A 57,671-nucleotide genomic window follows, 5' to 3' on the forward strand; every position below is an offset into this window, starting at 1 on the left:
AGAAAACTTTACCAACGCCGAGCAGAAACCGTAGAGCGCAGCTTTGCGGATGCCAAACAACATCACGGACATCGCTATGCTCGTTATAGAGGATTATCCAAAGTGCAAATGCAATGCTTCCTNGCGGCAATGGCACAAAATATCAAGAAAATTGCCCTNGTGGTATGGGCTATTTTGTCTTATTTATGGCGTCAATTTTACTTGTTTGAGGCATGGGTAAAACAATCAGCGAAAATGACCGCTTGCCCAGTTATCTGAAAGGAAAAGCAAGAGAAAAGCGACAAAGTAAAAAAACAAACCCACTTTTATCAAATGATTTTGGAAAGATGGGTTTGTCAGCAGTCTGAGTCGATAGCAATATCGACTTTTTTATTGCATATCTATTGCATAGAATAACCATTCTATTTACAACGGATTGAAAGATGAATCTATGGCAGTTATACTTAAAAAATCAAATAATTTTAGTTATTTAACATAAAGCACGTTATTTTAAACCGTATAACTAACTATATATAATGTATATTATGTTAAATAACAGATATTGTTTGTCACGGTCTATTTTGTTACAACGTTTCTTATTTTTTTATCTTTATTCTCTCTTCTTATTTTCTATTTGTGTTTTTCTAAATTTCTAAAACAACATTCCTTCATTCCTCAAAAATTCAAAACATACAATCGTTTTTGACTTGCTGGTAAAAATCACATAATAAAAGTTCGGATTTCTGCAATAACGATTCGGAACATTATTTATCCATTTGGATACGTTATCTGTTCTCTTCTGTTTATCGGCGTATTACCATATGAATAAATAAAGAGCGAATACCTAAGATATTCTGAATTTTCTTAAAAGGCGCTTGCAAATCAATTTTTGTAGTTGTACTATTTTGCTAGTACAAAATAATATCAAAGAGGATGCTATCGTGGCTTTTTTAGACGTTATCCAACAAACTATTCCCTATCAAGCGGACACAACTTCTCTTTTTGCCCGTCTTTGTGAGAACAAACCAAACACCCTTTTATTAGATTCCGCTGAAATTGGTAGTAAAAACAGCCTAAAAAGCTTGTTAATCGCTCAAACTGCGGTAAAAGTGGTATGCAGAAAACAAGCTGTCGAATTTATTGCTTTAACTGAGAACGGAACGGCTGTTTTAACCCAACTTCAGCAACATTTTTCTATTAATGCAGCATTACAAACCCAACGTTCAACACATCAATTAAGTGTTATTTTTCCTTTATTAAATAATGAGTTGGATGAAGACAGTAAATTAAAAACCATTACCATATTTGATGGATTGCGAACTTTATTACAGCAGTATCAAACATACTCACAACCAATTTTCTTAGGTGGTCTTTTTGCTTATGACTTGGTCGCCAATTTTATTCCAATGCAAGGTATTCACTTGGAAGATGATGGTTTGACTTCTCCGGATTATAGCTTTTACTTAGCTGAACAATTAATTGTGATCGATCATCAAAGTGAACAGGCAACGCTTTATACTTACGCTTTTGCGGAACAACATAAAACAACATTACAGCAACAAGCAGAACAGATAATTTCAACTTTATCTAATAATAATATTGTATTATCGCGCCAAAACGCCTCTACTGAAGTCAAAGTCAATATTGAGGATGAGGCTTTTAAAACGATTATTGAACGCCTAAAACATCACATTAATATCGGTGATGTTTTCCAAATTGTACCTTCTCGTCGCTTTTCGCTTGACTGCCCTAGCCCATTGGCAACCTATCATCAATTAAAACATAATAATCCAAGCCCTTATATGTTTTTTATGCAAGATGAAGAATTTACCCTATTCGGGGCCTCACCTGAAAGCGCATTAAAATATACCGAAGCTACCCGTCAATTGGAAATTTATCCGATTGCTGGTTCTCGTCCGAGAGGCTTTGACGCACAAGGCAATATCGATCCTGAATTGGATGCTCGTTTGGAACTGGAAATGCGGTTGGATCATAAAGAACAATCTGAACATCTTATGTTGGTCGATTTGGCGAGAAATGATATTGCTCGCGTATGTGAAAGCGGAACGCGCCGCGTTGCAGAACTTATGCAAGTTGATCGTTATTCTCACATTATGCATTTAGTGTCGAGAGTTGTCGGTAAACTTAAACCTGAATTGGATGCGCTGCACGCTTATCAAGCCTGTATGAATATGGGAACATTAACTGGAGCACCTAAAATCAAAGCAATGCAACTGATTTATCAAGTGGAAAAACAACGCCGCCACAGTTATGGTGGTGCGGTTGGTTACCTCTCTTCGAAAGGTGATTTGGACACTTGCATTGTGATTCGCTCTGCCTTTGTGCAAAACGGAACAGCTTATATTCAAGCCGGTTGCGGTGAAGTATTGGATTCCAACCCACAAATGGAAGCCGATGAAACCAGACATAAAGCGGCTGCCGTGATTAAGGCAATTAAACAGACAAATTGCCAATAGTAAGGATTTTGTTATGGCTAATATTCTTTTTTTAGATAATTTTGACTCTTTTACCTACAATCTTGTCGATCAATTTCGTGTGCTTGGACATAACGTGACAGTGTATCGTAACGATTGTGAATTGGATACGTTAATTAAAGCAGCAACAGCGCAATCTGATACTATTTTGGCACTTTCTCCCGGTCCCGGAAATCCTCAGCAGGCGGGTAATATGTTGCCGTTAATCAATGCATTGAAACATCAGTGCCCAATTATTGGCATTTGTTTAGGGCATCAAGCCATTATTGAAGCATTCGGTGGGGAAATTGTCCACGCCGGTGAAGTAATGCACGGAAAAGTATCGAAAATTACGCACGACAATCAAGCAATGTTTGCCGGATTGCCTAATCCACTCTCTGTTGCTCGTTACCACTCTTTAATGGGGAGCAACTTGCCATCCGAATTGATTGTAAACGCAGAATATAATCATATTGTGATGGCGGTTCGTCATCAATCCTTGCCGATTTGCGGCTTCCAATTTCACCCAGAATCTATTTTAACCGTACAAGGTGGACAACTTTTAAAACAGACCATTGATTGGTTATTAGCTCATTAAGCCAACTATAGAAACAACAAAAATTAAATAAACTTGAGGACAAGAATAATGGAAACACAACAAATATTAGAACAATTATTTAGTGGCACTTCCCTTTCTCGTGAACAAAGCAAACAGCTTTTTACTGCTGTCGTACAAGGTGAATTATCTAATGAACAATTAGCCGGTGCATTGATAGCTCTGAAATTCAAGGGAGAAACAGTAGATGAAATCAGTGGTGCGGTAACCGCATTACAAACAGCTGCTGAACCTTTCCCTACACCAAATTATGTCTTTGCCGATATTGTCGGTACCGGCGGTGATGGTGCAAATACCATCAACCTCTCTACTGCCAGCGCCATTATTGCCGCCAGTATGGGGGCAAAAGTCGCCAAACACGGCAATAGAAGCGTTTCCAGTAAAACCGGATCAAGCGATGTATTGGCAGCATTAGGTGTTCGTTTAGATTTGGATGCAGCTATTGCACATAAAGCACTGGATGAAATTGGCATCTGTTTTTTATTTGCCCCTCAATACCATCGTGGTTTTAAACACGCAGTGCCGGTACGTCAGGCGTTAAAAACCAGAACCATTTTCAACATTCTTGGACCATTGATTAACCCGGCAAAACCAAAACATCAATTATTAGGCGTTTATGATGAAAAATTACTACAACCTTATGCTGAAACCGCATTAACGTTGGGGCATCAACATAGTATTGTCGTTCACGGCGCCGGCTTGGATGAAGTAGCATTACACGCAGAAACACAAGTAGCTGAAATTTATCAAGGTAAAATCGAACGCTATACATTAACCGCAGAAGATTTCGGATTAAAACCGCAACCACTTGATGCAATTCGCGGTGGTGAACCGGAACAAAATGCACAATATATTCGCGCATTATTACAAGGAAAAGGCGAACCGGCCCACGTTAATGCAGTCGCTGCGAATACTGCTCTGCTTTTAAGACTTTTCGGTTATCAAGATCTAAAACAAACGACACAGCAAGTATTGGAACAGATTGCCAGTGGCAACGCCTATAAAACATTAGAAAAACTTTCACAATATTAATGAGATAACAATGATTACACAAAATTTTTCACAAACATTGCAACATAAAGCAACCGTATTGCAAAAAATTGTGGCGGATAAATTAATTTGGGTACAACAAAAGCAGCAGCAATTGCCTTTGGCAGAGTTTCAGGCAAAAGTGACAAAAAGTGATCGTGATTTTTATCAAGCATTAGCCAAAGGGACTCAGCAACAACCGGCATTTATTTTAGAATGTAAAAAAGCTTCTCCTTCAAAAGGACTAATTCGAAAAGAGTTTGATTTAGAAGGTATTGCTGATGTTTATCGTCATTATGCTACAGCTGTTTCAGTTCTAACCGATGAGAAATACTTCCAAGGAGATTTTGCCTATTTACCACGTGTTCGCCAGCGTATTTCACAACCTGTTCTTTGCAAAGATTTTATGATAAGTGAATATCAAGTTTATTTAGCACGTTATCATCAAGCGGATGCCATTTTATTGATGTTGTCTGTAGTAAATGATGATACTTATCGCATATTGGCGGATCTTGCGCATTCGCTAGGAATGGGAGTATTGACAGAAACGTCTAATCCGGAAGAGCTGAAACGTGCGATCAATCTAGGAGCAAAGGTGATTGGAATTAATAACCGTAATCTGCACGATCTCTCCGTTGATTTGCAACGTACGTTAGATCTTGCTTCACAAATTCCGCAAGACCGTATTGTTATCAGCGAATCGGGTATCTATACTCATCAACAAGTGCAACAATTAAAGCCGGTCGCTAATGCCTTTTTAATCGGCAGCAGTTTAATGGGCAGTGATGATCTTAACGCTACCGTTAGAGCCATTATTTATGGCGAAAATAAGGTTTGTGGTTTAACTCGTCCGCAAGATGCTAAACAGGCATATCAAGAAGGAGCATTATATGGTGGTTTAATTTTTGCTCAACATTCTCCTCGTTGTGTTAGTTTAAGGCTGGCTCAAGAGATCAGTACTATAGCACCGTTACGTTATGTTGGTGTTTTTCAGGATCAAGAAGTAGATATGATTGTGAAATTAAGTCAGCAATTATCTTTATTTGCTGTTCAGTTACACGGTCACGAAGATAGCAATTTTATTCAGCGATTACGCCAACAATTACCGCCGAAATGTCAAATTTGGAAGGCAATCAGCGTTGACGTAGAAAATTCGCATTTTCAATTTAATCCTGACGAAAATATTGACCGTTATGTCTTTGATGCACAAGTGAAATTACAAAAAGGAGGCACCGGTAAAATTTTTGATTGGACGCTGTTACCATCGCAATGGAAACAGAAAATTATGCTTGCCGGCGGTCTCAATAGCGATAATGTGGAAGCAGCAATGTCTCAATCTTGCTTAGGTTTAGATATCAATTCCGGCGCGGAGAGCAAGCCCGGTATAAAAGATGCGGATAAATTACATACCATTTTCCAACAAATTATCAATTATTAGGATGAAACTATGAGTGATACATTATTAAACCCTTATTTCGGCGAGTTCGGCGGAATGTATGTGCCGGAGATTCTTGTTCCGGTGTTGCAACAGCTGGAGAAAGCCTTTGTTGAGGCGCGTCAAGATCCGGAATTTCAAAAACAATTTAACGATTTATTGCAGAATTATGCCGGTCGTCCGACTGCATTAACTTTATGCCGTAACTTAACAAAAGGAACTAAAACCAAACTTTATTTAAAACGTGAAGATCTTTTGCACGGCGGTGCGCACAAAACCAATCAGGTGCTAGGTCAGGCACTTTTGGCAATGCGAATGGGTAAAAGCGAGATTATTGCTGAAACCGGTGCCGGTCAGCACGGTGTCGCCACTGCTCTAGCCTGTGCGATGCTCGGATTAAAATGTCGTATCTATATGGGCGCAAAAGATGTTGAACGTCAATCACCAAATGTTTTCAGAATGCGCCTTATGGGAGCAGAAGTGATTTCTGTTAATAAAGGTTCCTGTTCATTAAAAGATGCTTGCTGCGAAGCAATGCGCAATTGGTCAGCCAATTATGATAAAGCACACTATTTATTAGGTACCGCAGCTGGTCCACACCCATTCCCGACCATTGTACGTGAATTCCAAAAAATGATCGGGGAAGAAACTAAACGTCAAGTTTTTGAGCGTGAAGGACGCTTACCGGATGCAGTGATTGCGTGTGTCGGTGGTGGTTCAAACTCAATCGGAATGTTTGCTGATTTTATTAAAGAAGAATCCGTAAAACTCATCGGTGTTGAGCCGGCAGGTAAAGGCATTGAGACCGGACAACACGGTGCGCCGCTTGGACACGGTTCTGTCGGTATTTATTTCGGGATGAAATCACCATTAATGCAAACCAAAGATGGGCAGATCGAAGAATCTTACTCCATTTCCGCCGGATTGGACTTCCCTTCTGTTGGGCCGCAACACGCTTATTTGAACAGTATCGGTCGTGCGCAATATGTTTCCATCACTGATGATGAAGCTCTCGATGCATTCCAACAATTGGCACAACACGAAGGTATTATTCCGGCATTGGAATCCTCTCACGCCTTAGCTTATGCTTTAAAATTGATAAAACAGCATCCGGAACAAGAACAGCTTTTGGTGGTGAATCTGTCCGGACGTGGTGATAAAGATATTTTCACAGTGGATAAAATCCTCAAAGCAAAAGGAGCAAAATAATGAGCCGTTTTGATCAACTTTTTGAAAAATTAAATCAACAGAAACGAGGTGCATTCGTTCCTTTCGTGACACTTTGCGATCCAACATTAGATCGCTCTCTTGAGATTATTTGTACTTTAGTGGATAACGGTGCCGATGCTTTAGAATTAGGCTTTCCTTTCTCTGACCCTTTATTAGACGGGCCGGTCATTCAAGCGGCAAATAACAGAGCTTTATCTGCCGGTTTCAGCACCGATGCCTGTTTTGAATTGTTAGAAAAAGTGCGCCAAAAATATCCGCAAATTCCAGTTAGCCTATTACTTTGTGCCAATTTAATTTATGCCAAAACATTGGATGGATTTTATCAACGTTGCCAACAAGTTGGCGTTGATGCGGTACTGGTTGCCGATGTGCCTTTGCTTGCTGCTGAACCTTATGTTACCACAGCGAAAAAATATGGTATCCAACCGGTCTTTATCTGCCCACCGAATGCCAGCGAAAAAACGATTGAGGGGGTAGCGAAAAACAGTGAAGGATATACTTATCTTGTATCTCGTGCCGGCGTGACCAGTGCTGAAAATCAAGCGCACGCAAGCAATTTGGACGATCTGATTTCTCGCTTAAAATCACATAATGCACCGCCTATTTTGCAAGGTTTTGGTATTGCTAAGCCGGAACAGGTTCGTGAAGCCATTTCATCCGGTACAGATGGTGCAATTTCTGGTTCGGCAGTGGTTAAAATTATTGAGCGTAACCTTGATAATCAAACACAATGCCTTGCTGAATTAGCTGAATTTGTGCGCAATATGAAAACTGCAACTGCGTTTGCATAAAAAGCAAATATAAACAGCAAATCTACGGGGCAATTACACATTATTTGCCCCGTTTTTCGTAATACCACTCCCAAATTTGTTAAACACACAATGTATTTTTTATCAAATTTAGAAAATATATTGATGATTTAATTCCGCTCCTTATCCTGTTTTGCTCTACAAAAACGCAATATTTTCTGTGATCTGCCGCACAAAATGGATAAAAAAAGTCACAAAGCGTGATTTTATCTTTATAATAGCGCAAATTTTTTTGGAGGTAAGAATGGCTACAATTAAGGATGTCGCTAAATTAGCAGGTGTATCAACGACAACAGTATCTCACGTCATTAACAAAACCAGATTTGTGTCTGAAGATACATCAAAATTGGTTCAAGATGCGATTCAACAGCTAAATTACTCGCCAAGTGCGGTGGCACGCAGTTTAAAGGTGAATACAACTAAATCAATCGGTATGATTATTACCACCAGTGAAACGCCCTATTTCGCAGAAATCGTACATGCGGTGGAAGAATATTGTTATCAACAGGGCTATTCTCTGTTCTTATGCAATACACAGAATAATTTCCAAAAAATCAGCAATCATTTAGATATGTTGGTTAAAAAACGGGTTGATGGGATTTTGGTTATGTGTTCTGAATATACGCAAGATTCAATGAATCTGTTTGAAAGTTTCTCTACGCTGCCGTTAGTGGTAATGGATTGGGGCCCGAACAGTTCTAAAATGGATGTTATTCAAGATAATAGCTTTGAAGGCGGTTATTTAGCGACCAAATATCTGATTGATTGTGGGCATAAAGAAATTGGTATTATTGCCGGTGATCTCAATAAAACAACGGCAAAAACTCGCTATGACGGCTATGTAAAAGCAATGAATGAAGCCGGCTTAAACATTAATCCGGACTGGGTGCTGGAGGGACATTTTGAGCCGGAAGATGGGTTTGAGTGTATGAATAAAATTTTGGCGCAAAATAAGCTGCCAACTGCTGTTTTTTGTTGCAACGATGTAATGGCATTAGGCGCAATTTCCGCCATTGGTGAAAAAGGGCTGTCCGTACCGCAAGATATTTCCATCATCGGTTATGACGATATTCACGCATCACGTTTTTATGCGCCACCATTGACAACAATTCATCAATCCAAAATGCGTTTGGGCATTATGGCAATGGATCTGTTAATTGCACGAATGACAGATAAAAATAAAGAGCCGGCAAAAATTGAAATGCATCCTGAATTGGTCATTCGTAAATCAGTGAAAAAATTAAATTAATCATAAAAAAGTGCAGAATTTTCTGCACTTTTCGTTATTTTTGTTGGCTTAAGTAACGTTCAACCGTATCAACTACTGCCTGTGTTTGTGAATCCAACTCAATATTGACCAAATCTCCGACCTGTTTTTGCGAGATAATGGTACGTTGTAATGTTTCCGGAATTAAATTCACGCAGAATGACTGCTCTTTTACCTCACCAATGGTCAAGCTGATGCCATCAATAGCAATATAGCCTTTTGTAAGAATATATTTCATCACCTCTTGATTTGGTAGCGTAAACCATATTTGACAATTGTTCGGTGATTGAATAATTTCTGTAACCGAAGCGGTGCAATAAACGTGCCCTGACAATAGATGTCCACCCACTTCATCACCGATTTTCATCGCCCGCTCAACATTAATTTCATCTCCTACGTTAAGTTGGCCGAGATTGGTAACGCGTAAGGTTTCTTGCATTAAATCAAAACTTACCAGATCATTTTCAATGTCAGTAACGGTCAAACAGACGCCATTATGTGCTACAGACGCACCTAATGCCAATCCGGCAAGTAAATCCTGTGGCATTTTTATAACGTGTGTTCTAAAATTGTCGCCTTTACTTTTAATTTCTTGGATTTTTGCTTTTCCTTGAATTATTCCAGTAAACATATTTCCCTCTTATAAAAATAATATTGTTATATTTCTATAACAGATAACAACGATGAATGTCGGGCATTTTATGACAAATTGGCAAAGATATAAAACACAAATTATTGAATTAATTAAATTAGCCACGCCTATTTTACTTGCACAAATTGCACAAAATTCTATGGGGCTGGTCGATACTATAATGGCAGGTCGTGTCAGTGCAAAAGATATGGCAGCGATTTCTGTCGGCGCTTCCATTTGGTTTCCTTTGTTATTATTCGGACAAGGTTTATTGTTAGCTTTGCCGCCAACCATCTCTTATTTAAACGGTTCCGGCAAACGCAATTTGATTGCACATCAAGTTCGGCAGGGCTTTTGGATTGCATTTACCATCAGTATTCCTATTTTTCTGATCGTTTATAACGCACGCTTCATCATTGATTATATGCAAATGGATGAAGAGCTGGCGCAGATCACGATCGGCTATTTAAAGGTGATGGCATTTGGTGCATTGCCCTATTTATTAATGATTACTTTCCGCTGTTTGAATGATGGTATTGCTAAAACAAAACCGGCAATGGTCATTGCCTTTACCTGTTTGCTGCTCAATATACCGCTCAATTATATCTTTATCTACGGTGCATTCGGTATACCGGCATTCGGTGCGATTGGCTGTGGCATTGCCACTATGATTTTGAACTGGGTCGCTTTTATTCTGATTACAATTTATTGTTACAACGTGCCGAGTCAGCGTGATTTAAAAATTTTTGCACATATTATTGAAAAACCGAATTGGAAAACTTTGAGTAAATTGGTTCGATTAGGATTTCCTATTGCGGTAGCAATTTGTTGTGAGGTGTTGCTTTTTTGTATCATTTCATTATTAATTTCGCCATTTGGTGCAGAAATTATTGCTAGCCATCAAATTGCGTTGAATACCAGTTCATTCATTTATATGTTGCCAATGTCTATATCAATGGCAACTACAATCCTCGTTGGGCAAAATTTAGGTAAAGGCAAGCCGGCAGTAGCAAAACAGTTTACTTATTGTGCTCTCTTTTTCGGTTTAACTGTTACTTGTTTTACTGCTTCTCTAACTCTATTATTCAGAGAGTGGGTTGCATCTATTTTCGTCAATGATATGGAAGTGATTATGATGGCATCTTCACTCTTAATTTTCGCCGCACTCTATCAATTTTCTGATACGGTGCAATCCATTATTGGCGGCGCTTTGCGTGGTTATAAAGATACCAAATCCGTATTATGGATTTCACTTTTCGGTTACTGGGTAGTCGGTATGCCGGTCGGTTATATTTTAGGAATGACCGATTGGATTGTGCCACATATGACAGCAAAAGGTTTCTGGATTGGCTTTGTTTTTTGTTTAACCACCGCAGCGATTTTGCTGTTTTTACGTTTACGCCATATCCAAAAATTACCGGATGAAGTGCTGTTGGCTCATTTGGATAAGATTAAATAAAAAAGGAGTATTTTTATGCAACCAGAACAAGTTGTTCGTGTCGGTATTGCCGGTTTTGGGATGTCCGCCAACGTTTTTCATTTGCCATTTTTAGTGCGTGATCCACGTTTTAAAGTGGTTAAAATTTTTGAACGTAGCGGTAACAAAGCAGCAGCGAAATTTCCGCAAATTACCACTGTGCGCACTTTTGCAGATTTACTGGCAGATGATGTTGATTTAGTCATTATCACCACACCAAATCTGACACACTACGCTTTCGCCAAACAGGCAATTATGGCAGGGAAACACGTCATTGTTGAAAAACCGCTAAGCACGACAGCTGCCGAAGCACAGGAATTGGCGCAATTAGCACGTCAAAAACAGGTGAAATTGTCGGTTTATCAAAATCGCCGTTGGGATAATGGTGTGTTAACGGTGAAACAAGTGCTTGAAAATCATCTCATCGGCGATATTGTCGATTATGAAATTCACTTTGATCGTTATACCCAAACTAAAAACAGTAAACAATGGAAAGAAACCGGTGAACGTGGGGTCGGTTTAGTTTACGATTTGGGTGTACATTTAATCGATGGTGTGGTGCATTTATTCGGTTTGCCGAATGCGCTTTATGCTGATTTACGCCGCCAACATCCCGGTTCTCTTGGCGAAGATAATTTTCAGATCTATTTTTATTATGATGATAAAAAAGTGGTGATGTCTTCCAGTAAGTATGTACGTGAAAAAGGGCCGACGATTGCTCTGCACGGCACTTTAGGCTCTTATGTCAAATATGAATTGGATAATCAGGAACCGCTTCTTATTGCCGGTGTTGAACCGAAAGGCAGCTGGAATAAGGAAGATCAAAAATACTGGGGAATTTTGAACACTGAAATTAACGGTGTCCATATTCGCACTCAGTTAGAAACGGTCAATGGTAATTATCAAGCCTACTATGACAATATTTATGCGGCATTAACTTCTAATGAACCGCTTGCCGTCACTGCTGATCAGGCTGCCATTGTTTTAGCATTGATTGAAAAAGTATACCAAAGTGCAGAAACTGGGGTAAAAATCAATATAAAACAATAAGATAAATAAATTTCAAATATTTTTAAAATTTTTGGAACTTTTTATTTTTATATCGGTCTTAGTTATCGCTAGTGACTGCAAATGCGTAAGCAGATGTTTTTTATTTTATTCATTGAAACCTCCCCCCGTTCTCTCTTGGAACGGGGGTTTTTTCTTTCTGGGTTTAGCTTAAATACTACTTAATGAATCAATCAACTCACCGCTATAAAGATATTTTTTCACCATTGCATTTGCCACCACCGCATCATTCTGTGAATAATGCCCGGTAATCACATCAACTTGATGCTGATCCAACAGCAAATTCTCATTTAACTTCTGTTTTAGTCGCTCAACAAACAGAGTGTGCGAACCAAGAACACTCGAATTGATCATTATTTTATCTGATGAAAATATGTTCACTAAATTCATCAGCACATATGAAATATTATCAGCAACATAATGAATAATTTCGATTGCCTGTTTATTGCCCTGCTCTGCCTGTTCGCATAAATATTGAATTTTCCGTTCATTATCCTCAAGACTATTTGGTAACAGACGATCGATAAGCTGATAAATCGCAGAATAAGTGACGTGATGCTTCAATTGTTGGCGATCTTCCGCCGGCAAACGTTCACCGATAATATTCGCTAGCGGACTCAGCATCGGCAGGCAAACTCGATCAATATTCATCCGCTGCTGTTTATCAGCTTGCAGCATTTTGCCTTTAATCAAAACACTCATATTAATGCTGTCATCGACCTGTAAAAAAATCACATTGTCACTACTGATCGCACCACCCAAAGAAGATTCGGCAAAAACCCAAGAAGCAAAATATTCGGACAAAATAATCGGCAAATGAAAAGTTTGGTGTAAAACCGATTGCAGCTCAATATCGATGACTTGACGACCCAAGCGTGCAATACCGCTCTGCCGACGATTCAACTGCCCAATAACAACCACCGAGATAGCGAAAATTTGCGCAACGTGGCGCTGACAAGCAGCCTGAAAATCGGTTAAATTTCTCACCAACAACTGCGCTAACTGGGCGTGTTGATTGACTAAGATCGGATAATGTTTCTCCTGCACCACTTTGCCATTCAGCTCACACAGAAAAATTTTCATCTCATATTCGCCTAGCACAACACAAACAGATTGCCAATGAAAAGGCGATATTGCCAACCCGACTGCCGGTCGCCCTCTCACAATCGGCGTTTGTGTGGTTCGTTCTATCACCAGTTTAAGATCAATCAATTCACGCGTGAAATTGGTAATACTTGCCGGTGCCAGACCGGAAATTTTTGATAAATCAATGCGAGAAATAAGATCGAACTGTTCTATCAAGCGATAGATCATACCCAAATGTTGTAATTTTTGTGGTGAATTCAATAACTGCTTTGCCATAATCCTTTAACAAACAACTAAAACTGAAAGCGTTTGACTCCATAAGACAATAAATTTAGCTTTATACGAATTTTTGCCTCTTATCTCAAGGGGGTTGGATCAAATTTGCGTTAAATATCACATTTTATTGTTCAAATCTTTTTTAATTTTTAAGTTTTGTTGAGAATTTGTTCCGCTTTGTCGTTTTGTGCATTTATCGGGTGGGGAAAGTATTGTAGAATGACCGACCTAATGAAAAACAAGAAATTGATTAATTCACTGAGGTAACTATGACACAAGCTAAATCTGTTGCTCAAATTTTAAAAGGTGATGTTGCGATTGGTGAAACCGCAACTGTACAAGGTTGGGTGCGTACCCGTCGTGATTCAAAAGCCGGTGTTTCTTTCCTTGCCGTTTATGATGGCTCCTGCTTTGCGCCAATCCAAGTGGTCATTGAACAAACAATTGAAAATTATCAGTCTGAAATTCTTCGCTTAACTGCCGGTTGTTCCGTGATTGTAACCGGTAAAGTGGTGGCATCTCCGGCACAAGGACAGGCGGTTGAGATGCAAGCACAAAAAGTCGAAGTTTGCGGTTGGGTTGAAGATCCTGATACTTATCCAATGGCGGCAAAACGCCATTCCGTTGAATATTTACGTGAAGTGGCACACTTACGTCCACGTACTAATTTAATCGGTGCGGTTGCGCGTGTACGCCACTGTTTGGCTCAAGCAATTCATCGTTTCTTTAATGAACAAGGCTTTTATTGGGTTGCAACACCATTAATCACTGCTTCTGATACTGAAGGTGCCGGTGAAATGTTCCGCGTTTCAACTTTAGATTTAACCAATTTGCCAAAAACAGAACAAGGTGAAATTGATTTTAGCCAAGATTTCTTTGGTAAAGAATCTTTCCTTACCGTATCTGGGCAGCTTAACGGTGAAACTTATGCTTGTGCTTTAAGTAAAATCTATACTTTTGGCCCAACATTCCGTGCAGAAAACTCCAACACCACTCGTCATTTGGCTGAATTCTGGATGGTTGAACCTGAAATGGCGTTTGCCACTTTAGCCGATAATGCCAAATTAGCAGAAGATATGTTGAAATATGTATTCAAAGCAGTTTTAGATGAACGTATGGATGATATGGAATTCTTTGCAAAACATATTGATAACACTGTAATTTCTCGTCTACAAGATTTTATTTCGTCTGATTTTGCACAAGTGGATTACACCGATGCTATCGAAATTTTGAAGAAATCCGGTAAGAAATTTGAATTTCCTGTTGAATGGGGAATTGACCTCTCTTCTGAACACGAACGTTATCTTGCAGAAGAACACTTTAAATCACCGGTAGTTGTCAAAAATTATCCTAAAGATATCAAAGCATTCTATATGCGCTTGAATGATGATGGTAAAACTGTTGCCGCAATGGATGTGCTTGCTCCCGGCATCGGAGAAATTATCGGCGGTTCACAACGTGAAGAGCGTTTAGAGGTATTAGATAAACGTATGGATGAAATGGGCCTTAAGAAAGAGGATTATTGGTGGTATCGTGATTTACGTCGTTACGGCACAGTGCCACATTCAGGTTTTGGATTAGGCTTTGAACGCTTAATTGTTTATGTTACCGGCGTACAAAATATTCGTGACGTCATTCCGTTCCCTCGTTCACCAAGAAATGCGTCTTTCTAAGCAAAATTAGAAAATTTCAAAAAGCCGAATACATATATCATTCGGCTTTTTGTCATTCAAACTACTCTTTCTTATTTAAAAATAGGGATTAAACATACAATAAATCAAGAAACCTTTATTGATAAAAAACACAAAAATCTCACTTTTATTAAAAATGAGGCTGATCATTACGATATAAATGCTATCTTTTTAAGCGATTGATTTCTTTCCATTAAAAAATCTTTTGCAATTCTTTTTTTACCCTCTATAATAGCCCTCGTTTTCACAATGCGACCGTAGCTCAGTTGGTTAGAGCATCACCTTGACATGGTGGGGGTCAGTGGTTCGAGTCCACCCGGTCGCACCATTGTAAAAAATCCATCCTTTTTAGCTTTGTGATCTGTTGCTTTTTATTATAATAAAGTGTTGATTTATAACGCTTTTTGTTGCTTTTGTTACTTCTATTTTTTTTCGTTGTTGTGATCTAGTTTTGCGTGTAATAACATCAAATTGCACCAGAATTACAATCGGATTACACCGCTTTTCACAAGTTAAATAGGATATTTTCAATATGGCAACCTTTATTAAGCGTAATGGGCGTTGGCGCGCTCAAATCAGAAAAAAAGGCGTTTCAAAATCTAGAACTTTTCGTACTAAATCAGAGGCGATCGTTTGGGCTAATAATATTGAGGCACAAATCGACACCGGTTTATATCTTGATGTGGTTGATGTGCCGTTTTATGCGGTGATTGACCGTTACATTGAAGAAGTGACACCACGAAAACGTGGGGCAAGAAAAGAGGCGCAAGTGCTTAGCCGTTTTCAGCGGTTGCCGGTCGCTCAAAAGTCGCTTAAAGATATTTCTGACGTTGATTTTATTCGCTGGCGTGATGACCGGCTTAAATCGGTTTCTCCGTCAACTGTTCGTCGTGAATGGTCGACATTAAGCAATATTTTCAATGTCGCTATCAATGAATGGAAACTGTTGCACGCCAACCCAATGAAAGGCATTAGAAAACCTGCCGCTGCCAAACCTCGTACTCGCCGTTATAGTCAAGCGGAAATCAAGGCGTTGCTTGATAATTCGGGCTTTTCATTTGATGAGGTGCCAACTACCGCCACGGCAAGAGTCGGTGCAGCGATTTTGTTCGCCATTGAAACGGCAATGCGTGCCGGTGAGATTGTCGGCTTAACCTGGAATAATGTTTATTTTGAAGACCGCATTGCACACCTGCCGCAAACGAAAAACGGCTGGTCGCGTGATGTGCCTCTTTCTAAAACGGCAATTGCTATTTTGCAACTGCTGAAACAGATGCGGCGTGATGATAGCGTTTTCCAGTTAAAATCCTCTCAATTAGATGCGTTATTCAGAAAATTAAAAAAACGGTTAATGATTGATGATTTGCATTTTCACGACACCCGGCGCGAGGCGTTGACTAGATTGGCGGAAAAAGTTGATGTGATGACGTTGGCAAAAATTTCGGGGCATCGTGATTTGTCTATTTTGCAAAACACCTATTATGCCCCTGATATGAAAAAGGTTTCGTTATTGCTAGATTAATGCTTCTCTATATGCTAATTTGGCGGCTGCCTTTTTCTTCGCTCTGCGTTTGGCAAAGGCAACCACTTCTCCAGCCATCCAACGTTGTCGTGGTTTTGGTTCTGGTTTTGTTTTCTGTTCTGATTTCGTTTCTTGCTCTGCTGTTAGCTTTGGCTCTGCTGTTAGCTTTGGCTCTGCTGTTGGTTTTGGCTCTTGCTCTGCTGTTGGTTTTGGCTCTTTCTTTTTCGGTGCCTTCACCTCTATTGCTTTTGGAAAATCCAGATCGCACAAAACTGCCCTATGAACGTGTTCTCGACTAAACTGGAAATAATCCGCTATGTTCTGCACTGTCCATAGTTCGGTACTGTTTTCATCCACCTCTTTTGAGCGGATTAAAAATTCTATCACTCGCAATTTGTCATCAAGCTTCTCTAATTTTTTCCAAATCATTTCATTAGTGATGGTTTGTTGATAGTTTTCTTCTTGCATTTTTTGCTCCTACTGTTGTATTAAAGTTAATCAATTCTTCTAAAAAGATACTTCTTCGCTGATATTTAGGCTGTTTTTGTGGCTTCTTGCCCATTCTCGCAAGCGTTGCTCACTGTCATTTTCTGAATTTGGTTGTAAATCAAACATTAATAACCGTTCATTTTTTAACTGAATGTATTGTTTTCGATTAATAATTAGCCTATTTCCCTCCATTAAGTAATTGATATGTGCATTTGTACAGTATCCTAAAAGCTGTTTTAGCTCATTTTTTAGTTTTTGTTCAATTTTTGGGCGGTTACAGTTACTGACACAAGTCCTAGGGCGAGCAAGCTCGCCATTGTTTAATTCGTGCCACGTGACAACGTCATTTTCTTCTATCACGTCTTGCACTTCTGCTGATGCGTCACTCTGCGCGCTGATTTGCTGCTCTTCTGCTGTTTTTTTGACGATGTGCCATCTTTTTGTTTTGGTGTAAACGATTTCCGGATTGACGACTTTTTTTGGATTTTCTTGCACGCCAACTACTTTTCTATAGGTTAACCCGTCTTCGTTTGGGTCGCTGTCAATGTAGTGCAGCACAATTTGTTGGTCTTTACGGCTTGCACCTGCACCACCTTGCAATTGCAACATTGAGGCAAAGTCGCCCACGTCGGCAATGGCTCTTCCTTTGTCAATCGTGTCATTCTCTTGTTTTTTGGTTAATTTGCGTAATTCACGCCACACGCCAATGCTTGCCACACCAAAAAATTGGAATTGACGAATTCCCCACATACTCGCCCACGCATTGGCGCGCTTGGCGTTGTCTTTAAAGGTGATGTTGGCTTCATCACTGATTGCGTCATCTGTGGCAAAGCCGTCTAAATTTTTTTGTAGATATTTCATTATGTAACCTACGGCGGAACGTTTCGGATTGCCGGTTTCAACTGCCATCACTTTAAAACGGTGTTTTTCTGCTCCTTTTTCGTCGCCATCTTCTGCAAAAGCTTTTTCTTTAAAAATGGTTAAGGCTTGTTCCGCTTGATACGGCTTGAAGTAAACCAATAAATGCCAATGCGGCGTGGCGTCGTGATGCGGTTCGGCAACACGCACGCCGCTCAAGCTAATATCGTGCTTTTTTAGTAGGGAGCGATATTGCGTCCATACACGGTTAAGATAGGCGTGCGTTTGTTTCGGGCTTGCGCCGTTATATTTTTTATTGTCTGCGCCGTTGATTTTTTTGGCGTGATATTTTGATGGGGCGGTCAAGGTGATGAAATAACCTTGTAAGCCGTTTTCTTCCGACCACTCTTCGATACCCTTAATCTGAACGGTCATCTCAATGCGGCGAATTTGTGGATTGCTGCAAGAACGCTGATACATACTTAACAAATCAGCACGTTCGTCCGGATCGTCAATGTTTTCTAACGCCATTGATTTTAGAAAATCAAAATTGCTTTTTTTGGCGGCTTTCCAGTCGGAAAAGCATTGGTTTGAAACATAAGGCGCGATTCTTTTTTGCACCTCTCCTGCAGCGATAGCGACGTGTTCAAGCTGTCTTCTGTGTTCTCGATATAGACGGCGTTTCCAGCGGTCTTCTTTGCTGATGGTGATCAAGGCTCTGTCTACCTGTTCCGGCTTTAACGTGCCGGTGCGGCGGTATTGTTCCCATTTTTGAATGGGCAAACCGATATTTTCCAGCACTTCACCGCAACGGTGATATAGTGCTAAAAAGATTTCGTTTTTTTGTTCGTTGCTGTAAGCCTCGTTTTTTTCGGCTTGTTCTTTGATGAATTGGTATTGCATATCGCTTAACTTTAACGCCAATAATGCCGCCAATTCGTCGAGGCGTTTTGGCGTGAGCAGAAAAAAGGGCAAGCGACTATCTCGCAACGCTTTTTCTTTTTTGGCGTGCTGTTTTGCCTGATCCGCTTGCTCTTGTTGATGCAATTCGTACAGTTCGTTTTGGTATTCTGCGTTGATTTCTGCCACTTGTTCCGGCGTTAAGCGTTCACGGCTGTTAAGCTGTTTTTCGTAACGTTGCCTTGCCGTTTGCAAGGCTTTTTGTTTAGCCTCTTCCATTGCCTGATCATATTCATAAGCAAAGCCTTTAGCGTCCAGCCAGTTTAAATTGATGTGATATTGTGATAACACCAACGCTAACCGATGTTCGACAAATTCTCGCAAGGTTTCGTTAGCGTGTTTGCGTTGTTTGTTGCCAACTTTATAGGCTATTGAACCGTCATCTTTAACAGATTTATATGCCTGCAAATACAGTTTGCGGAAATGTTCGCGCTGTTGTTGGCGCGGCAAGATTTCGATCCACTTTTCAACACTGTTCAAACTTTCCGGCGATAACAACATAATTTCTTGTTGTGCCGGGGTAAGGTGAGGTGCTGACAACGATCTCTGCGTTACTTTCGGCATAGCGTCCGCTATAACGGGCGATTGCTCGTTATGGCTTGGCTTTGCCTGCTCCTGCTGTCTGCACCCAAACATTGCATTACTCCTCTGATTGCAATCTTATGCGTTCATTTTTGAACTGTTCTGCTAATTCAATGAATTTGTTGATTTGTGCTTCCAGCGTATCTTCTGCCGTTGCTAACTCACCGGCGGTGAGGCTTAATAGCATTAGATTAGGGCTTTTAAATTCAGTGCTATGCACTTCTTTCCACATCCCTAAATTTAGATCCAGGCGGTAAATAGTTTGTTGATAACCGGTTGGCGTTGCTTCAATTTTGATGCGGTCTGTGCCGTCGATAAAAATAGCTTGCATTAGCACACCCTCTCGTTGTTTAAGGCGACAAGGGCTCTCTTCAAGGTTTGCAATCTGTTCAGCTCTTTGAGGTGATATAGTGTCGATTCCTGTGCTTGCTCGTCGTCAATATTTTGCATTACGTCTTCAAGCCAAAATTTCACAACGCTACGACGGTGATCAATAAGTCTATCGAGTTGTGGTAGGTTAATATGACAAAGCATTACGCGTGCCGGTTTACTATTGCCATATGCTAGGTTAATTTGTGTTTTCATCCTCTCACCTCATTTTGTGTTAATAAAACATTCTTAAATTTAAGTGTTGTGGGTATTTGTGGCGCAACCTTGACAACATTGCCACCGCTTCGCCAATGCGTTTACGCTCTTCCGGCTCAAACTCGGAAAGCAGCTCTCGTGTTGGTAAATCTGCCAAACTGCACAATAATGTTTTTTCGGCGTGGGAGTTGTGTTTGTAACAACACTCGACCAAATCGCCCGGTTCATCTAGCTTTTCTTGTCGTAACTTAGCAAAATAGCCGGTTACTATGGCTTTGTGTCTTGCCTCCGCTGTTTGTCCGCTTGTTTGTGGCAAGCGGAAAAATGGAGTGTATGTGGTTGAATTTGTTTGTGTCATTTCTCCACCCTGTTTGTTAACTTTGTTATACTTAACACTCCTCTTTTACACACACTAAGGAGCATTTATGCACATTTCAGAACTTAAAAATGAAGTTGCTTCACTTACCGTTGATAACCAATATCTTCAATATCAAATCTCGGCATATTTGTCGGTTATTACGATACTTCAAAAATCAATGACCTTTTCTCAAGAAAAGGACTTGAAAGCCTTTTATCAATATGTACGCGACCAGTACCTAAACAATTTCGACCTTGATGAAGATCAAGAAGAAAAGCTTGAAGTATTTCTTGACGTGCTTGAAGGGATTTTGTGCCCACCCCCAGGTCAATTAAGGTAAGAGAAAGGTTGTATTTTCCCTCTTGGTTCTGCACCAAACGAAAGCGTCCTGTAATGGGTAATTTTGCGAACTTGGTTGCTTTCTCCTTTCCATTTCGCACGCCCCCTTTCTTAATGTTAATCGCCTTTAATAAATCTCGCTTTGCGCTCTCAACTGCAAAGTGAGATTTTGCCCCCTCCACGCCATACTCTTCGATAAATTTAAAAACAATATTAACCACCTGAAGCGTTTCATCCGTTAATGAATGATTAAGCCAGTGTTCAATTAGTTGTTTATTGGTGTTTTCTTTCATTGCTTTGCTCCTAATTGTTTAAGTAACGTGCGGTAAATCCGCCATTTTGCGCATTCTCGTTCAATTTCTTTTTCAAACTCATCAAATTCATCAGGGCTGTTTCTTGCAACATGACAAGCAAGCAACGCTCCCTTGTAATACTCTTCTGAAAATTCTGAATCTAACCTTAATACTTTTCGGTATTTTTTTACCTGTGCTTGAATCGCCTTATATCGTTCGGCTCGCCCTTGAGCTTGTTTTCTGATGGCTCGCTCATCTTTTCTCTTGAAAAACATCACTTCCTCCACCCATCAGCCGACTTTAAAAAAATGCCGCGTGCGTTTAACGCCTCCTCCAACAGTACGTGCGTCATATTTGACACGGTGCGGCGTTCCTCTTCGGCAAGCTCTCCAACAGCGATGGTTAAAGGTTTAGTTAGGCGCACTACGGGCGTGCTTTTTTCTGGCTTTTCCATTGGAAATTCCCTCCTTTTGTGATATGTTGCTTTTTGATTTTATTGTTGCTTTCTGATCTAATAATTTTGATTATAGTCTAATTTTTTAGATTGTAAACATATTTTTTTGAGGTTTTTATGCAAAACTATGATGTATCTGCTTTATTCAAGCGTATGAAAGACGTGGCTAATGTGTCTGAAGATCAGGAGTTAGCTGAAGTTTTAGGGGTAACAAAAGGAACTTTTTCAAACTGGAGAAAAAAGGCGGAAACAATCAGATTTATCAATGTCTTTAATTTTGCCATAAATTATCAGGTTGATTTTTATTGGTTATTTACTGGCATAAAAAAAGAACAAGCCCTATCCACCCACGAAAAAATGGCACTGCTCGCCTTTAATGATTTAAACGAACGGCAAAAACTGAATGCGATTGCGTATATGACCGGATTGCATCAAGAAAGCGGAAAACAACCGGCGATTGTTCAGACTGCCAATGGTGATAGTAATAATTTGGTTGCTGAAATTAAAAATAAATAACTCAATCAGGTATTAGAAGGAGAAGATGTGATGAGCTGGATAATTGCCATATTGTTAATAGTTATAGCAATAATTTCCTATCGTTTTTTAGATAAAAAATTTGATATCACTAATAAACTCAAACAACTAGAGGAAGATTATAAATTAGAGCAATTAGAACGAACCCAGAAACAAAAAGAAAATAAAAAACATATATCAAAAAATAGGTCGACAATTACTTTTAGCTATAAAGATTCAGAAGGTTTTTTAACCAAACGAACAGTTGATATTTATTCCGTTGAAGATCCTTATATTAACGGTTTTTGCCACCTTAGAAACGAAGAGAGAACCTTTATTATTGATAGAATTGTTGGCAATGTTATCTATCAAGGAAAATCTTTATCTGTTCAAGAATGGTTAGATTTAGCTAATGTACGAATAAAAAGAAAACTAAAAAACACTAAGTTAAACGTTTGTTTCACGGGCTTTACCGAAAATCAACTAAGCAATCTTACAAAAATAGCAAATGAAAAAAATTTCAATGTTCGCAAGACTATAACTGATAGCTTGCATTTCTTAGTTGTTGGAAATAACGACATAGCAGATCATAAAAAAATAAAAAAAGCAGATGATGAACTTATTCTAATACTTACTGAACAACAGTTTTATCATATGTTAGAAACTGGGGAAATCCCAACCTCTTAAACACTGAATTAAAAAAGCGTTTATCTCACTAAATTTTAAAGGAGACTATAATGAAAAATTTAATTTCTTCTATCGTTAAAGAAGATGGCTATGATGAATTTTTGGCAGAAAAAGTTAAAAAGGCAATTGGTAACGCTGACTCCGGCAATGTGGTGAGCTTTGATGATTGGCTTGCTGATATTAATCAGTTTTCTGATAAGTTGATCATTGAGCTTGAGGAGGAAACCTTGCAAGAAGAGGCAATGCACTATGTCGGCTAAAAATTTGTTTATTACGCCGGATGCTGATGCGGATGTTCGTGCTATTTTAGCGGATGTGCAAGCCTACACCGGTTCGGCGTTAAGCATTCTCAAGCTGAAAAATGCCTTTATCGAAAAGTTTCGCCTTATTGCCGCATTCCCTCACGCCGGCAAGCAACGAAACGATAACACAAGAGAAATCTTTTGTCGTCATTATCGTATCGTTTACCGTGAATTTGATGACCGAGTTGAAATTTTGACGGTTATTCATTCACGGCGAAAGTATCCGCGATAATTAGCTATTAAGTTAGCCAATAAATCTCACTATAAAACCTCACGTAATTTATAATTTTATTTTATATTTCAATAACTTATCTTGTTTACTTCACTTCTTTGCTATTTCTTAAACTGAAAACTGCTGTAATTCACTGAAAAATTTTCAGTTAAGATCGTTTTAACGTGATCCGTTTCACGCCACGAACGACAAGCAACGGTGCAATGTTGCCAACTGAAACTTAACTGAAAAAACGTAAAAATTTATTATAAAAAACGAGGGTGAGCGAGTGAATTTTTCGTGCCGTACGTTTTGACGTGGAAAATTTTACGCAACAAAAAAGGGCTTACGCCCTTTTACATATGTTATTGTTTTTATTTATTATTTCTTGTTGGCCAACTATTCAATTATTGGTGTTAACTTCGCTTTCTCTGCTGCTGCTCTGCTTGACTGGCTTGCAAATGCTGACGACTGCGCCGGTGCAGAACCGCCGTGCGTGTGGCTGGCTGCGGTTGCGGCAACATCGGCGATAATCTGCAACGCTTCCTCTAAGATTCGATAAATATTCTGCCCCTCTGAACCAGCGTAAGACTTCGGTGCAACGTGGCGTATTTTTTCATCAGATATCATTTGCGCAAGCCCTTTAATTTTTTGATCTAGCGTACCACCTACGCCAACCATTTTATTGCTTGCCGTTACTTCTGTAATATTCCCTACAACTGATGTAGTAAAGTTTCCACCTACATCAACCGTTTTATCTGCGTCAATCTCGCTTGTGCTTGTACCAATCTGCTTTGTTTCGGTATCTGTCTTAATGACACGATTAAGCGATTTATCTGTTATTGTTTGATCGGTTTCACGTGTTTTATTACCAGCTGCGTCTGTACGTTCGTACACCTCCGGTCGTTGCTGTTTGAGCTGTTCGCCAATCGCTACCGCTGGAACAGTTTTATCTTGCGCCAACATTGTGCGCACAAACGGCTTATCCTGCCGTCCATAAGCAAATCCCAGTTCGACAATCGTCCCCACTTCCGGAAATGCAAAATCACCGCCCTGCGATCCCGTGCTCGTTACTGGTAACGGTACTGCAGAATAAACTCCAACTTTTTCATCATTGCCATTTTCATCTAGCAGTTGCACTTCTACCGCATACTTAGGGCGAAATGGATCAGATATATCACCGCCTGCACTTGCGTCCGCAACACCAACAATTCTTGCCAGCCGTGGCAAGTGATAACCACCTGCCAATTCTGGGAACTCCTTTTCTATCATATTGCGCCCTGGTGATTTCCGCTCTGGTTTTCCGTTGCTGTCGCTTTCTCGCCAATACAGAACCAACTCATCGCCGACTAATTCCGTTTTGCTGATCACTTGATTATTAATAATCGCACCCGGTCGGATTGCTGCATAAATTGGCAAAGTGATGGTATTGCTGCCACTTGCCAACATATCAGCACTATCAACGGTAACGGCTCTGCTTGCCCAACGGCTGTCGTTATGACTGCCAACATAAACCGAACCGTCCGGCGACTGCTGCCAAATGTATTTAGGAATATGAAACAAATCACCCAATTTATTAATTAACTGATAGCCCGACCCCGAATGAGTAAAATTCGGAATTGGCGTGGTCGCGTAAGATTGCGCCGGCGTTTTAACGGCTATCCCGGTCTGCTGTGTCACAAAAGCGCAAACATCGTTCAGCGTGGCGTGCCGAATAGAACAATTTAACGCACGCTCTAACTTAGCGGCGTTTTCCTTAATCAACAATTTTTTATAGCCCGGCTGCTCGTCCTGCTCTTGCTCGACAAAACCCTGCAAATATTGATAAAAATAATCATAAGTGCCGACCTTAATCGTAACCGGCTTGCCGACAAAATCACCCTCATCTGCGGCAATCACCACATAGCCACGCCCAGTGTTATTTAGTTCCAACACCACCATTAAATCGCTGATATGATACTCTTGCCCTGCTATCTGGCATTCTTTGATAATTTTCACCTATACCCCCAACTTTTCCAGCTGTCTATCAAGATCAGTTCTCAACGCATCATCACCGCTTTTATCTTTTCCGCTGCCATTTTGGCTCGCTTGTGCTTGCGTGGCGTTCTCTTCGGCTTGCACCTTCGTTGCCGGTTTCTTTTTACGTTTTTCTTTTTTCTCGCTGACGCTGTTGACCTCACGCAATTTAAAAGATACCTGCCACGCTAACAAATTAGGTTGCTCCACGGCGGAAATTTCCTCACTGAACTGCACTTCACGCATATTCACCGCTTCCGCACTGATAGCTGCAACCCGATATTTCACTTGTTCGCCTTTTTTATCGACGGCTTCGGCTAGATTAAACAGATCAGTAAGGTGCTGTTTGTCCCGATAAGCAATATTCCCCACCACATCAATTTCTTTTGCCTTTACGCCTTTATCTGTTTTTTTGGTGCTGGATTTCTGTCCGCTCATATCCTTTTCTTCACGGCGCATACTGACGGTAATAATGATATTTGACATATAGATCGGCTTGCCGTTTAGCGACAACTGCACCGACGGTCTGCGTCGTTGATTTAATAACCCCACCGAAAAACTCATATGATCATCCCTCTAATATTTGATAAATCCGCGCCTACATAAACAATCAACGCGGTAAAAATATATTCTGACGACGGCGCACCGCTATTTAATCTTAATGCGATTTGCTCCAAATCGCCTGTTTCGCAAAACGCATAAACCTGCGCTTTCGTTGATAACAATTTATCTAGCTTTTGTTTATTCTCCGCTTCTCGCTGCTGCTTTTTTTGTAATAAATTTTTTATCAACGTTGACGGATCGCCACGCACTGCCATTGCAACCGCATTAGCGTTGCGCATTATGCCGTTTAGCGTTTGAGCTGATTGTGGCGTAATGTCAGCACCCGGCGAAAAAGCCGGATAACCTACGGTTGGCGTTTTAACCATTTTTGTTGTTGCCAGATCTTTTTGTGATTTTGCATAATCGCAAGACTGTCTAAACACCGGATCAGGCAACAACACCGCTGCCTGCTCCAACTGCGCAATAAATGCATCAATATTTTGTGTTGTGATCATAATACCGACCACATCCACGCTGCCTGCCGGTCGGTTAGTGTCCGACTTGTCGACAAACTTATCAGCAATCGCCTTGATGGCGTTTTGCGGTGACAAATAGCGACCGTCTTTGGTTTTACTGCCGTGCGTCCAGTTATGCACGCCCAATTTTGTGCCGGCTACCGATAAATTTACCTGTTTCGCCTTGCCATTTTGTATCTGTTTTAATTTTTCCTTCACGTCTTGATTAAGTTGCAAGGTTGCCAATCGCCACATAATTCTCTCCTAAAAAATAAGCGGAAATAATCCGCTTATTATTAAAACTTATAAATCATATTATCTTGATAATTCACATTGCAATTTACCGTTACATTAATTTTTTGTTCAACCACATCAACAAAATGCTGATAATTTCGCTCCTTGTACTTTATTAAAAAATCAATATAACGATTGAATTCACTTCTTACAGAAGAAAACATAATAAATGGCGGTCTGATTAATCGCATTAATTCCAGAAAATCAATCAAATCAAAAAAGGTTTCTTTTTTATAGGCTGTCTGTTCAGTGCAGATATACGGTGGATCAAGTAAAAATAACACCTTTTCTTTGTGTCGGTGCTGATTGATTAAATCTTTAAAATCCATTCTTACGATATTTAACCCATCTAAATAATCGTCCGCAACTGGATAATCTCGCTTTGTCAAATTATTCCACAATGACTTTTCAAATAATGCCTCAAGGCTTTTAACATCGTTGCCACTAAATAACAACCAGCTGGTCAACGCCTTAATATCTTTATAACCATCAAAACGGCGAATAATATCAATAATTTCTTTTTTCTTTTCGTTTGATAATCTCGCTCCCGGCTTAACATCAATTAAACAGTGTGCAAGTTGTTGCCGTAATTGATTGGTCTGTTTAATATTTGCCAATCTTTCTGCATAATTATCATAATCGTTAAAAATAACCGTGCTTTTTGGGCAAATATCTTTTGCGTTTCTGGCTAATAAACCCGAACCACCAAACACATCAACAATTGTCCAACCTTCGCCTTCATTATCAATATTTTCTATTAATGCCTTTTCAACCAGTTTTAAAAAATTCCGTTTTTGTCCAGTAAATGGTAACGGCGCTTTTGTGTATCGTTTACGCACTGAACCTCTCCTTTTATTGTTATTATTATTTTTAGCAATGCGATTAAATTAAAAATTAAATCACCTCAAAATCCTCTGGATACTGTCGCCGTTTCAGCTCGCTTTCGTATGCCGTTTGGCAATGTGTCGGATCACGAAACAAGCCATTGACAAAGCGAAACCAAAAACGCCACCGCTTTTTCGGCTTATCCGCAAGCACCGCACGGCGGTAGCAACGGCTGGAAAAGGTTTCATCCGCCCCACCGCCGGTTAAAGCGTTGCAAAGCTGGTCAATCGCAATCAACACGTGATAGCACCAACGCTTACTCTTCTGTTTTAGCTGCTTTAGTTTGTTGTTCATTCTGATATTCCTCAAAGGTTTGCGACCAGCCAATTGACCAGTCATACTCAAGCGGTTTTTCGGCTTGTTCTAACAAAATTTTGTGCATATAGGCATTTTCAAACATACTTTCTTTCAGCTTCGCCGCCGCATTCCACACCGCTTTAAATTTGTCAAAATCCAACGGTTGCGCCGTGTTGTCTGCGCAAATCAGGGTAAAAATGCGTGGTTCGCCGTTAGCCTCTTGCGTACCGTTTAAATCAAAATCGGCTTTGATTTCGACCAGTGTCGCACGCCCTTTTTCGTCTGTATCGACCCATTTGCCGATTTCTGGCACATAAACACCGCCGTTTACGCACGCATCGCGTTTGGTGCTGATTTGCGTGCGGATTTGGTTTCGTTGTTGGGCAAGCAATTCGGCTTGCTTATCCTCATCAATCACCCATTTTTCGCCGCCCCATTTGCAGGGGGTATCCAACGGCTTAAGTGCGGTGAGATTTTGTGGGATTTCCCCTAGCTCGTTGATGATGATTGCCTCGCCCGTTGTGGTGTTATAATAGGTTTGCCTGCGATAATCAGGCACATATTCCCACTGCAAACCATCTTGGCTACGCACAATGGCAAAATGTGCTTTGGGTGCAGGTGGCGCATCTAAATACGCCCCAGCTGACAAGCCTGTCCCCTCTGCTACAAACTCTTGTGCGCTGTGACTGTAAATCCCTTGATTATCTGCGACATAAACTGTTACCTCACCCGATACAAGGGCAAAACCATCATTAAATTGGATTGTCATTATTACCTCTTAAGCTGCTAAACAAATGTATTGATATGCAATATTGCGGGGGCGATTTTCGCTCGCTGTTGGCACAACACGAGATACATCAAAATATGCTGTAGACCTACCTGCACCATCTCCAGCAGCACGCCCACCAGAAGAATAAGACGAAGAAAAAGCACCGCTTGCTCCAATACTACCCTCTGATGTTATGTTATTTATTGACCCCGTAATATTACGGATTGCATCTCCTTGATTGCTTAGTAACGAGCGCCCACTATCCACCCCACGCCCATTATCCCAACCCCGGATAAACTCACCACGCAAATCAGGCAATCGCCCACTTGGATAGCGTTGTGCAAGGATTGAGTAACAGGATTTGTCAAAAGCTTGTCCTTGCATTGCCAAAAAGCCTGCAGGTACAGCGGATTGCATCCAAGGCAAAGGCACGCCAACCAACCAAGGAATAGGCAAGCTTTCTGATAGCTTTTTGCCTGTAAGACCTTCGGTGATGTCTTTTGCAACACTAAGTCCAGATTTATTGATGGACGCCAACCAACCATCAACAGCATTACCGCCAAGGTGAAGCGAACCATTGTTGTTAAATCCAATTGCACATTGACTATTACCAATAAGGGCGTCTAAATTTGAATCTATTTCCAGTAAAACGCTCCAGTACCAATCATTAATTTTATATTTCTTTGAGCCTTGCTTTAAATAGAGTGTGCCGGTCACCGTATCGCCTGTTTTGGCGACGCGGTTGTTGGCATTGTTGTCGGCGTTGTTTGCCGTACTTTGTGCCTCAACCGCCTTGTCATAGGCGGTTTTTGCTGCAGCACTGGTCGCTACTGTCTTTTCGCTGGTTGATGACACCGAACTTGATTTTTTACTCTCCGCAATATACGGCGGAGCGTTATCTGTTAAGCGCCTATCTGTAATTGCGCCGTTACTCGCAATATCTGCGATAATTTGCACATAGTGCTGGTAGCCATCCGATCCAACATAATCATTTTTACTTTGCGTTAAATATTTAATTTCGGTCTGATATGCACCGGTAACTGTGGCGTGATGGCAAATATCAACATAAACCGAGGCTGGTAACGTTGGCACGGTAACTTCTGCCGTCCGTTTAATTTCTGCCCTCACACCCTCAATATAAGCGTACCCACTATCTAGCGTGTAGACATTGCCGCTTTTACGTTTCAGCAAAAAGGCATTATCAAAAAAGACGGCTCGACCGTATAAGTCCCGATTTGTTAGACGGATTTTTTCATCAATGCCGCTTAATCGCATTGTAAAATCAATTTGCCACGTTTCAGCGCTAACCGATACATTCGCTAATTCTTGCGCACGTGGAAATTCAAGCAATACGCTGCGTGTAATGCTGTTGCCCTGTTTCTGCTCTCTGTTTTTGACTTTTGAGGTTAAGCCGGAAAAAATACCGCAAGCTAATAAATTTTGTGATTTATTAACTAAGCCAACCCAGTTAAAGTCAAAATCACCGATTTCTGTGCCAACGGTGACAGAATAAACAATCGCATTTTCATTCAGCGCACCGATTTGCGACACTGCTTGTCTATGTACTATTTGATTTGCTTGCGGTATTGTCAAATAACTATCTAAATTGTCATCATTCAACCCCGAGATATTGGCAAAAATAAACTCGTCAAAAACCACTGGAGTATGATTGACAACTGAATCTCTAATATAAGTTTCAAATGCTTGTGTTAGCTTGCTCGCCATAACTCACCTTATTATTGTTATTTTGGTATATAGCACACATAATCGTGATCAAAACTTCTTGCCGATAAATGCAGCGGTAATTTTGTAATCACTTCATAAGTATATCTGCGGCACGTTCTGCCGTATTTTCTAATAATTAAATTGAGTAACTCTCTGTTATGTGCCATTTGCGAGTCACTTAAAATAATTTTAATGACATCCCAATTTTCTGCGTCGAAACGCTCTTCAATCTCCACATAACCGATACCTAGCCGTTCAAATATACGGATAAATCCTGCTTTACTTCCTGCATCTTGCGCATTAATAAACGCATATTTCACACGCTTGCGAAACAGTGCTAACGGCTCATTCTCGAAACGCTCAACATCTCTCGCATAAGCAATTAAGTTAAGCATTGTTTCACTGCAATTCTCTTCATCAAGCAACTTTAGCGGTAAATCAATCATTTTTTTAATTGATAAATTCCACCATTTGCCAAAAAGATCGGCGATTTGCCTAACGGCAGCACCATCCATCCAAAACGGTAATTTAATATTCATTAATTACCCCCCCCCCCGCTCTTCTTTTACGGTCAGCGATTGGATCCTAGGTACACTAATATCACTTTCAATGTCTTGCTGCTCCCAAATTAGCGAACCAATTTCCGGGCAAAGTTGATGGATCTCTTCACCCAGCAATGACCAGCTAAACCGGCGATAAGGATAGGTTTTGGTTACCTCAAAATTATTATTTTCACGAAATGCACAACGGATAATATCTTCAACGCGTTTTAATGTTTCCGCCTTTTGCGCATTAGATAAATTAAAGTTGTTATAAAAATAAACCCGACAAACAATGTTATGTTTGGTTTCCGGCATTGCATAGCACACTAAATCGTCGCCGTGCCCGTGCCAACCGTCATCTCTAATATGCTTGTTAACCTTATCAATAAACGGTTGACTTGCTACACCGGTATCTAGCAACAAATACATATTTGCTGTACCCGGGCCACGTGGCGCATCGTGTTTAAAATAGATGCGGTCAACCGATATACCGGCAATTTCTGCCGCCATTGCTCTATAAACGCTGTCAATATGATGCTTGCCACTGGCAACAAATTGATTGCGACAACGCATTCTTAATTCATCATCGGTTTCCTTGTCTGCACCCGGCGTGATTAACCAATCTTCGCCATTTTCGACGTTAACCACGCCGTTAATTTGTTCCGCTAAAATGCGATAATAACCGGCTGCCAAGTTGTAGCTTGTGCCGGCTTGCTCCGCAATGACCGGCACTTTTCCGGATAAATGCCCTTTTGGAATAACGGTATCTTCGGTGACAACCAGCTTAAAAACGACATCATTAATGCGTTCGGTCTGCACCACGGTGCCGGCTTTAATCGTAATTGGTGTTAAATCGCTTTGTTTAGTAAATGTGATCACGCCTTGCGCTTTTGTCGCCTGTTTAAAATCAAGTCCCACACTCCACGCCATCATTCTCAACCAAGCGCCCTGTGCAGTACGCAAAAATAAATTAGGCAAAATGTTATTAATCAGTTCATCAGTAAGCCATTTCACCGGCTGAACGGCGATAGCAGTCACCAAACGCCAAAATGGCGACATTCTGCTGGTATTGGTAATTAAATTTTCTTCTGCAGTAATGCGTTCAAACTGTTGTCTAATTTCCGTTTCCTGCGTCGGCAATCCCGATTCTCTTAAAATCTGCTCAAAGTTATTCATCAAGACTTACCCCTAATTCAATCGAGCCAAAATCGTATGTTTCTGCGGTAATAAACAAGCGATTTAAACTTTCTTCAGTAATAAATATCGTACCCGGTACTAATCGCTCATCTTCTTCAATTAAAAATGTCATTTGTAAGATAATATCTCGCCGTAAAATGCGGCTACGCTCTGCAATCAAGGCGGTAACCAATCCACTTTCTCTCAATGCGTGTTTAATATCCTGCGCAATTGAAATGCGGTTATTGCACAAAATCGGCACGTTACCGCTGTCCAGCGTTAAATCGTCATTAGTGATTAAAAGGTCGAAATATTTATCAGCCATATCCTGCCCCTAAAGCCTGCTTATCTTGCTGTTGTTGCATTTCACGTCGCCACCTGTCCGGATTATCTGATTTTATCTCCATCTTCTGGATCACCATTGAGTGGCTCACGTTTTTATTTTGCGTCATCGCGGTTGAAATCAAACCTTGCGTAGTTGTGTTAATCTGCGGTCTGGCATTAGGCTTAACGCTCTCATCAAGCTGTAAATTGCTGTTTTTGGTCGCTGTTACATTTGATGAGGTAATGTTGTTTTTGGTCTCCAGAACCGACGACTCTACTTTGATTTCCGGAATTTTAATGCCAATATAATCGCCTACTTTATTGACTTGTCGAATAATCCAATTAAGTGAGTCAAAAAACATCTTTTTAACGCCTTTCCAAACATCACCAAAAATATTAGTAATGCCCTGCGCCAATGCACCAAAAATTTGCATAGCGTCGCCAGCCTCCCAGCCGGCAACCACACCGTCCCACATTGCCAACAAGTCATCCGCTACATTGCCAAATATCTCAACAACGTTTAAAAATTGCGTTGCCAATAACTCGACAAACCCGGCAACAATTTCCAACCCTGTACCAAGTACATTGCCAATCACCATCCCAATTTGCACAAATCGCCCAGCTTCTGCACTGCTTGCACGCATTCCGCCGGTGATACGGCTAAAAATTGCGGCAATCTTGCCAATAGCCGTTTTAAAGATAGCAAACGCATTGGATAATGGTTGCAATCTGTCGCTAATGCTACCGAAACCGATTTTGATACCATCCCAAACGGCAGCCAGTTGTGATTTGAATTTATACGCCAACACGGCAACACCACCGATAAGCAGTGCCACCATTGATAACGGGCTAAACAGTGCCATCACTGCCACACGCAAATAGGTAAACGGATTAAGCAAACGAAACGCCACACTAAATAAGCCGGAAAATAAACCTTTCGCCATATTTAACGGTTTAGCGAGTAAATTAATGCCTGACCCAACACCGGTAAACATTGATTTAAGCGATATTCCATTGCCTAAAATGGATTTAAACAGATCCGGCAACAATGCCAAACGCCAACGCAAACCGTTAAAACCGGATACTGCGCTGCCCCACATTGAGGTAAAAGCATTTTTTAGTAAATCCGCCCATTTTTGCGTGGTTTTGATTGGCTGCACTGGTGCAGCAAAGGCGTTAATCAGCGTTTTACCCAAACCAACACCGCTTGCACCAACGCCGGAAATTGCACCACGCAAACCGGTAATTGGCAACAATGCCCCTTTCGCACCTACACCCATCAACTTAAACGCCCCGACCAATAGCATTAATGACGCTCCGGCACCTGCCAGTGCTGTGATACCGATACCAATAAAGCCGATCAGTCTTGCGATATACTTGTTAGCATTCAGCCAGTCGACCGCATATTTGCCCATATCAGCAATTTTATCGGCAAGCGGTTCAATCTTTTTCAGCACCTGCCCACCGATACTGTCTTTAATGTTAACCATAACGGCACTAAGTCGTTGCCACGGATCAGTCATCGCTTGCGCCATTTTCTGCAAATCTGCCGTGCCACTAACATTGCGTAAATCTTTAATATTGCCGGTAAGGTTTCGGACTTGTGGCAATAACAATTTAATCAAGGCGACCGCTTCATCGCTGCCGAACGCCTTTTTTAACTCTCCAGCTTCCGCAACATCTAGCACATCGCCATACTTACCCTTAATTTTGTTAAGGATACTGACCATATCCAACATTCTTCCGTTGCTGTCGGTAAAGGTTAATCCCAACGCCTTTTGTGCTCCGCCCACACCGGCTAAAAAAGCCTTATATTTTGTACCTGCTTCGCTACCACTCATTGTTGCCTGCAATGCACCAAGCACTGCAAATTGTTCCGCTGCTTCAATGCCTGCTGATTTTGCTGCTGCGCCAACGGCGGTAAAAGCACCGCTCATACCGTCGCCCGTTGTCTTAAACATTTTCACTGCCAACGCGGTTTGTCCGGCAATTTTCTCTACCCAGTCGGATTTGCCAATTTTTGCCGCTTCGTCCGCAAAAATGCCGTACATCGTGCCCATATAGTTGGTGATGGTTGCCGCTGTGGATTTCGTACCTTTCGCCAATAAATTAGATGCGGCGGTGAATGCAGATAACTCATCGCCGTTTAAGCCGGCGATTGCGGATTGAATATCGTAAGCCGAGCGCACAAATTCTGCTGCTGCGCCACCAAAAGAAGAGGTGAAAGAAAGGGCTTTGTTTTTCAGTTGCTCCAACGATTGCTCTGCCACGCCAAGCGATTTCACTTCACCTAACGCGCGTGAGGTTTCAAGCGCCGGTTGCAAACCACTGGCAATCGAATAACCGGCAGCAACAATACCGGCAGCGCCTGCAGCAATATTCCCCATTGCCGCCTTGCCTCTGCCTGCAAGCGCATCAATCTGCCCCATAATGCCTTTAATTGGTGCAGTCATCTGATCATTAAGTTTTAAAATATACTCAAGACCGGCTATTCCCAACGCCATAACATTACCCTTAACGACATCTCGACGAAACGCATTTCGTCGAGATAAACACGACTAAAAACATTTACTAATACCGACTGCCACGGCATCGGATAAATTCTCAAAAAATTGCTTGTTCAGCCATACTGCCCGAGCGAGATTGATTTCTGAATTATCGGCTTGCGGCAAATAGTGCATTCTTAACGCTATCGCCTGTGAATAGCCGTTTTTCTCAATCGACCTCACTCGTTCAGTTAGTTTTTTACCGCGATTTCAATTTCCGGCACAAAAATAGCGTTGAGCTTTTCGACAAGCTGCACCGCTAGCCCCGGCACATTAATAATTGTCAATAAATCCGCTTTACTTTCACTATCAACAATTTGCAATAAATAATCTTTTACCGGTGTAATTTTGTTTTCTTTTGTGATTTCGTTAAATAAGGCATCAATCGCCGCATTATCACGATTAAATACCAACTCAACACCGCCAATATTAACGGTTACGCGCTCTTTGCCGGTAAGCTCTTCCAGTAACTGCTGTGCTGTTTTAGTTTTCATTGTTGTCTCCTTTATTATGTATATTTATACAGTGTTTTAATTGTTGATATGCCGTTACACAAATATCGGTTTGAGCCAGTGATTTATGTAACGCCATTACTAAATCTTTATTTGTTGTGATATTTACCGCAATTTGCTGACAAGCTACCGTTGTCGGGCAAAGTAGCGGTTGTTTAATTAATTTTATTTCGGTTGTTGAGCAAGCGACTAACATCGCCAGGCACACGCTCATCACTCCAATTTTTATTACTTTCCAACGCTTCATTGATCGCCTTTTCTTGCTGTTGTGCTGCTTGTTGCATTTCACTGACTTTATCTATCAATAATTGCTGTTGCTGCTGATAAATTTCCGCTTGTCGCTGCAACATTAAAATTTGTTGTTGATGTTCTTGCTTTATTTTCGCAATCTCTGCCGTTTTCTGTTTTTCAATCGCAGCGATTTGCTTTTGCTTGTCTACCACACCCCAAATAGACACCACTGCGTAAAGCAACACAACCACAAACACTGCGGCGTGATTTTTTAATAGCCTGATAAACATAATTTACGTTCCCGATCACGTCGCTGCATTAAACCGTTCGACTTTTTGCCGCCGACATAAACCCACCTTAAAAACTGATCACACATTTTTGGCGTGTAACCACTGTTTGCCATCTCGTACAAGGTTGATTTGCGCATCGCACTGCAACCGACATTAAAGGTGATGGAAACCAACGCATCAAACGCCCCTTGTGGCATTTTTTTGCCGTTTGCGTAACGATTGACACACGTTTCCGCCTGTTTAATATCCTGCTTCCATCTGTTGGCAATCTCCTGCAAGCTGTATTGTCGCTGTTCAATCGCTTGACCGCTTAACTCACTGCTGCCAATACCAACCGTCAACACATTAGCGGAACAGTAATAAGGTTGTGTTCTGCACCCCTCTGCATTGCCGATTAATTCCAATCCGGCTGCACTTGTTCTTAACTCATCACCACTATTTAGCAACAAAATAGCAATCACTGCCGCCACTGAACAGACACTGCCTGCCGCTTTTTTTAACATTTAACCGACTCCGCTTTGCTTTCCGCTTCCGCAAGTCGCACATTCAATTCAAGGCGACGCAATTCGTACTCTTTTTGTTTATAATGCCAAGTGATCAACAAGGTGCAAAAACCAAACAAAATCCCAAACACCGCTGCCCATTCGTGTAAGCTCAAACCGCTCACAAGTGCCACTGCTGACCCCAAATAAGAAACCCCATCAAATTTATTCATACATCCCCCCCAAACCAAAATTAGGCGAACAAGACCCTCTTCTGCTTATAATTATTCTTCTGTTAATGCCGGTCTGTCGCCTAAAGCTGTTTACCCGATTAAATCTCGAGTGTCGTATTCGGATAAATACGGAATACCGTTAATACGCACAAAGTCCGGGCTAGTGACAAAAAATTTCACTTTTGTGGTATGTTTTTGCCCACCTTTAAAATCCACATTTAAAATATCGGTCGGCAACAACTTACACTCAAACGCCTCCACTTTTAAACGTTCACCGCCGCGACTGGCAAAAAAGACCAAATCCACCGTTGGAATATCTCGATACGATCCTGCCACTGCTGCCGCTGCTGATAACTTGCCAAAATTTTTCGCATCCAGCTCAATTTCGCCTTCACCTTTAACGTCGCCATCAACAAAGCCATCGGGAATGCCGCGCGTTTGTGCTACGTCTGAACTGTCGCTAATATTTAAACTGACTGATTCGGCGTGAACTGGAATACCAAGCACGAAAAAATCAACGTTCATTCCTGAAATTCTTGCACCCATCTATTAATCCCCCAATGTTTCTAAATCTAAGAAAATATTGACCACAATCTCTTTCGGGCAATCATACGGTCGGATTTTCATATAAATCTCAACTTTCACCTTGCTCTTCCAAACGATAGTGATAGCATCATCTTTCGGTGGCATACATTCGCCCGGGAATTGTTTGCCTGCTACTTCTGCGCCTTTGCTCATATCGCGGAGCGGTTTTGCAAAATAATTTTTATGATATTCTGTGCTTGCGGCGGTTGAGTTAAACGACCGATCCGCAATTTTCGCGATTGCCAACAAGCGCACTTTTCGTGCTGCTTTATCCGCAATACGCACATATTCGATTACTTGATAATCTCCGCCTTCCACGTCTAATGTGCGACCATCTGACCAGTAGTAGCCGTCATAATCCGGATACCACATAAAAGTAGAGTAACGTGCCTGCTCCAACGCTTTTAAATGTGCAATACTAATTTCCGCACCGTCTTTATCTTTTGGTTTATCGTTGCCAATATTGACTAATGCCCCTGTTTGTACACGCGCTGGGCTGTCGGCAATGGTTACCGCTGAATTAGCGAGTCGTCCAGCCAACGCACCAACATCATTACCCATTAAATTCGGCACTAACATCACGTGATCAGCAACCACTGTTTTTTGCAACTCTGTCAAACGGGACACATATTGATCCCACGTTTCGCCGTTGCTGGAGTCAGTGCTGCAACCATCCAACGCTTGAATAAAAAACGTTCTGCGACTGTAAGTCATCAACAATTCACGCGACAGCGTTTGTAATGCGTTAATTGCTGCTTTATCAATGCCGGTTGTGTAAGTATTAACAACATACTCAAAACTAGACACCGTCTGTGCATTTCGCACAATTTGCGCAAAGTCATAGCTTGACTCATCTGCAATATAGACGTGCGCAAACCAATCCGTGTTGGCATTCACCATCGCTGTGTAAACCTGTTTTTTTAGTGCAGTATCACTTGCACCAAAAATTTCATTAAAATCACTGTCCGGCGTTACTGCCAACAACTTACCTTTATTTTTTGAGCCAACGCCAACAAACAATGCGTGCCGCTCAATCTCTTTTGTTTCGCCGCTTAATAAATTAAGCGTGTTAATCGTTGCTGATGGAAATGTCATATTTTGCCCCTTTTTTGTTGTTCTAAATTTTCAGCACTTTTTCAACCACTTCCGTTAGAATTTCCGCATTGTGTTGCGTATCGGTATTTAATGCCGGTCGTGCCGGCGTGCCTTTCTTATCGCCTTCATTTTTATTCTTTAAAATTCTTGCAATTAAACCGGCTTGACCTTTGGTTAGTCTCGCCTGAATGCTTTTTATTGACGGGGATACTTCCTTCCCCTTTTTGTTCTTTATTTTGTAACCTAAACTTTTCAATTTTCTGGCTTGTGCTGTCGAACAAGGATCGCTCTGACTAGCTAACTGCCTTCTTAATTTCTCTAACGTCCGAGCATTAACACTAACCGTCATCTCTTGTCCATAATGCTGCACAACTGAAATTAATTGATTTTTCTTACCTCTATAGCCCAGCTTTGCCTCATTGCCATCATTCTTGATAATATTGAGCAATGTTCCTCGCCTACGGTACATCTTTTTGTTGCTGCCGCTGCGACGTTCCGCCCATTTTTTACCGTCCGGCGTTTCTTGCTTTTTGATATGCTCTTTAGCTTCATCCTTTATTTGCTTTAACGCCATTTTTAATAGCTTTGTTTTTTTCTCTTTCGGCAAGCTCAATAATTTAACTGTTCGCTTTAGGCTTTTTATTGACTCTGCGGTTAATCCCACCTTTTCAGTCATCAATCACCTCAACCTCTTCAGCGATATAAATCTCAATTGGATTAATGCGATAACTTATGCCATCAATCATCAAGGTATCTTTTGCCGGTTTTGTCGCTGTTGCCGTAATCGGCTCTTGAAACTCCACGATAAACGTCAAATCAGCGGTATCATCATCATAAATATCCACATCAAAATCGGTATCGGCAAAATCCAGCTGATAACGCAACTCATCATTCTCATTCAGCCAAAGCTGAATGTGCGCCATTATTTCGGCGACATTGATTTGATTAAATGGCAATTCATTAAATAAGAACGTGGCTTTATAGCGGATATGCGCAATCTCTACGCCCTCATCAGTCACGTTTTTCCCCTGATCAATCAGCGTGCCGCTTTCTATCCACGCTAATAAATTTTTACGGTATCTTATCGGCAACTGTTGCTGTAAAAAGCCGAGTAATCGTTGATATAACATTAAATTAGCCATACACCGCTCCGCTTTTTGCCTTTGATTGCTCTGACCGCCATTGCCGCTTCTGTTAACAAGGTTTTGCGCTCCTGCACTAAATCCCGATTTTCGTGCACCTCTCTTGCTGATAGCGTCATAAACTCTGGTAACAAATCCGCTTTTGCACGTGCAAATACGGCTTTTTTGTACTGTATTTGTAAAAAGTTATCGCCATCAAATCTCACGCCGCCAACGTTTTCGACATAGGCATAACCGTCTGATTGATATTTTTCTACAACGTCTGCAAGCTCAATTTCCATTTCTTGCATTGCTTGCACCAACGCCGCACGCACCATTTCTAAAGGTATTTGAATCGGTATCGCACGTTGCCGTTGAAACTCTGCAATATTGATATTCCCCCAAAATCCAGTGCTTTCGATTATTTCGTCTTGATATTCGGTTACATTGCCGTTTAGCATTGCTCACCTCGATTAAGGTGCGCCGCACGCAACTTTGCAATAGCGTCATAAAATGTAATTTGCGACACTAAAGCCGTTGGATTGGCGCCTGGTGAGAGTTTTTTAATTCGCATTTCAATCCGATCAATCAACGAATTTACGCCGCATTTCTGATGGATACGTCTTGCACACATTAAAAAATAAAGGGCAACCACCAATACGTCTAAATCATCAATTGAGGCGGCGTGAACTTTGCCGTTTTCCGTCCTGATTAAAATAGATGCCGCCAACTTGTACCATTTAGCGGTCACGATTTCGTGCAACCGCCACGTCTGCGCCACTTTTTCAAAAGTTTGGCTAAAATATGGCTCCACGCTCTGCGAAGTTGCTGCCAAGTTATCCGCCCAACTAAACACTTGATCAGCAACAAACGTCGGCAAGTTGCTTTTAAATCTATCCGGCATTGCCTGATTTTCGGCAATGGCTCGTTCGGCAAGTTGTAAAGCGTGAGCAATATTGCCAACATCAAACAGATAGACAATACAATAGACAAGTACGTCATTTTGATACTGCTCTCCTTTTTGCAAATATTCATCAACAAACGGCAACCACTTCGGCAAGAAATGGTTGCGCTTGTACTCCGCTCGCTCTGCCAGGCTTGAGATTTCGCGGATACGTGCAATATCATTATTTAAAGCAATCTCCAACACCTGCGTGGTTGCATTGCTGTTTTTAACTGCCTGATGCACCTTATCCGGCGATTGCTGCTCCAACGCCTTTAACGCCAGAACTCGCTTTTGATAGTCACGAAACCCCATTAGCCACCTCAATCAGTTAGTCATCTTCGCCCGGTAATTTGACGTTCCCGAATTCGATTGCGGTAAATAAGCCGGCATCTTCAACCACATAGCCTTCGTTGCGGTAATAGCTGTCAATAACACCTTTTCTGTCCTCGTCATTGCGGTACGAACGGCGCACACTGCTATCCTGCACATAAATAGACAAGTTGGATAATGTTGTCACTACTGCACCACGTGCCGGGAAATTCGGTGGCACAATGCCGCGCATACCACCAAACGATCCGAGCAAGTTTTGCGAACCCAACACCGCTTTTTCGGTTGGCGTTAAGCCGTGCGCTTTATTGATCAATTCCGCTTCTTTACCGACTAAATCTGCTCCGACTAAAAAGACTAAATCATTGCGGTCACGGTGACGCAAATCAATGCCGCTTTTTAGCTCTGCCGCTAAATGATCAAGATTTTCAAAGTCTGCACCTTCGCCGAAAATTTTAATTTTCCCGACGGTTGCACCGTCTTTCATTACGTTCTGCGGCTTCTCTTCGCGCGCAAGCTGCATCCAGCCTTTATTGACATCCGACATATCTTCCGCTGAGGTATTTTCTGCAACAGATTTACCGTACCAACCCACTTTTAACTGGTCGAGCGCGATTTGCGTCTGCACAAATTCGGCATATAACGCCGCCAAACGGTCGCCAAAACGAGCAAAATTATCAAACATTGCCCACGGCACAATGATTCCGCTATCAGTTTCCGCTAGCTGATATTTGCCTTGTGTATGATCTAAACGTGCCAAATAGCGTCCGTCTTTTTTGCGTCCGGTAATTGATTTTTCTGTTGCACCACGCAATTTGTAACCTGACAAATCGGTCACATAATCAAGATTGATGGATTTTAAAAATTCAGATCGCTGCTGAATATTCTCGCCAAGCTCCGCTGCTTTCGGCACTTCGAGCGCGAACGACTCACCTCGAATTAATGCATCTACATCAGTGCCATAATAATTTGCAACGTTACGTAAAAATGAATAAAACTCCGCCTTACGTCTCATTTTGTCCCCTTTTTCTTATTTCTTCTCAACCGATTAAACGGCAAAATTCAACGCCGTTTTTGTCGGCTCACCCTGTGGAACTTCTGTCACTGCGTGTTGCGTTGCCTTGTTAAACGCTTCTGTCAATTGCTCCACTTTTGCCGTCAATTCTGCCACTTGTTGCTCTGTGGCAAATTTTGCTGGCTCTTCTTTTTCTGTTTTCGTTGCAAAATTTGCCGGCTCTGGTTTTTCTTGCTCTACTTCTGGTTTTGACTTAATAGCGGAAAAACCTGCCGCAATCGCTGCGGTGATTGTTTGTTCCAGTTGTGCAAATTGCTGTTCGTTCATTGACTCTTCCTCTTTGTTGTTATTATTTTCGGAATTGGAATTAAAAAAACGTGTAAAAAAGCGTTTTAATGCTGATAACTCTTGCTGCTCTTCTTTAGCAAATAAGCTCGCTTCAAGTTTTTCCGGCTGCCCTACAATCACATCATCTTTGATACGCTTAGAAAAATGGAGCTGCGTTGTGCCTATACTTGCCGGACTGTCTGTGACGGCTAAACCTGTCAAATAGGCGGCGTTGGTATCGGCAAAATTTGGTGTAATTTCAATGCTGGTAAATAAACCGACACCCTCTCTGTTTAGCTCAAGCAAGCGAGCATTCGGGGCTAGCCGGGCATATAATTTTGTTTTTCCGCCTTCGTCTGTTGCTTTCAGCTCTTTGACTTGCCCAAAATTTGACAAAAAGCGGTAATGCTCCAACCAAATATTGGCGGTATAGACTGACGGATCATAATTTTCTGCCATTGCGTGCAAGTCTGCCGCTGAAATCTCCCGACCGTCTGCGGTTTTACCGCTGGTTGCCACACAAACAAAATCGGTTACAAGCTCCAATTTATCTGCCATTTTTTACACTCTCTCCACGCTTAAAAATAAATCTGCCGCTATCTTGTGATTTTTTTGCACAAATTGCATCCGCCAAAATTCGGAAATCGTCGGAAATGCGAGGATAACCGACCATTTCCGACGATTTCCGAAAATTGCTACACGATTTTTTAGCCAAGAGTGCGCAAAATTACGCCTATGAAAGAGACAAAATTAAGAATCAGAAAATCAACACGTTATAGCGACGAGATTATCTACGCCGCTAAACACCTCTATTTGAAAAAATTCACACCGCAAGAAATTGCACAAGAATTAAAGCTAAACAGTGCGCGCCCCATCTACTACTGGGCGGAAAAATACAACTGGCGCAACCTGCTGAATGAACACGGCGTTGAGGAATTGATCTCGCTGCGCATTTTGACGCTGGTCGACCGCGAAAACAAAAGCGAACAAGAAATTAAAGAGTTGGAATCGCTTATCGACAAAGACCTGCAGTATAAAAAACAACGTGCTACACAAGCGGCGAAAAGCACTGCAGCAATGACATATAACGACCAGCACAACGAACAGCCGGATCAAAGCCAAAGCAAAAAATCAAAACGGCGCAAGAAAAACGACATTTCGCACGTCACGCCGGAAATGATGCAACCGTTTTTAAATACGTTATTCAAATATCAATTGACTTGTCGAGATAATAAACACCGAAAAGTGCGCAATATTTTAAAATCACGACAAGTCGGTATGACCTACTATTTTGCCTTTGAGGCGTTGGAAGACGCCATTTTAACCGGTGATAACCAAATCTTTTTATCCGCCTCAAAGCGGCAAGCGGAAATTTTCTTAACCTACATCCGCAAAATGGCTCTACAGTTTTTTGATGTTGAGCTAAAAGGGAATCCGATTGTGTTAAGCAATGGCGCAGAATTGCATTTTTTGTCGACCAACAAAAGCACGGCACAAGGTTATCACGGGCATATCTACGGTGATGAATATGCGTGGCTGCGCAATTTTACCGAGTTTTATACCGTTGCCTCCGCAATGGCAACGCACAAAAAATGGCGCGAGACCTACTTCAGCACGCCAAGCTCAACGCGACATAGTGCCTACCAATTCTGGAACGGTGATGATTGGCGCGGCAAAGACGCAAAACGCAAAAATATACCGTTTCCGACAATAAAAGAGATGCGTGACGGCGGTCGTGAATGCCCTGATGGTCAATGGCGGTACGTTATCACCATTGATGACGCATTAGCCGGCGGTGCCGGCGAGCTGTTCGACCTTGAGGCATTAAAGCGCAAATATAACAAAGCTGCCTTTGATCAGTTATTTATGTGTAAATGGATTGATGACGCCGACTCCATTTTCAATATTTCGCAATTGCTCAAATGTGCAACCGACATCAGCAAATGGCAAGACTTTCGACCGGATAGCGACCGCCCTCTTGATAATCGTGAAGTGTGGTGCGGCTATGACCCAGCAAAAAGCTACGACGGTGCAAGTTTTGTGGTAATTGCGCCACCGGTGCTGCCCGGCGAAAAATATCGCATCCTAGAACGCCACCAATGGCACGGCTTAAGCTATAGCTATCAAGCGGAACAGATTAAACAAATCTACCAACGCTACAACGTGAGCTATATCGGCATTGACACCAGCGGCGTTGGCGTGGGCGTGTATGAAATGATCACCTTGTTTGCACGGCGTGAAACCGTGCCGATTATTTATAGTGTAGAAAGCAAAGCGGCACTCGTCTTAAAAGTACACCATTTAATCGAAAAAAATATGTTGGAATGGTCAAACCAAGAGTCCGATATTCCGGCAGCGTTCTTGATGATTAAACAAACTACTACAAAATCGGGCGATAGGGCCACCTTTGTTGCGGAACGCACCAGCCAAAACCAACACGCCGATGTATTTTGGGCAATCGCTAACGCTATCAACCGCAAGGAATTAAACAATAAACCACGCCGGCGCTCTGCGTGGGCAATGAATTAGAGGAAAAAACTATGACTAAATATTATTTAAAACAAAAGCAAAATAAGGCAGTAACACAAAAAATGCCGCAAACTTTTAGCAAGTTTGAACCATCTGGAATCGAGCATTTAGGCTTAATTGTTGATAACACGCTAGATTGTTATTTACCGCCGTATAACCGTGCCATTTTAGCTAAATTGCCGTATTACAACGCTCAACATTGCGGCATTTTACAAAGCCGGGCAAATATTGTCAGCTCTGGCTATAACGGTGATTTTGTCGATATGAAAACACTTTGCTTAAACCTTATTCAGTTTGGCGATGTTGCATTGCTAAAAATTCGTAATGTTTTTGGTGAGGTTATACGCCTGCACGTGTTATCATCCCTTTATCTGCGCGTTAAGAAAGATGGCAATTATCTCTATTTGTTTAAAAAAGCGCTGTATAACGATAAAACTCATTATTACGAGTACAAACCTGACGATATTATTTTTATTAAACTTTATGACCCATTACAACAAACCTATGGCGCGCCTGATTATGTCGGCGGTATTGAATCCGCTCTACTAAATAGTGATGCAACTATCTTCCGCCGTCGTTACTATTCTAACGGCGCACATATGGGCTTCATCCTCTACACCACCGACCCTGACCTCGACCAAGATGCAGAAGATATGATCAGAAAAAAAATTGAGCAATCAAAAGGCGTTGGCAATTTTAAGAGTATGTTTATCAATATTCCCGATGGCAACCCTGACGGCGTTAAATTAATTTCGGTCGGCGACACCGGCAAAAAAGACGAATTTAATGCCGTGAAAAATATCTCTGCTCAAGATGTTTTAACTGCGCACCGCTTTCCGCCCGGTTTATCCGGCATTATCCCGAGCAACACCGGCGGATTAGGTGACCCATTAAAAATTTTAGCGGCATACCGCGAAACAGAAGCCTATCCGCTACAAGATTTTATCGCAGCGCAAATCAACAAAGACCCAGAAATCAGCAATAAAAACAAAATCTTATTTAAAAGAGATAAGCAAATAAAGGCAAAATAATTTATTAAGTTCTCAACAAAAAACCGCTAAAAAGCGGTTTTTTATTAAAAATTTCTTGTATTTTATTATTATATTGAATATAATAAACACATCTAGCAAGGGCTAGAAACGAGAAAGCCCCGACTCGTTCAGTTCGGGGCATTGAATAGGAATTAGGATTATGCGTCACATTGCTTTAATAATCCTGTTCATTTTACTAATGGCGATTAGCGCAAACGCCTATTAGCAATGAACCAAATCCTAGCGGTTGCTGGCACGACCGCTAGGTAATTCCTAAACACTATAAACAACATAAACACAAAAAGCAAGAGGTAAAAAGAAATGGCAAATAGCAACACCGAACACAGCAAAAAACTACGCGCGAAAACTGCTGCCGCTTACAATAAAAAAGCACTTGAAGAAGGTAAGGTTAAGGCAATTTCACTGAGACTTGATGCCGATCTTGCTACTGAATTCGATGCTGTTTTGTCCGAATTAGCAAGCACCCGACCGCAAGGCATTAAAAAACTTTGTGAAATTTATCGCAACTTAAAAAAAGATTAAGCACCTCAACACTATCTAGAAGTCTATTTCAAAAATAGACTTCTATACGTCTAGACTGCTATAATAGCAAAACAACATTTTACGCTATTGTCTACTATGCCAAAATCATTAACAGTCTTTTGCAAAGTTTGCCATCACAAATCCGCCATTACCAAAACACAAAAAGAACACCCGGAACTTAGCCGCATTTATTGCCAATGTTTAAACCCACAATGTGGCCACCGTTTTGTCCTCAACCTGCAATTTTCCCACTCCACCAAAACATCACAACTTATTGCTAATGATTTAACTTTAACCTTAATTCAACAACTGTCTGATGACGAAAAACGCAAAATTAAACAATTATTAAGCAATCAATAAAAAATTGAACATAAAACCATCAATTACACCGATTTACACCATCAATTATAAATGTTTGATTTAATTAGATTTTAAAGATAACCCGGTCGCACCATCTTACCTTTCGCAACCTTTCATATCTAATCAAAAAACCTTTATAAATCCAGTAATAACAGGGCTTTTCGGCTGTTTTACCCCTCGCAACCTTTCGTATTAAATCGGTTCTAACCAAAGATTTTAGTAACTATCATAGTAACTATGTAAAAGCCAAATTTAATGATTTATCCATTAAATCAGCGGTAGTTTCCGGCGTATCAGGTGCGTGCAGTGTATTTTCTTCTGATATGTTTTCTTTGGTTTCAGTCGGTTTATCAAATCGATTTAAAGCAATAGGATTATTGTTAAGATCGGCAATATCTCATTGATTTTAATAGAAATTAAATAGATTATTGTACTTATTTTGTGCAATGTTTTCTTTTTGTGCGAATGGATTCAAAAGCAAATTGAGAAATTCTTTATTTTTAAATAAGTTAGTTTTTGTCAATTGCAGATCTCTCATTTCCACAAATTTTTCTGCTTGAGTTTTTCTCGAAACACATTATATTGACGAAAATTTTTTTAAAAATACAACATATTGTGTTAGGGATCTTTATTAATGAATACATCACTTCGAGTAACTAAACGTGATGGGCGTTTAGAGCCTATCAATTTGGATAAAATCCATCGTGTAATTACTTGGGCAGCAGAAGGTTTAAATAATGTTTCTGTTTCGCAAGTAGAATTGCGTTCACATATTCAGTTTTATGAAGGCATTAAAACTTCCGATATTCACGAAACAATCATTAAATCTGCTGCAGATTTAATTAGTAAAGATACTCCAGACTATCAGTACCTTGCTGCTCGCTTGGCGATTTTCCATCTGCGTAAAAAAGCTTTCGGTCATTTTGAGCCACCTCGCCTTTATGAACAAGTAAAGCGTTTAGTTCGTATGGGAAAATACGACGCTTCTCTTTTAGTAGATTATTCCCGTGAAGAGTGGGATGAAATGGACACTTATCTCGACCATTGGCGCGATATGACTTTCTCTTATGCTGCTGTTAAACAGCTTGAAGGGAAATATCTCGTCCAAAATCGTGTAACCGGTGAAATCTATGAATCTGCACAATTTTTATATATTTTGGTTGCAGCTTCCTTATTCGCACAATATCCAAAAGAAACTCGTTTAAATTATATTCGCCGTTTTTACGATGCGACATCCACTTTTAAAATTTCATTACCAACACCAATTATGGCGGGTGTTCGTACCCCAACTCGTCAATTCAGCTCCTGCGTATTAATCGAATGTGATGATAGTCTAGATTCAATTAATGCAACTTCTGCCGCTATTGTGAAATATGTTTCACAACGTGCCGGTATCGGTGTAAATGCCGGTGCTATTCGAGCATTAGGTAGCCCAATTCGTAATGGTGAAGCGTTCCACACTGGTTGTATTCCATTTTATAAACACTTCCAAACAGCGGTGAAATCCTGCTCGCAAGGCGGCGTTCGTGGTGGCGCAGCAACCGTTTATTACCCGATTTGGCACTTGGAAGTTGAAAGTTTATTAGTGTTAAAAAATAACCGTGGTGTTGAAGATAACCGTGTGCGCCATATGGATTACGGTGTGCAGTTAAATAAACTGATGTATCAACGTTTAATTAAAGGCGCAGATATTACACTCTTCAGCCCATCTGATGTGCCGGGGCTTTATGCAGCGTTCTTCGCCGATCAGGAAAAATTTGAACAGCTTTATTTAAAATATGAACAGGATCCGGATATTCGTAAACGTTCGGTTAAAGCTATCGAACTGTTCTCGTTATTAATGCAGGAGCGTGCATCAACCGGTCGTATTTATATCCAAAACGTGGATCATTGTAATACTCACTCGCCGTTCGATCCGTCAGTGGCACCGGTGCGTCAATCCAATCTCTGCCTTGAAATTGCGTTACCGACCAAGCCGTTGCAACATATTCACGATGAAAACGGTGAAATTGCGCTTTGTACCCTTTCTGCATTCAATCTTGGTGCATTAAACAATTTGGATGAATTGGAAGATTTAGCTGATTTGGCAGTTCGTGCATTGGATGCTTTATTGGATTATCAAAACTATCCGGTGAAAGCAGCTGAAATTGGGGCAATGGGTCGTCGTGCGTTAGGTATCGGTGTTATTAATTATGCCTATTATTTAGCCAAAAACGGTGTGCGTTATTCGGACGGTTCTGCCAATGATTTAACTCACCGCACTTTTGAAGCGATTCAATATTACTTATTGAAGGCATCAAACCAATTAGCAAAAGAGTTCGGACCTTGTAAATTCTTTGATGAAACAACTTATGCCAAAGGTATTTTGCCGATCGATACCTACAAAAAAGATGTCGATAGTTTAACCAAAGAACCACTGCATTATGACTGGGAAAGTTTACGCAAAGAGATTCAGGAATTTGGCTTGCGTAACTCAACCTTAACCGCATTAATGCCGTCAGAAACCTCTTCACAAATCTCTAATGCAACCAATGGTATTGAACCGCCACGTGGCTTTGTCAGCATTAAAGCATCGAAAGACGGTATTTTGCGTCAAGTCGTGCCGGATTATGAAAATTTAAGTGAAAATTATGAATTGCTTTGGGATATTCCGAATAACGATGGTTACTTGCATTTAGTTGCGATTATGCAAAAATTTATCGACCAATCCATTTCGGCTAATACCAATTATGATCCGCAACGCTTTGAAGACGGCAAAGTGCCTATGAAAGTGTTGTTAAAAGATTTATTGACAGCGTATAAATATGGTGTAAAAACGCTTTATTATCAAAATACACGTGACGGTGCCGAAGACAGTCAAGAAGATCTTGATGATGGTTGCGCCGGCGGTGCTTGTAAGATTTAATTCTAATAAAAAGGTCAGTGCTTCTGACCTTTTTATTGTCGGTATCTAATTCGAGGAAATAAAAATGGCTTATACCACTTTTTCACAACATAAAAACGATCAACTTAAAGAGCCGATGTTTTTCGGGCAAAACGTGAATGTGGCACGTTACGATCAACAAAAATATGAAACTTTTGAAAAACTTATTGAGAAACAGCTCTCTTTCTTCTGGCGTCCGGAAGAGGTGGATGTTTCTCAAGATCGTATTGACTATCAGTCTTTACCGGAACACGAAAAACATATTTTTATCAGTAATTTAAAATATCAAACACTGCTCGACTCAATTCAAGGTCGTAGCCCAAATGTGGCATTGTTGCCATTGGTATCCATTCCGGAATTAGAAACTTGGATTGAAACTTGGACCTTCTCGGAAACCATTCATTCCCGTTCTTACACACACATTATTCGTAACATTGTTAATGATCCTTCGATTGTGTTTGACGATATTGTCACCAATCAAGAAATTATCAAACGTGCAAGAGATATTTCGGCTTATTACGATGATTTAATTCGTGATTCACAACTCTACTCACTTTATGGCGAAGGCACTTACACCGTTGACGGTAAAGAATATCAAGTAACATTGCGCAATTTAAAACGTCAATTATACCTTTGTTTAATGAGTGTTAATGCGTTAGAAGCAATCCGTTTCTATGTTTCATTCGCCTGCTCTTTTGCTTTTGCAGAACGTAAATTAATGGAAGGCAATGCGAAAATCATCAAATTTATTGCGCGTGATGAAGCACTTCACCTTACCGGAACACAACATATTCTAAATATTATGGCTGCAGGTCAAGATGATCCGGAAATGGCAGAAATTGCCGAAGAGTGCCAACAAGAAGCTTATGATCTCTTTGTTGCTGCTGCCGAACAAGAAAAAGAGTGGGCAAACTATCTGTTTAAAGACGGTTCGATGATCGGTTTGAATAAAGATATTTTGTGCCAATATGTAGAATATATTACTAATATTCGTATGCAGGCGGTCGGCTTACCACTGCCGTTCACCACGCGTTCCAACCCAATTCCTTGGATTAATGCTTGGTTGGTGTCAGACAATGTACAGGTTGCACCACAAGAAGTGGAGGTCAGCTCCTATTTGGTGGGTCAAATTGACTCTAAAGTTGATGTTGATGACTTTGAGGATTTTAAACTTTAATCCTATCTTCTGATAAAGGCGTAGTATTACGCCTTTATTTTTCATCTATCTATAAATCTATTTTACCTCTACCCTAACCAAATTCAGAAAATAAAAAAATCAGCCAACGATTTACGCCAGCTGATATTTTGAAGAAAAAATAAAACCTATTTAATTTCGTATAAGTAAAGCAATACAATGACGATTAGAATGTTTTCTCAAAATTTAAAAAAACTCTATTTTTATCATAACTATACAGTGCTGGAATATTACTATCTACTCTCATCCAACTCAAATTAAGTTTTGGAGTAATTCCCCATAAATGCCATTCACGATTCCATATAGTAAAGACACTATTATATTCTTTATCTTTACGAACTTTATTAAAAAATAGGTTCTTTTCTTTAAAGTTACGATGTTCTATGCCAAATTGTAAACGGGTAGAAAGTCCCCATTTCCATTCTTGTCCCCACCCCAAACGAAATCCCATTCGATCGGAAGAAAACATTCGATTTTGAGCTTTTTCACGTTGATAATCTACTCCCCCATAAAAATAGGTTTTCGCATTAAATAAGTGAAGTAAGGTTGTAGAATAAAGTTGACTATTACTATCCGCATCACTATTTTCTTTATATTTCGTTTTACTTAATTCAATGGCTGAACTGGTTTGCCATTTTGGTGATAACCAACGTTCATACTCAAAACGAGTACCATAATTACGGCTATATTTCTCACCACCGAACCAGCGATAAGCATAGAAAGGAAGAATAGCAAAACGATTCTTTATATCCTGATATTGATAACCCACTGTAGTACGGTTCAGAATATCGTCATATTCGTGGTTATCCCAAAAACTTTTTCCATACAAATTATTTTCTAAATAAAGAGAATGGCGACCAATTAAATTAAATTTTTTACTCAAATTGATACTATATTGCAAACCATGGGCTGATTGTGGCAAAGATTCTTCACTTTTTTGGAAAGGTACATTACCAATATAAACCACTTTATCTTTTGCTGCATTATTCACATTATCATCTTGTAAATAAGATAAAGAGCCACTAAACGACCATGCTGACTGTTGCTTAATTGCCATTAAATATTGCTCAGAAACAGCCATAATCTCTGGCGGAAGGTTTGAGCTTGCTCGTAATTTATTAAATTGATCTTCTGCTGCTTCTGTTTGGTAATCCTCGAATAAGGCTTGTGCTAATGCGAAACGAACAGGTCCAAAGTTTGGATTATCTGCCAAAATATGGCGATATAAACTAATGGCTCCTGTTAAATTACCTTGTACACGATAAAGTGTCGCTTGAGCATAATCAATGAGAATAGGATCAGGATCACGAGTTTTCTTATAAATCTCTAAAAGATCAGGCAATAAATGCCAACGTTGTGTATCAATAACATAATTTAACAACTTACGTGCAAGTTCAGGGCGTTGTTGCAATTCTTCATCCGTAATTTCACGGCTGTCATCTTGTTTCGTAGCTGTCTCTTTTGGTTGCACTTTTGGCGTAGAACGTAAATCCGGTTGTGCCACATTAATATATTCTTTTGGCTCAGTCTTAACATCAATAACGGTTGTCGGGGAAGTAACAGGAGCAGCTAAACTATTTGTTATAAAAATAAACGGAAATAACCCTACTACTATAGGAGAAAAGGCAAACTTTGTTGTTTTTTTTACTAAATTAGGCATAATAAATCGTTCTCAATCTAAAAAACAAAAAGCCCTGCTAAGCATAAGCCTAGCAGGGAATGTAAAAGGATTATTGGGATGAAGCACCAAAAACTTGATCATCGTTAATAAACCCTACTACCTCTTCGGCTTTCGGACCAACAAAAATACCTCTATATGAACCATCTGAGCCCCTATTAGCATCATATGAACCATACTGTATTCTACCTGAAAAACCTATCTTATTTGTTCCTTGTTCTGATATTGGCGTTTTTATTAAGACTATATCCTGATTATTCCTATAACCACTACGATTAGTTACTGTGCCAGACACCGTATTGTCTGCAAAATTAGCCTTTAACGTTATATCACCTTGCGCTGGAGTGCCATCCTTAGCATTATAAGAAGCAAGAGTTTTACCTTGGTAAGTAACAACCTCTTGGTCAGATGGTCTAGTCCATACATTATTATCCTGCGGTAATTCTTTAAATATATATCCCATACCTCCTGAAGCTACAAAATCATCATCAGCGCCAGATTGATACCACATAGCAGTATGTGCAAAATAAGTAGAGTAGGTTTGGTTAACAAAACGTGCTTCCGCAATTTTACGCTTAACCGTTGGGTTACAAGCGTTACTTGAGGCACATATTTGTGCAAACTGCTCTTTACTTTGAATCTGTTGAGAATTTACTGGATATTGAGAAAAATCAATATCGGCAAAGTTACGCTTTTCGCGGCTTGTACCTACACCATTTGATCCAGGTACAAGGATTTCTATGTTCCCATACGCAAGATAGCCGGTAGAAGCTATATTTTGTGATATTGAACCTTGTTCTATACCCGAAAGAGAATCTACAAATCGAATACTACGCCATTTATATTGATCTCCCATATAATTCTCTTCAGCGTGTGCCTCAACAATAGGATTGTCTGGGGTCAGTTGTTTAAGTTGAGATTTTTCTTTATCTAATGCTTGTTCTGCCGTTTTTGCTTGTGCGGTTAATTGGCTTAACTGTGCCTGTTTTTGGGTAATTTGCGTAGATAACGATTTCTTTTTACTCTCTAACTCAGCAACAGTTTTCGTCAGGGAAGCTGACTGCTTTTCGGCATTAGTTAATTGGTTTTGAGCTTCAGATAAAGAGCTGTTCGCTTTCTCTAATGCTTGTTGGGTTTGCGAAAGTTTTTGCTGAATATCATCGCCGTTCCCTAATTTTTGTACCTCTACCAATTCCGCCATTTCTTGAGTTAAACGGCTTACTTCTGCCTTTTTAGCACTCACTGTATCCGCAAGCTGTTTAACATCACTTTGCGCTTTAGTTAATTGCTGTTTAGTTTGGGTTAATTGCTGCGAGGTTTGAGTTAATGATTGTTGATGTTGATTAACATCTGCTTGAGCTACGGATAATTGCTGTTTTACTTTGGCTAATTTTGTTTTAGCATTATCTAACTGTTGCTGTAATTGTGCTTCTGTAAGTGGTTTAGCAGGAGAATCACTGGAAGATGAGCTACACGCCATCAATGCTGCACATGCTAAAGTAATTGTACTTAATTGGAAAAATGTTTTCTGTTTCATAATTTATTCCTTATTTATTTTGTTACCTGTGTACCACCAAATACTGAAGATGCCTCATTTGGCAAGCCAGATATTTTACCTACGACTTCTTCCATATTTTTACCTGCAAAAGTACCGCTAAAATTAGCATTTCTAAATGGCAAATTATCTGGATTATTCCCTACAGGAATGATAGCTTTCCCAAGGGTGCCTCTAAAAGTAATCCCGTCACGATCTACAGAGATTTGACCATTTTTTAATAATAAATCTCGGCGATCCTGTAGTGGATTTACGATTCTATTTGTAACTGTGCCATTCACTACATTTTTATCTAAATCGGCAGTTAATGTAATATCGCCGGATTTACCGCCAACATTCAGCATATATCCACGATAAGTAATCTGCGGTGTTTTAGCTTTTACAGATTCATAACGCTGTTGTGCTTGCAATTTAATATCAACGCCTTTTTGATAATCAGTACGAGCAACATAATCGACTTTATCTTTATCGTCATCGACTAAAGCTTGAATTCGTTCTGGTTCATACTTTTCTAGCATCACAGGTCGCCAAGCTACATAAGAAGAGTAATTTTGATTAACAAAAAAAGCTTTACCAACCGCTTTTCCTTTATTTTCAGGTTGTTCAGAACCGATCAGAACTTCATTAATTTTGCTAGGATTAGCTTTATATTGGGAAAGAGGTAGCGTAGGTGTATAAAAGCCAGAAAGTTCTACGCTGAACTCAGATAATTCTCGATTTCCTAACTCATCAGTAATTACCTCAACATGTTTAGGCATTTTATTACCAGAAGTCTTAGCAAAGTTTGATTTTGAGAATGAGACATTATCGCGATCAAAATCGCGATCAAAATAGAGATCACGCCATCTTACTCCATCGCTATCTAATTCATATTGTTTCACCCACTCTTGATTTTTAGTATATTCTGCAATCTTCGTTGTTACTGCTTTTCGCTCTGCTGCAATTTTAGTGAGTTTATCTTGTTGTTGTTTAACTTGAGCATTTAAACCGCTTATTTGAGTTTCTAATGGTTTGATTTGTGCTTTGAGTTGCTCAACTTTCGTTGTCGATTGTTTAATTTGGGCGGTTAATTGATTTAATTGGTTTGTTTTACTACTCACATCAGCATTCACTTTTTTTAACTGAGTTTCTGCTGTATTTTTTTGTTTTACTAACTCCACTACTTTTGGATCAATTTTCTTTTGTAAATCAGCTAACTGAGCAGTTAAAGATTTAATTTGTCCTTCCAGCTGTGCTTTTTCTTTACTGCTAGCTTGTAAACTATTAGTTAAAGCATCACGCTCCTTTATTTTTGATTGTAAGTCCTGTTTTGCCTTAGTAATTTTACTTTGCAAATCTTTTATTTGATTATTTAATGCTACTGCTGTCTTCTCTTTCGCTGAAATCTCCTTATTTAATTGATTAATTTCAGCAATAAGTTGTTGCTTAGACAGGGTAGGAGAAGGTGATTTTTCCTGATTTTGTTCTGCAGCAAACACTGTATTCACTGCGATAACATTACTTATACATAATGCAAGTAAAGAAAATTTAATTGATTTTCTCATAATTTATCCTTAAAGGTTATAAATAAGACTCACACTATCAAATAGTGCACAAAAACATTACTATCTAAATATCAAACTCAATACAGCTAAATAGGTTGATAAGCTTTTCTCTAGCAATGGGTATGTTTATCAAAAAATCCAATATCAACTCACTATCAGTTATCATCAAATACACATTCATTTAATATGAAAACACTATATCTGATAATTTCATATTAAAATTTTTTGAAAAAACTTCCCTAGTCTAAAAAAAAAAACGCAATCGATTGCGTATTATTTTACATTTTTTTACAAATTATTTATTAATATAGATAAGATAGGTTTCAAAAATGAAAATTAAGAAAAATAGCAGGTATAAAAAGACCATCAAAATAATTCAGAAAATAAAAAAATCAGCCAACGATTTACGCCAGCTGATTTCTTTTAATAATAAAAGATAATGAATGATTAGTTTTGGGTTGCTTGAATTGCGGTTAAGGCAATGGTGTAAACAATATCATCCACTAATGCACCGCGGGATAGGTCATTTACCGGTTTACGCATACCTTGAAGCATCGGTCCAATAGAGATTAAATCTGCTGAACGTTGCACTGCTTTATAGGTGGTGTTACCGGTATTCAAATCAGGGAAGATAAAGACTGTCGCTTTACCCGCTACTGGTGAATTTGGTGCTTTAGAACGTGCCACATCTTCCATCACAGCGGCATCATATTGTAATGGGCCGTCAATGATAAGATCTGGACGTTTCTCTTTCGCTAAACGAGTCGCTTCTTTTACTTTATCAACATCCGCACCTTTGCCTGATGTGCCTGTTGAGTACGAGATCATTGCTACGCGTGGCTCAATACCAAACGCTTTCGCAGAATCTGCTGATTGAATCGCAATTTCAGATAACTCTTCTGCTGTTGGATTTGGGTTAATAGCACAATCCCCATAAACAAGGACTTGATCCGGCAATAACATAAAGAACACAGAAGAAACTAATGAACTACCCGGCGCAGTTTTAATTAACTGAAGTGGTGGACGAATAGTATTCGCAGTAGTATGTACCGCTCCTGAAACTAAGCCGTCAACTTCATTTGCTTCAAGCATCATTGTACCCAGCACAACGGTATCTTCGAGCTGTTCACGCGCCAAGACTTCTGTCATACCTTTGTTTTTACGCAACTCTACTAAACGAGCCACATAATTTTCACGCACATCGGCAGGATTAATAATGGTAATACCTTTACCAAGCTGTACGCCTTGTGCTTCGGCAACACGTGCAACGGAAGTCGGATCTGCCAACAACACACATTCCGCAATGCCACGTTCCGCACAAAGTGCTGCAGCTTTAACGGTGCGAGGTTCATCTCCTTCAGGCAATACAATACGTTTTTTCGCATTACGCGCCAATTCAGTTAATTGGAAACGGAATGCCGGTGGTGATAAACGATGAACTTTAGAAGTTGTTTCCACTAAAGATTCAATCAACTCTTTATTGAACTGTTGTGCCATATAATCTTTGATAGCTTCGATACGTTCTTTATCATCAATCGGCACTTCAAGATTGAAACTCTGCAAACTTAATGCAGTTTGCCAAGTTGTACCTTCAACACGGAAAATTGGTAATCCGGTTTCAAAAGCACGTTCACATAACTTAGCCACATTGTTATCTAGACGATATCCGCCAGTTAATAACATTGCTCCAATTTCAACGCCATTCATTGCCGCCAAAGCAATCGCTACAACTACATCAGGGCGATCAGCAGAAGTTACCATTAAATTTCCAGCTTTAAGATGTTCAATCACGTGCGGTAAACTTCTAGCACAAAACGTAATACCACGAATACGACGTTTATTAATTTCACCCTCTTTTAAAATGGATGCGCCTAAATGGCGAGCGATGTCGATTGCACGGCTGGCAACCAATTCCGGATTCCAATCAATGCAAGCAAGCACACGAATTGGGCTTTTTTCAAACAATTTATAAACGGTATTGGCATTAAGATGGCTGTGTTGGAAAGAATCGAAAATCTCAGCCAAATCTAAACGGGTGCGTCCACTTTCATCTGTCGGCGCATTGAATTTATTAATGACCACACCCAATAAATTCGGGTTATTTTTACCACCGAAAAGAGAGGCTGCCGCTTCAACACGTTCTTTTAATTCCACCGGAGTATCGGTTGCCGGTGCAGTAACTAAAATAATTTCCGCATCCAATGCCTGCGCAATACGATAGTTAATACTGTTGGCATAAGAGTTTTTGCGAGTTGGAATTAAGCCCTCAACCACAACAATTTCATTGTTTCTTGCT

Annotated in this window: 61 protein-coding genes, 1 tRNA gene and 1 pseudogene (1 of these 63 running past the window's edge); 23 read left to right on the plus strand and 40 right to left on the minus strand. The window is 40.4% G+C overall.

Translation table 11 applies throughout. The features are described 5' to 3' along the window. The 8 genes from A3EO_RS12775 to purR form a co-directional block, all read left to right on the plus strand. Positions 1-258 (plus strand): transposase (locus A3EO_RS12775; RefSeq protein WP_211206177.1); only part of this gene is annotated, 258 nt, incomplete at its 5' end. Positions 259-920: 662 nt separating this feature from the next. Next, positions 921-2,456: an anthranilate synthase component I gene (gene trpE / locus A3EO_RS0107095; protein ID WP_018346573.1), complete on the plus strand. Its 1,536-nt coding sequence runs from the start codon at positions 921-923 to the stop codon at positions 2,454-2,456. Positions 2,457-2,469: 13 nt separating this feature from the next. After that, positions 2,470-3,051 (plus strand): aminodeoxychorismate/anthranilate synthase component II, encoded by a 582-nt coding sequence (locus A3EO_RS0107100; RefSeq protein ID WP_018346574.1) that lies wholly within the window; start codon positions 2,470-2,472, stop codon positions 3,049-3,051. Positions 3,052-3,099: 48 nt separating this feature from the next. Then, a complete protein-coding gene (gene trpD, locus A3EO_RS0107105) occupies positions 3,100-4,101 on the plus strand; it encodes an anthranilate phosphoribosyltransferase (RefSeq protein ID WP_018346575.1) in 1,002 nt (333 codons plus the stop codon). A 10-nt stretch (positions 4,102-4,111) separates the two neighbouring features. Beyond that, positions 4,112-5,536, plus strand: coding sequence for a bifunctional indole-3-glycerol-phosphate synthase TrpC/phosphoribosylanthranilate isomerase TrpF (trpCF, locus tag A3EO_RS0107110; RefSeq protein WP_018346576.1), 1,425 nt, complete (start codon positions 4,112-4,114; stop codon positions 5,534-5,536). A gap of 9 nt (positions 5,537-5,545) precedes the next feature. Beyond that, positions 5,546-6,742: a tryptophan synthase subunit beta gene (gene trpB, locus A3EO_RS0107115; RefSeq protein ID WP_018346577.1), complete on the plus strand. Its 1,197-nt coding sequence runs from the start codon at positions 5,546-5,548 to the stop codon at positions 6,740-6,742. Next, a complete protein-coding gene (trpA, locus tag A3EO_RS0107120; protein ID WP_018346578.1) occupies positions 6,742-7,554 on the plus strand; it encodes a tryptophan synthase subunit alpha in 813 nt (270 codons plus the stop codon). Before trpB ends, trpA begins: the two co-directional genes overlap by 1 nt. 262 nt (positions 7,555-7,816) lie before the next feature. Beyond that, positions 7,817-8,821: an HTH-type transcriptional repressor PurR gene (purR, locus tag A3EO_RS0107125; RefSeq protein ID WP_018346579.1), complete on the plus strand. Its 1,005-nt coding sequence runs from the start codon at positions 7,817-7,819 to the stop codon at positions 8,819-8,821. A 34-nt stretch (positions 8,822-8,855) separates the two neighbouring features. Here purR and A3EO_RS0107130 read toward each other — a convergent pair whose 3' ends face one another. Beyond that, positions 8,856-9,470: a riboflavin synthase gene (locus A3EO_RS0107130; protein WP_018346580.1), complete on the minus strand. Its 615-nt coding sequence runs from the start codon at positions 9,468-9,470 to the stop codon at positions 8,856-8,858. A gap of 52 nt (positions 9,471-9,522) precedes the next feature. On the opposite strand from A3EO_RS0107130, the gene A3EO_RS0107135 reads away from it, so the two are divergent. Together A3EO_RS0107135 and A3EO_RS0107140 are read left to right on the plus strand one after the other, a co-directional pair. Further along, a complete protein-coding gene (locus A3EO_RS0107135) occupies positions 9,523-10,929 on the plus strand; it encodes an MATE family efflux transporter (protein ID WP_018346581.1) in 1,407 nt (468 codons plus the stop codon). A 15-nt stretch (positions 10,930-10,944) separates the two neighbouring features. Next, positions 10,945-11,997: a Gfo/Idh/MocA family oxidoreductase gene (locus A3EO_RS0107140; RefSeq protein WP_018346582.1), complete on the plus strand. Its 1,053-nt coding sequence runs from the start codon at positions 10,945-10,947 to the stop codon at positions 11,995-11,997. Between the two features lie 168 nt (positions 11,998-12,165). Here A3EO_RS0107140 and A3EO_RS0107145 read toward each other — a convergent pair whose 3' ends face one another. After that, on the minus strand, positions 12,166-13,377 hold the full coding sequence (locus tag A3EO_RS0107145) for an ROK family protein (RefSeq protein WP_018346583.1): 1,212 nt from the start codon (positions 13,375-13,377) through the stop codon (positions 12,166-12,168). A 269-nt stretch (positions 13,378-13,646) separates the two neighbouring features. Here A3EO_RS0107145 and asnS point away from each other — a divergent pair, with 269 nt between their 5' ends. The 3 genes from asnS to A3EO_RS0107160 all read left to right on the plus strand — a co-directional run bounded on the left by asnS (position 13,647) and on the right by A3EO_RS0107160 (position 16,590). Continuing rightward, positions 13,647-15,050, plus strand: coding sequence for an asparagine--tRNA ligase (asnS, locus tag A3EO_RS0107150; protein WP_018346584.1), 1,404 nt, complete (start codon positions 13,647-13,649; stop codon positions 15,048-15,050). 269 nt (positions 15,051-15,319) lie between these two features. Beyond that, a tRNA-Val gene (locus tag A3EO_RS0107155) sits at positions 15,320-15,396 on the plus strand. A 204-nt stretch (positions 15,397-15,600) separates the two neighbouring features. Then, positions 15,601-16,590 (plus strand): tyrosine-type recombinase/integrase, encoded by a 990-nt coding sequence (locus tag A3EO_RS0107160; protein WP_018346585.1) that lies wholly within the window; start codon positions 15,601-15,603, stop codon positions 16,588-16,590. On the opposite strand, the gene A3EO_RS0107165 is transcribed toward A3EO_RS0107160, so the two are convergent. From A3EO_RS0107165 to A3EO_RS0107200, 8 genes are all read right to left on the minus strand, one after another. Beyond that, on the minus strand, positions 16,582-17,058 hold the full coding sequence (locus tag A3EO_RS0107165) for a hypothetical protein (RefSeq protein ID WP_018346586.1): 477 nt from the start codon (positions 17,056-17,058) through the stop codon (positions 16,582-16,584). The genes A3EO_RS0107160 and A3EO_RS0107165 overlap by 9 nt on opposite strands. Positions 17,059-17,097: 39 nt before the next feature. Next, the gene (locus tag A3EO_RS0107170; RefSeq protein WP_018346587.1) at positions 17,098-19,533 is read right to left on the minus strand and encodes a replication endonuclease; all 2,436 of its coding nucleotides are present in this window, start codon (positions 19,531-19,533) and stop codon (positions 17,098-17,100) included. 4 nt (positions 19,534-19,537) lie between these two features. Next, positions 19,538-19,810: a hypothetical protein gene (locus A3EO_RS0107175; RefSeq protein ID WP_018346588.1), complete on the minus strand. Its 273-nt coding sequence runs from the start codon at positions 19,808-19,810 to the stop codon at positions 19,538-19,540. Next, positions 19,810-20,064, minus strand: coding sequence for a hypothetical protein (locus A3EO_RS0107180; protein WP_018346589.1), 255 nt, complete (start codon positions 20,062-20,064; stop codon positions 19,810-19,812). The genes A3EO_RS0107175 and A3EO_RS0107180 overlap by 1 nt, the downstream gene beginning before the upstream one ends. Positions 20,065-20,083: 19 nt before the next feature. Further along, entirely contained in the window at positions 20,084-20,422 is a 339-nt protein-coding gene (locus A3EO_RS0107185; RefSeq protein WP_018346590.1) for a hypothetical protein, read from the minus strand. Between the two features lie 158 nt (positions 20,423-20,580). Beyond that, entirely contained in the window at positions 20,581-21,054 is a 474-nt protein-coding gene (locus A3EO_RS0107190; protein WP_018346591.1) for a hypothetical protein, read from the minus strand. Further along, the gene (locus A3EO_RS0107195; protein ID WP_018346592.1) at positions 21,051-21,329 is read right to left on the minus strand and encodes a hypothetical protein; all 279 of its coding nucleotides are present in this window, start codon (positions 21,327-21,329) and stop codon (positions 21,051-21,053) included. The genes A3EO_RS0107190 and A3EO_RS0107195 overlap by 4 nt, the downstream gene beginning before the upstream one ends. Further along, a complete protein-coding gene (locus A3EO_RS0107200; protein ID WP_018346593.1) occupies positions 21,329-21,508 on the minus strand; it encodes a hypothetical protein in 180 nt (59 codons plus the stop codon). Before A3EO_RS0107200 ends, A3EO_RS0107195 begins: the two co-directional genes overlap by 1 nt. A 117-nt stretch (positions 21,509-21,625) precedes the next feature. Here A3EO_RS0107200 and A3EO_RS0107205 point away from each other — a divergent pair, with 117 nt between their 5' ends. From A3EO_RS0107205 to A3EO_RS0107220, 4 genes are read left to right on the plus strand one after another with little or no spacing between them, the layout of a single operon-like run. Further along, entirely contained in the window at positions 21,626-22,024 is a 399-nt protein-coding gene (locus A3EO_RS0107205; RefSeq protein ID WP_018346594.1) for a helix-turn-helix domain-containing protein, read from the plus strand. Positions 22,025-22,054: 30 nt separating this feature from the next. Continuing rightward, complete coding sequence (locus tag A3EO_RS12780) at positions 22,055-22,708, plus strand: BRCT domain-containing protein (RefSeq protein ID WP_018346595.1); 654 nt, start codon at positions 22,055-22,057, stop codon at positions 22,706-22,708. A 50-nt stretch (positions 22,709-22,758) separates the two neighbouring features. Then, positions 22,759-22,968 (plus strand): hypothetical protein, encoded by a 210-nt coding sequence (locus A3EO_RS0107215; protein ID WP_018346596.1) that lies wholly within the window; start codon positions 22,759-22,761, stop codon positions 22,966-22,968. Then, positions 22,958-23,242, plus strand: coding sequence for a type II toxin-antitoxin system RelE/ParE family toxin (locus tag A3EO_RS0107220; protein WP_018346597.1), 285 nt, complete (start codon positions 22,958-22,960; stop codon positions 23,240-23,242). Before A3EO_RS0107215 ends, A3EO_RS0107220 begins: the two co-directional genes overlap by 11 nt. 378 nt (positions 23,243-23,620) lie before the next feature. Here A3EO_RS0107220 and A3EO_RS0107225 read toward each other — a convergent pair whose 3' ends face one another. From A3EO_RS0107225 to A3EO_RS0107350, 26 genes and pseudogenes are all read right to left on the minus strand, one after another. After that, positions 23,621-25,219, minus strand: coding sequence for a hypothetical protein (locus tag A3EO_RS0107225; protein WP_018346598.1), 1,599 nt, complete (start codon positions 25,217-25,219; stop codon positions 23,621-23,623). Continuing rightward, a complete protein-coding gene (locus A3EO_RS0107230) occupies positions 25,220-25,801 on the minus strand; it encodes a baseplate complex protein (protein WP_018346599.1) in 582 nt (193 codons plus the stop codon). It lies immediately after the preceding gene. Continuing rightward, positions 25,798-26,550, minus strand: a complete 753-nt coding sequence (locus tag A3EO_RS0107235) for a hypothetical protein (RefSeq protein ID WP_018346600.1) — start codon at positions 26,548-26,550, stop codon at positions 25,798-25,800. Before A3EO_RS0107235 ends, A3EO_RS0107230 begins: the two co-directional genes overlap by 4 nt. 41 nt (positions 26,551-26,591) lie before the next feature. Then, the gene (locus tag A3EO_RS0107240; protein WP_018346601.1) at positions 26,592-27,428 is read right to left on the minus strand and encodes a DNA adenine methylase; all 837 of its coding nucleotides are present in this window, start codon (positions 27,426-27,428) and stop codon (positions 26,592-26,594) included. A gap of 55 nt (positions 27,429-27,483) precedes the next feature. Next, positions 27,484-27,768: a hypothetical protein gene (locus tag A3EO_RS0107245; protein ID WP_018346602.1), complete on the minus strand. Its 285-nt coding sequence runs from the start codon at positions 27,766-27,768 to the stop codon at positions 27,484-27,486. Further along, a complete protein-coding gene (locus tag A3EO_RS13710) occupies positions 27,731-28,540 on the minus strand; it encodes a DUF4376 domain-containing protein (protein ID WP_018346603.1) in 810 nt (269 codons plus the stop codon). Before A3EO_RS13710 ends, A3EO_RS0107245 begins: the two co-directional genes overlap by 38 nt. Positions 28,541-28,549: 9 nt before the next feature. Then, on the minus strand, positions 28,550-28,957 hold the full coding sequence (locus tag A3EO_RS13910; protein WP_169333126.1) for a phage tail protein: 408 nt from the start codon (positions 28,955-28,957) through the stop codon (positions 28,550-28,552). Between the two features lie 348 nt (positions 28,958-29,305). Next, positions 29,306-30,265 (minus strand): annotated as a pseudogene (locus A3EO_RS13915) (phage tail-collar fiber domain-containing protein); the annotation flags it as partial. 17 nt (positions 30,266-30,282) lie between these two features. Continuing rightward, positions 30,283-30,804: a phage tail protein gene (locus tag A3EO_RS0107265; protein WP_018346605.1), complete on the minus strand. Its 522-nt coding sequence runs from the start codon at positions 30,802-30,804 to the stop codon at positions 30,283-30,285. A gap of 3 nt (positions 30,805-30,807) precedes the next feature. Beyond that, positions 30,808-31,983 carry a baseplate J/gp47 family protein gene (locus A3EO_RS0107270; protein ID WP_018346606.1) on the minus strand — a complete coding sequence of 392 codons (1,176 nt, stop codon included), beginning with the start codon at positions 31,981-31,983 and terminating at the stop codon, positions 30,808-30,810. Continuing rightward, positions 31,976-32,308, minus strand: a complete 333-nt coding sequence (locus tag A3EO_RS0107275) for a DUF2590 family protein (protein WP_018346607.1) — start codon at positions 32,306-32,308, stop codon at positions 31,976-31,978. Before A3EO_RS0107275 ends, A3EO_RS0107270 begins: the two co-directional genes overlap by 8 nt. After that, a complete protein-coding gene (locus tag A3EO_RS0107280) occupies positions 32,301-34,811 on the minus strand; it encodes a phage tail tape measure protein (protein WP_018346608.1) in 2,511 nt (836 codons plus the stop codon). The genes A3EO_RS0107275 and A3EO_RS0107280 overlap by 8 nt, the downstream gene beginning before the upstream one ends. A gap of 54 nt (positions 34,812-34,865) precedes the next feature. Then, positions 34,866-35,036, minus strand: a complete 171-nt coding sequence (locus A3EO_RS13355; protein ID WP_018346609.1) for a DUF6890 family protein — start codon at positions 35,034-35,036, stop codon at positions 34,866-34,868. An 8-nt stretch (positions 35,037-35,044) separates the two neighbouring features. After that, complete coding sequence (locus tag A3EO_RS0107290) at positions 35,045-35,347, minus strand: putative phage tail assembly chaperone (protein ID WP_018346610.1); 303 nt, start codon at positions 35,345-35,347, stop codon at positions 35,045-35,047. Further along, the gene (lysC, locus tag A3EO_RS0107295; protein ID WP_233432269.1) at positions 35,337-35,579 is read right to left on the minus strand and encodes an Rz1-like lysis system protein LysC; all 243 of its coding nucleotides are present in this window, start codon (positions 35,577-35,579) and stop codon (positions 35,337-35,339) included. The genes A3EO_RS0107290 and lysC overlap by 11 nt, the downstream gene beginning before the upstream one ends. Continuing rightward, positions 35,521-35,886: a hypothetical protein gene (locus tag A3EO_RS0107300; RefSeq protein WP_018346612.1), complete on the minus strand. Its 366-nt coding sequence runs from the start codon at positions 35,884-35,886 to the stop codon at positions 35,521-35,523. The genes lysC and A3EO_RS0107300 overlap by 59 nt, the downstream gene beginning before the upstream one ends. Continuing rightward, positions 35,868-36,389 carry a lysozyme gene (locus tag A3EO_RS0107305; RefSeq protein ID WP_018346613.1) on the minus strand — a complete coding sequence of 174 codons (522 nt, stop codon included), beginning with the start codon at positions 36,387-36,389 and terminating at the stop codon, positions 35,868-35,870. The genes A3EO_RS0107300 and A3EO_RS0107305 overlap by 19 nt, the downstream gene beginning before the upstream one ends. Continuing rightward, positions 36,383-36,601: an HP1 family phage holin gene (locus A3EO_RS0107310; RefSeq protein WP_018346614.1), complete on the minus strand. Its 219-nt coding sequence runs from the start codon at positions 36,599-36,601 to the stop codon at positions 36,383-36,385. Before A3EO_RS0107310 ends, A3EO_RS0107305 begins: the two co-directional genes overlap by 7 nt. Positions 36,602-36,691: 90 nt before the next feature. Then, entirely contained in the window at positions 36,692-37,147 is a 456-nt protein-coding gene (locus tag A3EO_RS0107315; RefSeq protein ID WP_018346615.1) for a phage protein, read from the minus strand. A gap of 3 nt (positions 37,148-37,150) precedes the next feature. After that, positions 37,151-38,281: a DUF2586 domain-containing protein gene (locus A3EO_RS0107320; RefSeq protein WP_018346616.1), complete on the minus strand. Its 1,131-nt coding sequence runs from the start codon at positions 38,279-38,281 to the stop codon at positions 37,151-37,153. A gap of 22 nt (positions 38,282-38,303) precedes the next feature. Next, positions 38,304-38,957 (minus strand): phage virion morphogenesis family, encoded by a 654-nt coding sequence (locus A3EO_RS0107325; RefSeq protein WP_013747250.1) that lies wholly within the window; start codon positions 38,955-38,957, stop codon positions 38,304-38,306. Next, positions 38,950-39,423 (minus strand): phage tail protein, encoded by a 474-nt coding sequence (locus A3EO_RS0107330; protein ID WP_018346617.1) that lies wholly within the window; start codon positions 39,421-39,423, stop codon positions 38,950-38,952. The genes A3EO_RS0107325 and A3EO_RS0107330 overlap by 8 nt, the downstream gene beginning before the upstream one ends. After that, the gene (locus tag A3EO_RS0107335) at positions 39,411-39,863 is read right to left on the minus strand and encodes a head completion/stabilization protein (protein ID WP_018346618.1); all 453 of its coding nucleotides are present in this window, start codon (positions 39,861-39,863) and stop codon (positions 39,411-39,413) included. The genes A3EO_RS0107330 and A3EO_RS0107335 overlap by 13 nt, the downstream gene beginning before the upstream one ends. Further along, complete coding sequence (gene gpM / locus A3EO_RS0107340; RefSeq protein ID WP_018346619.1) at positions 39,857-40,660, minus strand: phage terminase small subunit; 804 nt, start codon at positions 40,658-40,660, stop codon at positions 39,857-39,859. The genes A3EO_RS0107335 and gpM overlap by 7 nt, the downstream gene beginning before the upstream one ends. Before the next feature lie 16 nt (positions 40,661-40,676). Next, positions 40,677-41,690 carry a phage major capsid protein, P2 family gene (locus tag A3EO_RS0107345; protein WP_018346620.1) on the minus strand — a complete coding sequence of 338 codons (1,014 nt, stop codon included), beginning with the start codon at positions 41,688-41,690 and terminating at the stop codon, positions 40,677-40,679. 33 nt (positions 41,691-41,723) lie between these two features. Further along, complete coding sequence (locus A3EO_RS0107350; RefSeq protein WP_018346621.1) at positions 41,724-42,575, minus strand: GPO family capsid scaffolding protein; 852 nt, start codon at positions 42,573-42,575, stop codon at positions 41,724-41,726. 177 nt (positions 42,576-42,752) lie between these two features. Between A3EO_RS0107350 and A3EO_RS0107360 the strand changes: the two genes are divergently transcribed. The 6 genes from A3EO_RS0107360 to nrdB all read left to right on the plus strand — a co-directional run bounded on the left by A3EO_RS0107360 (position 42,753) and on the right by nrdB (position 50,580). Then, entirely contained in the window at positions 42,753-44,546 is a 1,794-nt protein-coding gene (locus A3EO_RS0107360; RefSeq protein ID WP_018346623.1) for a terminase large subunit domain-containing protein, read from the plus strand. Between the two features lie 11 nt (positions 44,547-44,557). Continuing rightward, complete coding sequence (locus tag A3EO_RS0107365) at positions 44,558-45,577, plus strand: phage portal protein (protein WP_018346624.1); 1,020 nt, start codon at positions 44,558-44,560, stop codon at positions 45,575-45,577. Positions 45,578-45,898: 321 nt separating this feature from the next. Continuing rightward, positions 45,899-46,120, plus strand: coding sequence for a hypothetical protein (locus tag A3EO_RS0107370; RefSeq protein ID WP_013747241.1), 222 nt, complete (start codon positions 45,899-45,901; stop codon positions 46,118-46,120). 96 nt (positions 46,121-46,216) lie between these two features. Beyond that, the gene (locus tag A3EO_RS0107375; RefSeq protein WP_013747240.1) at positions 46,217-46,480 is read left to right on the plus strand and encodes an ogr/Delta-like zinc finger family protein; all 264 of its coding nucleotides are present in this window, start codon (positions 46,217-46,219) and stop codon (positions 46,478-46,480) included. A 634-nt stretch (positions 46,481-47,114) separates the two neighbouring features. Continuing rightward, the gene (nrdA, locus tag A3EO_RS0107385) at positions 47,115-49,385 is read left to right on the plus strand and encodes a class 1a ribonucleoside-diphosphate reductase subunit alpha (protein WP_013747239.1); all 2,271 of its coding nucleotides are present in this window, start codon (positions 47,115-47,117) and stop codon (positions 49,383-49,385) included. Between the two features lie 64 nt (positions 49,386-49,449). Beyond that, positions 49,450-50,580, plus strand: coding sequence for a class Ia ribonucleoside-diphosphate reductase subunit beta (gene nrdB, locus A3EO_RS0107390; RefSeq protein ID WP_013747238.1), 1,131 nt, complete (start codon positions 49,450-49,452; stop codon positions 50,578-50,580). Between the two features lie 184 nt (positions 50,581-50,764). On the opposite strand, the gene A3EO_RS12795 is transcribed toward nrdB, so the two are convergent. The 4 genes from A3EO_RS12795 to pta all read right to left on the minus strand — a co-directional run. After that, a complete protein-coding gene (locus A3EO_RS12795; RefSeq protein ID WP_018346626.1) occupies positions 50,765-52,258 on the minus strand; it encodes a surface lipoprotein assembly modifier in 1,494 nt (497 codons plus the stop codon). A 70-nt stretch (positions 52,259-52,328) separates the two neighbouring features. After that, entirely contained in the window at positions 52,329-53,813 is a 1,485-nt protein-coding gene (locus A3EO_RS0107400; protein ID WP_018346627.1) for a factor H binding protein domain-containing protein, read from the minus strand. Positions 53,814-53,827: 14 nt separating this feature from the next. Continuing rightward, on the minus strand, positions 53,828-55,375 hold the full coding sequence (locus A3EO_RS0107405) for a hypothetical protein (protein ID WP_018346628.1): 1,548 nt from the start codon (positions 55,373-55,375) through the stop codon (positions 53,828-53,830). Between the two features lie 447 nt (positions 55,376-55,822). Beyond that, positions 55,823-57,671 carry the 3' portion of a phosphate acetyltransferase gene (gene pta, locus A3EO_RS0107410; protein WP_018346630.1) on the minus strand. It continues 290 nt past the right edge of the window, so the window shows 1,849 of its 2,139 coding nt (coding positions 291-2,139); the start codon falls outside the window, past its right edge — the gene reads right to left on this strand; its stop codon occupies positions 55,823-55,825.

It is taken from the genome of Gallibacterium anatis DSM 16844 = F 149 (genome assembly GCF_000379785.1).
Lineage (GTDB): Bacteria > Pseudomonadota > Gammaproteobacteria > Enterobacterales > Pasteurellaceae > Gallibacterium > Gallibacterium anatis.

Coding starts and splice junctions, on each gene's coding strand:
- A3EO_RS0107185 (WP_018346590.1), bottom strand. CDS start 20,422: ATGACACAAACAAATTCAACCACATACACTCCATTTTTCCGCTTGCCA.
- trpD (WP_018346575.1), top strand. CDS start 3,100: ATGGAAACACAACAAATATTAGAACAATTATTTAGTGGCACTTCCCTT.
- A3EO_RS0107195 (WP_018346592.1), bottom strand. CDS start 21,329: ATGTTTTTCAAGAGAAAAGATGAGCGAGCCATCAGAAAACAAGCTCAA.
- A3EO_RS0107325 (WP_013747250.1), bottom strand. CDS start 38,957: ATGACTGAAAAGGTGGGATTAACCGCAGAGTCAATAAAAAGCCTAAAG.
- A3EO_RS0107165 (WP_018346586.1), bottom strand. CDS start 17,058: ATGCAAGAAGAAAACTATCAACAAACCATCACTAATGAAATGATTTGG.
- A3EO_RS0107305 (WP_018346613.1), bottom strand. CDS start 36,389: ATGTTAAAAAAAGCGGCAGGCAGTGTCTGTTCAGTGGCGGCAGTGATT.
- A3EO_RS0107245 (WP_018346602.1), bottom strand. CDS start 27,768: ATGAACAACAAACTAAAGCAGCTAAAACAGAAGAGTAAGCGTTGGTGC.
- A3EO_RS0107375 (WP_013747240.1), top strand. CDS start 46,217: ATGCCAAAATCATTAACAGTCTTTTGCAAAGTTTGCCATCACAAATCC.
- A3EO_RS0107130 (WP_018346580.1), bottom strand. CDS start 9,470: ATGTTTACTGGAATAATTCAAGGAAAAGCAAAAATCCAAGAAATTAAA.
- A3EO_RS0107290 (WP_018346610.1), bottom strand. CDS start 35,347: ATGAAAACTAAAACAGCACAGCAGTTACTGGAAGAGCTTACCGGCAAA.
- A3EO_RS0107330 (WP_018346617.1), bottom strand. CDS start 39,423: ATGGCTAATTTAATGTTATATCAACGATTACTCGGCTTTTTACAGCAA.
- A3EO_RS0107140 (WP_018346582.1), top strand. CDS start 10,945: ATGCAACCAGAACAAGTTGTTCGTGTCGGTATTGCCGGTTTTGGGATG.
- A3EO_RS0107345 (WP_018346620.1), bottom strand. CDS start 41,690: ATGAGACGTAAGGCGGAGTTTTATTCATTTTTACGTAACGTTGCAAAT.
- A3EO_RS0107265 (WP_018346605.1), bottom strand. CDS start 30,804: ATGAATATTAAATTACCGTTTTGGATGGATGGTGCTGCCGTTAGGCAA.
- A3EO_RS0107215 (WP_018346596.1), top strand. CDS start 22,759: ATGAAAAATTTAATTTCTTCTATCGTTAAAGAAGATGGCTATGATGAA.
- A3EO_RS0107170 (WP_018346587.1), bottom strand. CDS start 19,533: ATGTTTGGGTGCAGACAGCAGGAGCAGGCAAAGCCAAGCCATAACGAG.
- A3EO_RS0107315 (WP_018346615.1), bottom strand. CDS start 37,147: ATGGGTGCAAGAATTTCAGGAATGAACGTTGATTTTTTCGTGCTTGGT.
- gpM (WP_018346619.1), bottom strand. CDS start 40,660: ATGGGGTTTCGTGACTATCAAAAGCGAGTTCTGGCGTTAAAGGCGTTG.
- A3EO_RS13710 (WP_018346603.1), bottom strand. CDS start 28,540: ATGACAATCCAATTTAATGATGGTTTTGCCCTTGTATCGGGTGAGGTA.
- A3EO_RS13910 (WP_169333126.1), bottom strand. CDS start 28,957: ATGCAATCCGCTGTACCTGCAGGCTTTTTGGCAATGCAAGGACAAGCT.
- A3EO_RS0107180 (WP_018346589.1), bottom strand. CDS start 20,064: ATGAAAACACAAATTAACCTAGCATATGGCAATAGTAAACCGGCACGC.
- A3EO_RS0107365 (WP_018346624.1), top strand. CDS start 44,558: ATGACTAAATATTATTTAAAACAAAAGCAAAATAAGGCAGTAACACAA.
- A3EO_RS0107300 (WP_018346612.1), bottom strand. CDS start 35,886: ATGTTTATCAGGCTATTAAAAAATCACGCCGCAGTGTTTGTGGTTGTG.
- A3EO_RS0107235 (WP_018346600.1), bottom strand. CDS start 26,550: ATGTGGCGATTGGCAACCTTGCAACTTAATCAAGACGTGAAGGAAAAA.
- A3EO_RS0107280 (WP_018346608.1), bottom strand. CDS start 34,811: ATGGCGTTGGGAATAGCCGGTCTTGAGTATATTTTAAAACTTAATGAT.
- A3EO_RS0107335 (WP_018346618.1), bottom strand. CDS start 39,863: ATGCTAAACGGCAATGTAACCGAATATCAAGACGAAATAATCGAAAGC.
- A3EO_RS0107270 (WP_018346606.1), bottom strand. CDS start 31,983: ATGAATAACTTTGAGCAGATTTTAAGAGAATCGGGATTGCCGACGCAG.
- A3EO_RS0107190 (WP_018346591.1), bottom strand. CDS start 21,054: ATGAAAGAAAACACCAATAAACAACTAATTGAACACTGGCTTAATCAT.
- A3EO_RS0107350 (WP_018346621.1), bottom strand. CDS start 42,575: ATGGCAGATAAATTGGAGCTTGTAACCGATTTTGTTTGTGTGGCAACC.
- trpB (WP_018346577.1), top strand. CDS start 5,546: ATGAGTGATACATTATTAAACCCTTATTTCGGCGAGTTCGGCGGAATG.
- A3EO_RS0107400 (WP_018346627.1), bottom strand. CDS start 53,813: ATGAAACAGAAAACATTTTTCCAATTAAGTACAATTACTTTAGCATGT.
- A3EO_RS0107310 (WP_018346614.1), bottom strand. CDS start 36,601: ATGAATAAATTTGATGGGGTTTCTTATTTGGGGTCAGCAGTGGCACTT.
- A3EO_RS0107405 (WP_018346628.1), bottom strand. CDS start 55,375: ATGAGAAAATCAATTAAATTTTCTTTACTTGCATTATGTATAAGTAAT.
- A3EO_RS0107135 (WP_018346581.1), top strand. CDS start 9,523: ATGAATGTCGGGCATTTTATGACAAATTGGCAAAGATATAAAACACAA.
- A3EO_RS0107360 (WP_018346623.1), top strand. CDS start 42,753: ATGAAAGAGACAAAATTAAGAATCAGAAAATCAACACGTTATAGCGAC.
- A3EO_RS0107275 (WP_018346607.1), bottom strand. CDS start 32,308: ATGGCTGATAAATATTTCGACCTTTTAATCACTAATGACGATTTAACG.
- trpA (WP_018346578.1), top strand. CDS start 6,742: ATGAGCCGTTTTGATCAACTTTTTGAAAAATTAAATCAACAGAAACGA.
- A3EO_RS0107160 (WP_018346585.1), top strand. CDS start 15,601: ATGGCAACCTTTATTAAGCGTAATGGGCGTTGGCGCGCTCAAATCAGA.
- trpCF (WP_018346576.1), top strand. CDS start 4,112: ATGATTACACAAAATTTTTCACAAACATTGCAACATAAAGCAACCGTA.
- lysC (WP_233432269.1), bottom strand. CDS start 35,579: ATGAGCGTGTGCCTGGCGATGTTAGTCGCTTGCTCAACAACCGAAATA.
- A3EO_RS0107320 (WP_018346616.1), bottom strand. CDS start 38,281: ATGACATTTCCATCAGCAACGATTAACACGCTTAATTTATTAAGCGGC.
- nrdB (WP_013747238.1), top strand. CDS start 49,450: ATGGCTTATACCACTTTTTCACAACATAAAAACGATCAACTTAAAGAG.
- A3EO_RS0107230 (WP_018346599.1), bottom strand. CDS start 25,801: ATGAGTTTTTCGGTGGGGTTATTAAATCAACGACGCAGACCGTCGGTG.
- A3EO_RS12795 (WP_018346626.1), bottom strand. CDS start 52,258: ATGCCTAATTTAGTAAAAAAAACAACAAAGTTTGCCTTTTCTCCTATA.
- A3EO_RS12780 (WP_018346595.1), top strand. CDS start 22,055: ATGAGCTGGATAATTGCCATATTGTTAATAGTTATAGCAATAATTTCC.
- A3EO_RS0107100 (WP_018346574.1), top strand. CDS start 2,470: ATGGCTAATATTCTTTTTTTAGATAATTTTGACTCTTTTACCTACAAT.
- A3EO_RS0107175 (WP_018346588.1), bottom strand. CDS start 19,810: ATGCAAGCTATTTTTATCGACGGCACAGACCGCATCAAAATTGAAGCA.
- asnS (WP_018346584.1), top strand. CDS start 13,647: ATGACACAAGCTAAATCTGTTGCTCAAATTTTAAAAGGTGATGTTGCG.
- A3EO_RS0107220 (WP_018346597.1), top strand. CDS start 22,958: ATGTCGGCTAAAAATTTGTTTATTACGCCGGATGCTGATGCGGATGTT.
- A3EO_RS0107145 (WP_018346583.1), bottom strand. CDS start 13,377: ATGGCAAAGCAGTTATTGAATTCACCACAAAAATTACAACATTTGGGT.
- purR (WP_018346579.1), top strand. CDS start 7,817: ATGGCTACAATTAAGGATGTCGCTAAATTAGCAGGTGTATCAACGACA.
- A3EO_RS0107200 (WP_018346593.1), bottom strand. CDS start 21,508: ATGGAAAAGCCAGAAAAAAGCACGCCCGTAGTGCGCCTAACTAAACCT.
- A3EO_RS0107370 (WP_013747241.1), top strand. CDS start 45,899: ATGGCAAATAGCAACACCGAACACAGCAAAAAACTACGCGCGAAAACT.
- nrdA (WP_013747239.1), top strand. CDS start 47,115: ATGAATACATCACTTCGAGTAACTAAACGTGATGGGCGTTTAGAGCCT.
- A3EO_RS0107205 (WP_018346594.1), top strand. CDS start 21,626: ATGCAAAACTATGATGTATCTGCTTTATTCAAGCGTATGAAAGACGTG.